This window comes from Glutamicibacter sp. B1 (genome assembly GCF_039602135.1).
Taxonomy (GTDB): Bacteria; Actinomycetota; Actinomycetes; order Actinomycetales; family Micrococcaceae; genus Glutamicibacter; species Glutamicibacter ectropisis.
In genome coordinates this window covers 3498890-3555742 of sequence record NZ_CP125942.1, presented here as the reverse complement: position 1 = coordinate 3555742, position 56853 = coordinate 3498890, and the positions used below count along the sequence as shown (strand labels likewise).

The 56853-nt window shown below is 57.7% G+C and carries 56 protein-coding genes, 1 pseudogene and 1 riboswitch (1 of these 58 running past the window's edge); of the genes and pseudogenes, 41 read left to right on the top strand and 16 right to left on the bottom strand.

Translation table 11 applies throughout. The features are described from left to right. The 11 genes from QMQ05_RS16725 to QMQ05_RS16675 all read left to right on the top strand — a co-directional run. Positions 1-1112: the 3' portion of an ABC transporter substrate-binding protein gene (locus QMQ05_RS16725; protein ID WP_345471900.1), read on the top strand. 532 nt of this gene lie to the left of the window's left edge; the window shows 1112 of its 1644 coding nt (coding positions 533-1644); its start codon lies off the left edge, out of view; it ends in the stop codon at positions 1110-1112. Then, positions 1109-2080 carry an ABC transporter permease gene (locus QMQ05_RS16720; protein WP_345471898.1) on the top strand — a complete coding sequence of 324 codons (972 nt, stop codon included), beginning with the start codon at positions 1109-1111 and terminating at the stop codon, positions 2078-2080. The genes QMQ05_RS16725 and QMQ05_RS16720 overlap by 4 nt, the downstream gene beginning before the upstream one ends. After that, positions 2077-2928 carry an ABC transporter permease gene (locus QMQ05_RS16715; protein WP_345471896.1) on the top strand — a complete coding sequence of 284 codons (852 nt, stop codon included), beginning with the start codon at positions 2077-2079 and terminating at the stop codon, positions 2926-2928. Before QMQ05_RS16720 ends, QMQ05_RS16715 begins: the two co-directional genes overlap by 4 nt. 4 nt (positions 2929-2932) lie before the next feature. Next, on the top strand, positions 2933-4615 hold the full coding sequence (locus QMQ05_RS16710; protein ID WP_345471894.1) for an ABC transporter ATP-binding protein: 1683 nt from the start codon (positions 2933-2935) through the stop codon (positions 4613-4615). Continuing rightward, positions 4612-5805: a PLP-dependent aminotransferase family protein gene (locus QMQ05_RS16705; RefSeq protein ID WP_345471892.1), complete on the top strand. Its 1194-nt coding sequence runs from the start codon at positions 4612-4614 to the stop codon at positions 5803-5805. The genes QMQ05_RS16710 and QMQ05_RS16705 overlap by 4 nt, the downstream gene beginning before the upstream one ends. Positions 5806-5991: 186 nt before the next feature. After that, a complete protein-coding gene (gene rpsF / locus QMQ05_RS16700) occupies positions 5992-6288 on the top strand; it encodes a 30S ribosomal protein S6 (protein ID WP_345471890.1) in 297 nt (98 codons plus the stop codon). Positions 6289-6343: 55 nt separating this feature from the next. Continuing rightward, a complete protein-coding gene (locus tag QMQ05_RS16695) occupies positions 6344-6916 on the top strand; it encodes a single-stranded DNA-binding protein (RefSeq protein ID WP_022874532.1) in 573 nt (190 codons plus the stop codon). Between the two features lie 62 nt (positions 6917-6978). Then, positions 6979-7218 carry a 30S ribosomal protein S18 gene (gene rpsR, locus QMQ05_RS16690; protein WP_013350683.1) on the top strand — a complete coding sequence of 80 codons (240 nt, stop codon included), beginning with the start codon at positions 6979-6981 and terminating at the stop codon, positions 7216-7218. Positions 7219-7236: 18 nt separating this feature from the next. Further along, entirely contained in the window at positions 7237-7695 is a 459-nt protein-coding gene (gene rplI / locus QMQ05_RS16685; RefSeq protein ID WP_058256553.1) for a 50S ribosomal protein L9, read from the top strand. Between the two features lie 230 nt (positions 7696-7925). Then, positions 7926-8231, top strand: a complete 306-nt coding sequence (locus QMQ05_RS16680) for a helix-turn-helix domain-containing protein (RefSeq protein WP_345471889.1) — start codon at positions 7926-7928, stop codon at positions 8229-8231. 184 nt (positions 8232-8415) lie between these two features. Next, complete coding sequence (locus QMQ05_RS16675; RefSeq protein WP_434063158.1) at positions 8416-9933, top strand: acetyl-CoA hydrolase/transferase family protein; 1518 nt, start codon at positions 8416-8418, stop codon at positions 9931-9933. A 65-nt stretch (positions 9934-9998) separates the two neighbouring features. Here the strand turns inward: QMQ05_RS16675 and QMQ05_RS16670 are convergent, their stop codons facing one another. The 4 genes from QMQ05_RS16670 to QMQ05_RS16655 form a co-directional block, all read right to left on the bottom strand. Next, on the bottom strand, positions 9999-10892 hold the full coding sequence (locus tag QMQ05_RS16670; protein WP_345471887.1) for a hypothetical protein: 894 nt from the start codon (positions 10890-10892) through the stop codon (positions 9999-10001). A gap of 117 nt (positions 10893-11009) precedes the next feature. Then, positions 11010-11594 carry a dihydrofolate reductase family protein gene (locus QMQ05_RS16665; protein WP_345471885.1) on the bottom strand — a complete coding sequence of 195 codons (585 nt, stop codon included), beginning with the start codon at positions 11592-11594 and terminating at the stop codon, positions 11010-11012. Positions 11595-11640: 46 nt separating this feature from the next. Continuing rightward, a complete protein-coding gene (locus QMQ05_RS16660) occupies positions 11641-12057 on the bottom strand; it encodes a PaaI family thioesterase (RefSeq protein WP_345471883.1) in 417 nt (138 codons plus the stop codon). A 16-nt stretch (positions 12058-12073) separates the two neighbouring features. Beyond that, positions 12074-13681, bottom strand: coding sequence for a long-chain-fatty-acid--CoA ligase (locus QMQ05_RS16655; protein WP_345471881.1), 1608 nt, complete (start codon positions 13679-13681; stop codon positions 12074-12076). Positions 13682-14056: 375 nt separating this feature from the next. Continuing rightward, a riboswitch (SAM riboswitch) is annotated at positions 14057-14174 on the top strand. Between the two features lie 96 nt (positions 14175-14270). Here QMQ05_RS16655 and QMQ05_RS16650 point away from each other — a divergent pair. The 5 genes and pseudogenes from QMQ05_RS16650 (at position 14271) to QMQ05_RS16630 (ending at position 18994) form a co-directional block, all read left to right on the top strand. Beyond that, a complete protein-coding gene (locus tag QMQ05_RS16650) occupies positions 14271-14771 on the top strand; it encodes a flavin reductase family protein (RefSeq protein WP_345471879.1) in 501 nt (166 codons plus the stop codon). A gap of 654 nt (positions 14772-15425) precedes the next feature. Then, positions 15426-16781, top strand: a complete 1356-nt coding sequence (gene dnaB, locus QMQ05_RS16645; protein WP_334121363.1) for a replicative DNA helicase — start codon at positions 15426-15428, stop codon at positions 16779-16781. Between the two features lie 60 nt (positions 16782-16841). Then, positions 16842-17585: a ZIP family metal transporter gene (locus QMQ05_RS16640; RefSeq protein ID WP_345474798.1), complete on the top strand. Its 744-nt coding sequence runs from the start codon at positions 16842-16844 to the stop codon at positions 17583-17585. A gap of 22 nt (positions 17586-17607) precedes the next feature. After that, positions 17608-18336 (top strand): annotated as a pseudogene (locus tag QMQ05_RS16635) (MFS transporter); the annotation flags it as partial. Positions 18337-18433: 97 nt separating this feature from the next. Then, entirely contained in the window at positions 18434-18994 is a 561-nt protein-coding gene (locus QMQ05_RS16630) for an MFS transporter (RefSeq protein ID WP_345471877.1), read from the top strand. On the opposite strand, the gene QMQ05_RS16625 is transcribed toward QMQ05_RS16630, so the two are convergent. Both QMQ05_RS16625 and QMQ05_RS16620 read right to left on the bottom strand, forming a co-directional pair. Next, on the bottom strand, positions 18991-19323 hold the full coding sequence (locus QMQ05_RS16625; protein ID WP_345471875.1) for a GNAT family N-acetyltransferase: 333 nt from the start codon (positions 19321-19323) through the stop codon (positions 18991-18993). The genes QMQ05_RS16630 and QMQ05_RS16625 overlap by 4 nt on opposite strands. 17 nt (positions 19324-19340) lie before the next feature. Beyond that, the gene (locus QMQ05_RS16620; protein ID WP_345471873.1) at positions 19341-20342 is read right to left on the bottom strand and encodes a pirin family protein; all 1002 of its coding nucleotides are present in this window, start codon (positions 20340-20342) and stop codon (positions 19341-19343) included. A gap of 114 nt (positions 20343-20456) precedes the next feature. Here QMQ05_RS16620 and QMQ05_RS16615 point away from each other — a divergent pair, with 114 nt between their 5' ends. The 3 genes from QMQ05_RS16615 (at position 20457) to QMQ05_RS16605 (ending at position 21780) form a co-directional block, all read left to right on the top strand. Then, the gene (locus QMQ05_RS16615) at positions 20457-20909 is read left to right on the top strand and encodes a MarR family winged helix-turn-helix transcriptional regulator (RefSeq protein WP_058256541.1); all 453 of its coding nucleotides are present in this window, start codon (positions 20457-20459) and stop codon (positions 20907-20909) included. An 86-nt stretch (positions 20910-20995) separates the two neighbouring features. Next, positions 20996-21253: a hypothetical protein gene (locus QMQ05_RS16610; protein WP_345471871.1), complete on the top strand. Its 258-nt coding sequence runs from the start codon at positions 20996-20998 to the stop codon at positions 21251-21253. Between the two features lie 86 nt (positions 21254-21339). Beyond that, positions 21340-21780 (top strand): SRPBCC family protein, encoded by a 441-nt coding sequence (locus QMQ05_RS16605; protein WP_345471869.1) that lies wholly within the window; start codon positions 21340-21342, stop codon positions 21778-21780. On the opposite strand, the gene QMQ05_RS16600 is transcribed toward QMQ05_RS16605, so the two are convergent. Both QMQ05_RS16600 and QMQ05_RS16595 read right to left on the bottom strand, forming a co-directional pair. After that, positions 21777-22142, bottom strand: coding sequence for a hypothetical protein (locus QMQ05_RS16600; RefSeq protein ID WP_345471867.1), 366 nt, complete (start codon positions 22140-22142; stop codon positions 21777-21779). The two genes, QMQ05_RS16605 and QMQ05_RS16600, sit on opposite strands and share 4 nt — an antisense overlap. Positions 22143-22150: 8 nt before the next feature. Continuing rightward, a complete protein-coding gene (locus QMQ05_RS16595; protein ID WP_345471865.1) occupies positions 22151-22915 on the bottom strand; it encodes an SDR family oxidoreductase in 765 nt (254 codons plus the stop codon). Between the two features lie 198 nt (positions 22916-23113). Here QMQ05_RS16595 and QMQ05_RS16590 point away from each other — a divergent pair, with 198 nt between their 5' ends. Beyond that, positions 23114-24127 (top strand): AEC family transporter, encoded by a 1014-nt coding sequence (locus QMQ05_RS16590; protein WP_345471863.1) that lies wholly within the window; start codon positions 23114-23116, stop codon positions 24125-24127. A gap of 54 nt (positions 24128-24181) precedes the next feature. Here QMQ05_RS16590 and QMQ05_RS16585 read toward each other — a convergent pair whose 3' ends face one another. Then, a complete protein-coding gene (locus tag QMQ05_RS16585; protein WP_345471861.1) occupies positions 24182-26443 on the bottom strand; it encodes an ABC transporter permease in 2262 nt (753 codons plus the stop codon). A gap of 170 nt (positions 26444-26613) precedes the next feature. Here QMQ05_RS16585 and QMQ05_RS16580 point away from each other — a divergent pair, with 170 nt between their 5' ends. Then, positions 26614-27267 (top strand): TetR/AcrR family transcriptional regulator, encoded by a 654-nt coding sequence (locus tag QMQ05_RS16580; protein WP_345471859.1) that lies wholly within the window; start codon positions 26614-26616, stop codon positions 27265-27267. A gap of 249 nt (positions 27268-27516) precedes the next feature. On the opposite strand, the gene QMQ05_RS16575 is transcribed toward QMQ05_RS16580, so the two are convergent. Then, positions 27517-27711, bottom strand: a complete 195-nt coding sequence (locus QMQ05_RS16575; RefSeq protein WP_345471857.1) for a hypothetical protein — start codon at positions 27709-27711, stop codon at positions 27517-27519. A 322-nt stretch (positions 27712-28033) separates the two neighbouring features. On the opposite strand from QMQ05_RS16575, the gene uraD reads away from it, so the two are divergent. From uraD to QMQ05_RS16540, 7 genes are all read left to right on the top strand, one after another. Continuing rightward, positions 28034-28528: a 2-oxo-4-hydroxy-4-carboxy-5-ureidoimidazoline decarboxylase gene (gene uraD / locus QMQ05_RS16570; RefSeq protein ID WP_058255968.1), complete on the top strand. Its 495-nt coding sequence runs from the start codon at positions 28034-28036 to the stop codon at positions 28526-28528. 26 nt (positions 28529-28554) lie between these two features. Beyond that, positions 28555-28911, top strand: coding sequence for a hydroxyisourate hydrolase (gene uraH / locus QMQ05_RS16565; protein ID WP_345471854.1), 357 nt, complete (start codon positions 28555-28557; stop codon positions 28909-28911). A 4-nt stretch (positions 28912-28915) separates the two neighbouring features. Continuing rightward, positions 28916-29839: a factor-independent urate hydroxylase gene (pucL, locus tag QMQ05_RS16560; protein WP_058255966.1), complete on the top strand. Its 924-nt coding sequence runs from the start codon at positions 28916-28918 to the stop codon at positions 29837-29839. Positions 29840-29914: 75 nt separating this feature from the next. Further along, positions 29915-31450, top strand: a complete 1536-nt coding sequence (locus QMQ05_RS16555) for a nucleobase:cation symporter-2 family protein (protein WP_345471852.1) — start codon at positions 29915-29917, stop codon at positions 31448-31450. Between the two features lie 61 nt (positions 31451-31511). Next, positions 31512-32474, top strand: a complete 963-nt coding sequence (locus QMQ05_RS16550; protein WP_345471850.1) for an ROK family protein — start codon at positions 31512-31514, stop codon at positions 32472-32474. A gap of 68 nt (positions 32475-32542) precedes the next feature. Next, positions 32543-33754, top strand: a complete 1212-nt coding sequence (locus QMQ05_RS16545; RefSeq protein WP_345471848.1) for an MFS transporter — start codon at positions 32543-32545, stop codon at positions 33752-33754. 185 nt (positions 33755-33939) lie between these two features. Beyond that, a complete protein-coding gene (locus QMQ05_RS16540; protein ID WP_345471846.1) occupies positions 33940-34545 on the top strand; it encodes a malonic semialdehyde reductase in 606 nt (201 codons plus the stop codon). Between the two features lie 92 nt (positions 34546-34637). On the opposite strand, the gene QMQ05_RS16535 is transcribed toward QMQ05_RS16540, so the two are convergent. The 3 genes from QMQ05_RS16535 to QMQ05_RS16525 form a co-directional block, all read right to left on the bottom strand. Then, positions 34638-35651 (bottom strand): sugar phosphate isomerase/epimerase family protein, encoded by a 1014-nt coding sequence (locus QMQ05_RS16535; RefSeq protein WP_345471844.1) that lies wholly within the window; start codon positions 35649-35651, stop codon positions 34638-34640. Next, positions 35648-36820: a Gfo/Idh/MocA family protein gene (locus QMQ05_RS16530; protein ID WP_345471842.1), complete on the bottom strand. Its 1173-nt coding sequence runs from the start codon at positions 36818-36820 to the stop codon at positions 35648-35650. The genes QMQ05_RS16535 and QMQ05_RS16530 overlap by 4 nt, the downstream gene beginning before the upstream one ends. A gap of 117 nt (positions 36821-36937) precedes the next feature. Beyond that, a complete protein-coding gene (locus QMQ05_RS16525) occupies positions 36938-37945 on the bottom strand; it encodes a LacI family DNA-binding transcriptional regulator (RefSeq protein WP_345471840.1) in 1008 nt (335 codons plus the stop codon). 337 nt (positions 37946-38282) lie between these two features. Between QMQ05_RS16525 and iolC the strand changes: the two genes are divergently transcribed. From iolC to QMQ05_RS16480, 9 genes are all read left to right on the top strand, one after another. Further along, entirely contained in the window at positions 38283-39275 is a 993-nt protein-coding gene (iolC, locus tag QMQ05_RS16520; protein WP_345471838.1) for a 5-dehydro-2-deoxygluconokinase, read from the top strand. Between the two features lie 2 nt (positions 39276-39277). Continuing rightward, positions 39278-40216: a Cgl0159 family (beta/alpha)8-fold protein gene (locus QMQ05_RS16515; protein ID WP_345471836.1), complete on the top strand. Its 939-nt coding sequence runs from the start codon at positions 39278-39280 to the stop codon at positions 40214-40216. A gap of 21 nt (positions 40217-40237) precedes the next feature. Next, positions 40238-42169, top strand: coding sequence for a 3D-(3,5/4)-trihydroxycyclohexane-1,2-dione acylhydrolase (decyclizing) (gene iolD / locus QMQ05_RS16510; protein ID WP_345474795.1), 1932 nt, complete (start codon positions 40238-40240; stop codon positions 42167-42169). Positions 42170-42212: 43 nt separating this feature from the next. Next, complete coding sequence (locus QMQ05_RS16505; RefSeq protein WP_345471834.1) at positions 42213-43727, top strand: CoA-acylating methylmalonate-semialdehyde dehydrogenase; 1515 nt, start codon at positions 42213-42215, stop codon at positions 43725-43727. 28 nt (positions 43728-43755) lie between these two features. Then, positions 43756-44676: a sugar phosphate isomerase/epimerase family protein gene (locus tag QMQ05_RS16500; protein WP_345471831.1), complete on the top strand. Its 921-nt coding sequence runs from the start codon at positions 43756-43758 to the stop codon at positions 44674-44676. A gap of 42 nt (positions 44677-44718) precedes the next feature. Then, on the top strand, positions 44719-45732 hold the full coding sequence (locus QMQ05_RS16495; protein WP_345471829.1) for a Gfo/Idh/MocA family protein: 1014 nt from the start codon (positions 44719-44721) through the stop codon (positions 45730-45732). Between the two features lie 7 nt (positions 45733-45739). Continuing rightward, entirely contained in the window at positions 45740-46624 is an 885-nt protein-coding gene (locus QMQ05_RS16490; protein ID WP_345471827.1) for a sugar phosphate isomerase/epimerase family protein, read from the top strand. Positions 46625-46688: 64 nt separating this feature from the next. Beyond that, entirely contained in the window at positions 46689-47654 is a 966-nt protein-coding gene (locus tag QMQ05_RS16485; protein WP_345471825.1) for a sugar phosphate isomerase/epimerase family protein, read from the top strand. Between the two features lie 288 nt (positions 47655-47942). Continuing rightward, positions 47943-49433 (top strand): sugar porter family MFS transporter, encoded by a 1491-nt coding sequence (locus QMQ05_RS16480; RefSeq protein ID WP_345471823.1) that lies wholly within the window; start codon positions 47943-47945, stop codon positions 49431-49433. A 59-nt stretch (positions 49434-49492) separates the two neighbouring features. Here the strand turns inward: QMQ05_RS16480 and QMQ05_RS16475 are convergent, their stop codons facing one another. Then, a complete protein-coding gene (locus tag QMQ05_RS16475) occupies positions 49493-50494 on the bottom strand; it encodes a LacI family DNA-binding transcriptional regulator (protein ID WP_345471821.1) in 1002 nt (333 codons plus the stop codon). 96 nt (positions 50495-50590) lie between these two features. Here QMQ05_RS16475 and QMQ05_RS16470 point away from each other — a divergent pair, with 96 nt between their 5' ends. Together QMQ05_RS16470 and QMQ05_RS16465 are read left to right on the top strand one after the other, a co-directional pair. After that, complete coding sequence (locus QMQ05_RS16470) at positions 50591-51682, top strand: Gfo/Idh/MocA family oxidoreductase (protein WP_345471819.1); 1092 nt, start codon at positions 50591-50593, stop codon at positions 51680-51682. Further along, positions 51679-52470 carry a TIM barrel protein gene (locus QMQ05_RS16465; protein ID WP_345471817.1) on the top strand — a complete coding sequence of 264 codons (792 nt, stop codon included), beginning with the start codon at positions 51679-51681 and terminating at the stop codon, positions 52468-52470. Before QMQ05_RS16470 ends, QMQ05_RS16465 begins: the two co-directional genes overlap by 4 nt. Positions 52471-52536: 66 nt before the next feature. On the opposite strand, the gene iolB is transcribed toward QMQ05_RS16465, so the two are convergent. Next, on the bottom strand, positions 52537-53439 hold the full coding sequence (iolB, locus tag QMQ05_RS16460) for a 5-deoxy-glucuronate isomerase (RefSeq protein WP_345471815.1): 903 nt from the start codon (positions 53437-53439) through the stop codon (positions 52537-52539). Between the two features lie 41 nt (positions 53440-53480). Further along, positions 53481-54221 (bottom strand): GntR family transcriptional regulator, encoded by a 741-nt coding sequence (locus QMQ05_RS16455; RefSeq protein ID WP_345471813.1) that lies wholly within the window; start codon positions 54219-54221, stop codon positions 53481-53483. A 359-nt stretch (positions 54222-54580) separates the two neighbouring features. On the opposite strand from QMQ05_RS16455, the gene QMQ05_RS16450 reads away from it, so the two are divergent. Further along, positions 54581-55774 carry a Gfo/Idh/MocA family protein gene (locus tag QMQ05_RS16450; protein ID WP_345471811.1) on the top strand — a complete coding sequence of 398 codons (1194 nt, stop codon included), beginning with the start codon at positions 54581-54583 and terminating at the stop codon, positions 55772-55774. A gap of 20 nt (positions 55775-55794) precedes the next feature. After that, on the top strand, positions 55795-56841 hold the full coding sequence (locus tag QMQ05_RS16445) for a LacI family DNA-binding transcriptional regulator (protein ID WP_345471809.1): 1047 nt from the start codon (positions 55795-55797) through the stop codon (positions 56839-56841). The last annotated feature ends 12 nt before the right edge of the window (positions 56842-56853 follow it).

The window sequence follows — 56853 nt, the reverse complement described above, 5'->3', positions numbered from 1 at the left end:
CTACCCTTGGCTACCATGGTTGCATCTTGCTAGCTCCCGCTACTCTCAAGAGCAACACCGATGAACAAGCTGACCTTGCAAAGACTATTGGTTCTGGCCCCTTCACGCTTAAGAGCTGGCAACAGGGAGAAAGCTATGTGCTTCAGCGACGTGAGGACTATAGCTGGGGTCCCAAGGCTCTTGGCTATTCGGGACCGGCTTATCTAGATACCCTTACCTACAAGGTAGTTAGGGACGCGTCGGTCCGCACATCCACTGTTCTATCAGGTCAAGCTGATGTTTCCTTCAACGTTGAACCTCAGGAAATTGATTCTCTCATTTCCCAGGGCTTCTCCGTTTCCACTCCTCGTTACCTTGGTTTCGTAGATGGTTTCCAAGTAAATACCCAAACCTTCCCGACCAACCAAGCCAGCGTACGTCAGGCACTCCAGCACGGTATCGATCGCCAAGAAATCCTTTCCACGATCTACACCCAAGACTGGCAAGCGGCAACCACGTTCATCCAAGGTACTGTCCCCGAAGCAGGCGACTTTGCTGACTACTTCGCCTTCGATCAACAGAAAGCTACGGATTCTCTAGAAAAAGATGGCTGGAAACTGGAGTCCGATGGCTACCGATATAAAGATGGCAAGCTCCTTGAAATCACCCTCGCGGCAAACCCTTATGTTCCTTCGGATAAGGCAGTGGATGAGCTAATCGCTCAGCAACTGCAACGCATAGGTATCAAACTCAACTTGAAAGTTGTCGACGTCGCCAATTACTCGGCGTGGCAGAACAGCGAACCACCCTTGCTCCACACCTCTCGCAGCTTTGTCGATGTTGGTACTGTCGCCGGTATCCTCACGAACCGCAATGGTGGCGAAGACTGGTTCAAACTCGGAGATAGTGACCAGAAACTGAACAAGCTTTCTGATCAGATTGCTCAGGCTAGAAATCGTGAGGAACGGGCGAAGGTGGCCGACGATCTGCAGAAGTATGTTCTGGATCAGGCATACTTTGTTCCTTTAGTTCAACTAGTTCAGCGTCTGTATCTGAGCAGTCCAAAGGTGCGGGGTATTCAGTACAACGGTCTGGCTTATGCGAACTTCTACACCGCATGGGTGACCCAGTGAGTGCGCGGTTATCGGGTTACCGGAATCTGGTGCTCAGCCGACTGGGACAGGGGATTGTTGTTATCTTCTTGGCGTATGTACTCAGCTTTATTGTCGTTTCAGTGCTTCCTGGAGACGCGATTACCAATTCATTGCGTGACCCACAGTCCGGTCTGAGCGAAGAAGACATCGCGCGCATCGTGGCGTTTTACGGGTTGGATAAGCCCGTACTGATCCAGTTACTGCTGGCCCTGGGGCGGTTCGTATCCGGAGATTTAGGTATTTCCTTGCAATCGGGGTTGCCGGTTGCAGATCTGGTCTTTGATGCCTTGCCATCTACGGCTTTTCTGGCTTTGACCGCGCTGATATTGGCTCTGGTGCTCGCAGTGGCGATTGTCGTTGGGGTTCACTTGCTGCCACCGGCAGCTGCGGGAGTCTTGCGTTCTGTTCCCTCGTTTTTCCTCTCGGTACCTAACTTCGTCATCGGGCTGATACTGATCAGTATTTTCGGGTTCACTTTGCATACTTTCACCATTACCGAACCAAATTCGCCGGTGGCTACCTTTTTCGCGGCGCTTACCTTGGCAATTCCTGTCAGTGCACCGTTGGCCGAAGTCTTGGTCTCAAGCCTTGATGTGGAAACACGTCAGGACTATGCGTTGGTTGCCCGTTCCCGAGGGTTAAGTCGAGTGAAAGTTTTTGCCCGACACCTGCTTAAACCTTCAGCATTGCCGTCCGTGACTATGGTGGCTTTGCTCATCGGAGAGTTGCTTGGCGGGGCAGTGATCACCGAAACGATCTTCGGTCGCAATGGTGTGGGCACTTTGGTTCAGCGCTCGGTGGGAGCCGGCGATCAACCAGTTTTGCTTGCCGTTGTAGTCCTTTCAGCCGTGATTTTTGTGCTGGTGAACTTGATTGCTGACTTAAGTGTTCCCTTCTTGGACCCCCGCACCTCAGTTACTAAAAAGAAGAAGGATCTGGTGTCATGACTGGGATTTTGCAAGTTCAAACAAATCAGGAAGTCAAGAGTGCACCAGGCAAAAGACCAAGTTCACTCCCAATCAGTGTCATCATCTCTTTCGGGGTCATTGCACTGGTCGTGCTCTTCTCGGCATTCCCATCGTTTTTCACATCTCATAGCCCTGAGGTGGGGGATACTTCGGCAAAGCTAGTGTCTCCGGGTCTGCAACATTGGTTCGGAACAGACTACCTGGGCCGCGATGTGTTCAGCAGAGTTGTTCATGGATCGCTCTCTTCAGTCAGTAGTGCATTAGTCGCAGTACTCATCGGATTAGTTGTTGGTAGCGGTATCGGGCTGCTCGCCGGTTTTCTCGGTGGATGGGTTGACGCAGCACTGGGACGAATTATCGACGTACTGCTGGCTATTCCCGGGTTTCTTCTGGCAGTGGTCATCGTAAGCTCGCTCGGATTCCAGACGATTAATGCAGCCATTGCTACCGGTGTTTCAGCAATCGCGGTGTTCGGCCGGCTAATGCGCGCCGAAGTGATTAAGGTTCGCGGTGCCACCTACGTGGAATCTTCATTTCTCTCAGGTGGAAACCGTCTGCAGGCACTGTTTTTTCATATTCTTCCAAACGCCGGGCGTTCTGTACTAGTCCTGGCAATCCTGCAATTTGGAACATCCATTATGGTGATCGCCTCCCTGGCTTTTCTTGGTTATGGCGATCCTCCACCGTCCTCTGATTGGGGGCTACTTGTAGCTTCAGGCAAGGAGTATCCCACCGCGCCATGGCTGATTTACGCTCCGGCGGCAGTCATTGTGGCCACGGTGCTATCAGTCAATCGAATTAGTCGTTGGCTCAAGAAAGTGAGATGAGGACATGACGAACCACAGTTCTACGCAGGTGGATGACTTCTTACTGCAGGTTGATGGTCTGAACGTTTGGTACGGGAAAAATCACGTCGTTCGCGATGTTCAATTCCAACTTCGACGCGGTCAGGCACTGGCATTGATTGGTGAGTCGGGCTCAGGAAAATCAACAATTACCAAGGCGCTTCTTGGCCTACTTCCCGAAGGCGTCGGTCGTGCTGATGGACGAGTCCTCTTCGAGGGACAGAACCTGCTGGCTCTGTCTCAGCGAGGTCTGCGTAAGTTTCGCGGGTCCGAATTAGGTTACGTTCCGCAGGATCCTGGTACGGCCCTCAATGCCGTACGAACCATCGGATCACAGGCCCATGAAGCGGCCGACCTCACCGGGGTAACGGGGATAGCCCAGCAGCGTGAGTTGATCCTTGAGACCTTTGAACAGGTCGGCTTGCCCGATCCACAGCGAGTATATGACTCATATCCTCATCAGCTTTCCGGCGGTATGCTGCAGCGCGTATTGATCGCGTTGACGGTTTTGCCTCGTCCAGCACTAATTGTTGCCGATGAACCGACTTCGGCCCTGGATGTAACAGTGCAGAAAACGATCTTGGATTTGCTTGATCAGCTGCGTACGTCGTTAAACATTGGTCTGTTGCTGATCACCCATGACTTGGCTCTTGCCGCTGAACGTACCGATCATTTGGTAGTCCTTCGACAGGGACAGGTTCAGGAGGAGGGTACTTCTGCGCAGATCTTTGCTAATCCTCAGACCGACTACGCGAAGCGATTATTGTCAGATGTTCCCTCGCTTAGTACTGAACGTTATCGGGATACTCGTGGACGCTTAGTTGAACCAATTACCAGTGGGAACGGTGTCATTCGCGTTGAACAGGTAGTTCGTCACTTTGGTGCGGGCAGTGAAGTGGTCAAAGCGGTCGACGGAGTGAGTTTTGAGGTAGCTCGCGGCAGTACCCATGCATTGGTAGGGGAATCTGGATCCGGAAAAACCACTACTGTAAGGATGCTCGTTGGCTTGGAAGCGCCAAGCGGCGGCCGGATCACGTTAGCTGGAAAGGATCTGAGCAATCGCAACGCCAAAGAGTGGCGTGAAGCCAGAGCTCAACTTCAGCTGGTGTATCAGAACCCGTTTGCGTCGTTGGATCCTTCATGGTCGGTGGCTCGAATAATCCAAGAACCACTAGCGCGGCTGAAATATGGAACGCGAGCAGAACAGAAAGAGCGAGTCCTCGAAGTACTCGCAGAAGTGGGACTCAACGAATCGTTCCTCACCCGGCGCCCTGCTCAACTTTCCGGAGGCCAACGTCAACGCGTGGCCATTGCGCGCGCACTCAGCCTGCGCCCTGAAATTCTCGTGCTCGATGAACCAACGTCTGCGTTAGATGTGAGCGTTCAGGCGGACATTGTTGACCTGCTGGCAGTGTTGCAACGCGAACATTCGCTGACCTACCTCTTTGTTTCTCATGATCTGGCTTTAGTTCGCCAGGTTGCTGACACGGTGTCGGTCATGAGAAAGGGAGTTGTTATTGAAAGCGGAACGAGTCAGAAGATCTTCGAAAATCCTGAACATGCCTATACCAAAGCATTGATTGCTTCGGTGCCAAGTTCACGAGGCGAGAGCACTTTAGGAGCCACACAACAAACCCCCAACCATACCTATGCAGGAGTCATCGCATGACCGTCGCTAGCGCACTACACACTTCAGAACTCGTAGGCCGATTCTCCAAACCACAAGGTTTTGGCGATGCCACCCTGCGCAGCCCGCGCACTGATTCTATTGAGCTCTTGGGTGGAATTCCCGACCCGGAAGTTCTTCCGGTTGCTGAACTCACCGCAGCAACCGAACGGGTGCTGTTGAGATCCGGAGTGCCAGCGTTGCAATACTCTCGAACCGAAGGGATCACCGAACTTCGCGAATGGATAGCTGCCCGCGAAGGCGTTTCAGCCGATCGCATCATCGTCACTAATGGTGGTTTTCACGGGTTATCACTAGCTATCCAAGCGCTGATCAACCCGGGTGACCTAGTGGCCGTCGACAACCCAATTTTTCCGTTGTTCCTTCGCGGATTGGAACTGGCCACCACCAATATTCTGCCGGTGCCGGTCGGGGCTGCGGGATTAGATGTGGATGCATTGGAAGGCCAATTGCGCGCGGGGGTACGCCCCAAAGCACTGTATACCGTGCCAGACTTCCACAATCCTACGCAAGGATCACTCTCGCGTCCCGATCGGCAACGGCTTGTCGAGCTTGCCGCCCAATACGGCTTCGTTCTCTTGGCTGATAACCCTTACCGGGAGCTTTACTTTGGCACAGAAAGCGCATCCTACAGGGAATTTAATGACTCTGAAAACGTCATCCACATCAATACGTTCACTAAAACCCTTGGTCCGGGACTGCGTCTAGGCTGGCTTGTTGTACCGAATTGGCTGAGGTCAGATATTTCCGCACTGCGAAGTCGGCAGGATTCACACTCGTCCACTTTGATTCAGAGCATCGTGGCAGAGGCATTGACCCACGAGGAAACCCTATTTGATGCAACGTTGGACAAGGCACGAGCTACCTACCGCAACCGAGCTCAAGTCCTCGCCACTGCCTTGGAAACCGAGACACAGGGTGCCCTGGACATAGAGCTTCCTAACGGTGGGCTATTCCTCTGGCCGAAAATTGTCAGCGATCGGATTGACCCGCAGAAACTCTCTGAATCGGCACGAAGCCATGGAGTGGACTATCAGCAAGGGGCCTTTTTCCCGAGCGGACCGGGCACAGAAGCTGCCCGTCATCTCAGACTGTCTTTTGGGCACGTTTCGGAAGAAAACCTCAAAGAAGGCGCTCGCCGGATTGGACTGGCTTTCAAAGATCAGGGCTAGATCAGCACCAGCATTTTCGATTCATGATGTGCAACACCATGACTACAGCTCAGAGCATCTCTGGGCTAGACTAGATAAGTCTGTGCTACTGCATGCCCGAAAGTTGGGCGTCTGGTACATGGATAACGCAAGAACCTCCTGTTGCGGAAATACCGCGACCGTTTAGCCCAAAGGAGGTGGGTTCACATGCGTGCTTATGAACTTATGGTCCTCATTGATCCAGAGGTCGATGACCGCACCGTAGAGCCAACCATCGAGAAGTACCTCGAGGTTGTTCGCTCCAACGGTGGCACCATCGAAAAGGTTGATGTCTGGGGTCGTCGCAAGATGGCTTACGAGATCAAGAAGAAGGCAGAAGCCACTTACGTAGTGGTGAACTACACCGCAGAACCAGCCGCTTCCGCTGAGCTTGAGCGCCAGCTGAAGATCAACGAGCAGATCCTGCGCCACAAGGTCACCCGTCCGGAAGAGGCTCGCGTTTAATTACGCAAATCCTTCCGTCGTAAGAAATAACGTTCAATCTTTCTAAGGAGAGTCAATGGCAGGCGAGACTGTTATTACCGTCATCGGAAACCTGACCGCCGATCCGGAGCTGCGTTTCACGCCTTCCGGCTCAGCCGTAGCGAACTTTACGATCGCTTCGACTCCTCGCACCTTTGACCGCCAGTCCAATGAATGGAAGGACGGGGAAGCCCTGTTCTTGCGTGCATCGGTATGGCGCGAGGCTGCAGAGAACGTTGCTGAAACGCTGACCAAGGGCATGCGCGTCATCGCCCAGGGTCGTTTGCGTTCACGTTCTTACGACACCAAGGAAGGCGAACGTCGCACCGTGATGGAGCTTGAGGTCGATGAAATCGGCCCATCGCTCCGTTTCGCTTCCGCCAAGGTCACCCGTACCCAGCGCTCCGGCGGTGGCAACGGTGGCTTCGGCAATGGTGGCGGTGGAGGATTCTCCAACGCACCACAGCAAGGTGCCCCAGCGCAGCAGCCGCGTCAGCAGCAGCCGCAACAGGGTGGCGGTTGGAATGCTCCAGCCGCTGATCCATGGAGCACCGGCGGAAACAATGGTGGCGGCTGGGGCAACCCAGGCGCTGACGAACCGCCTTTCTAAACATTATTTATTCACCATCCCGCAGATCATTCTGCGGGCTCCCAAGCTAAAGGAGCTCCACGATGGCTAAGGCTGAAATCCGTAAGCCCAAACCAAAGTCCAACCCCTTGAAGGCCGCTGACATCACTGTCATCGACTACAAGGACACCGCATTGCTGCGCAAGTTCATCTCTGACCGTGGAAAGATCCGCGCTCGTCGAGTAACCGGCGTTTCCGTTCAGGAACAGCGCAAGATCGCACAGGCAATCAAGAACGCACGTGAAGTAGCCCTGCTGCCTTACTCCGGCGCTGGCCGCGGCTAAGGAAGAAGGGATAGCAAAATGGCAAAGATCATTCTGACTCACGAAGTATCCGGTCTCGGTGCTGCTGGCGATATTGTCGAGGTAAAGAACGGCTACGCCCGTAACTACCTGCTGCCACGCGGTTTCGCAATCGTCTGGACCCAGGGCGGTGAGAAGCAGGTGGAGTCGATCAAGGCTGCACGTGCTGCTCGCGCTATTGCAAACCTTGAGGAAGCTCAGGAACTTGCAGCTAAGCTGAAGTCCCAGCCGGTGAAGATCACCATCAAGGCTGGTTCTAACGGTCGCCTGTTCGGCACCGTCAAGACCATCGATATCGCTAACGCCGTAGAGGCTGCCGGTCTGGGTAAGATCGACAAGCGCAACATCGAGGTCAGCGACCACATCAAGTCGACTGGCAACTACACCGCAACCGTTCGCGTACACGAGGACATCGTTGCAAACCTGCGCCTGCAGGTTGTAGCTGCTGCAAAGAAGTAAGTCTTTTTAGACGCACCTTCTTTTCAACGGGTGGCGTACATTCCGCAAGGAATGTACGCCACCCGTTGACGTTTAACTCCACGGAATAAAAGACACTGCGGGTTCTTACATAATTCATCACTTCTTCGCACAACCTTCCGAACATCATCGTTGGTCATGCGGCTTCCGACCCATAACCTCATAGGTGACAGTGTCCCAAGCCAGCACGACGACAGGAGATGGTGGACCACATGGGTTTTGCATATGCCGATCCAGATGTACTGACCGACGAGCAACGCGCCGCGCTCGCTGAGCACCAGCGGACCGTGCATCAGCAGCCACGCGAGCTGACTCTGAAGGCCCTGCGTGAAGAGGCCAAACTGAGCCACGCTGATCTGGCCACACAGCTGAAGTGGCCAGTAGAGCGGATCAAAAAGCTGGAATCCGGCGACCTAGACCGCGTGCAGCTGGCTACCTTGCGTCGATATATCGAGGCGCTGGAGGCTCGAATCGAGATCACAGCGATCCGCGGCGAAGCCTACGCCCGCTTGTGTTAACCCGCCTTTGAGACGCGTCATCGGCAACCGGCCACCGCAAATCGAGGCCAGCTCATCGAGAAAACTACCACCCATCGCGCAATAGCCCCACCCGCGGTCTATCTCTCCTTCGATAACGACTAAAGTGTTCCGATGAGATGCGGGTTATAGACCTACGTCACAAGGATGTTTCGAAGGGATTATTTTGCACGAGCGTATTCACCACCGGGCCTTTGCTGATCGACTGATGAGCGCCGAACAGGCAGCAAGCTTCATCAAACCAGGAATGACCGTCGCCATGAGTGGCTTTACCGGTGCGGGATATCCCAAAGCCGTGCCCGGCGCTCTAGCTTCCCAGATGGAACGCCAGCACGCAGCAGGTCAGGACTTTAAGATCAACGTGCTGACCGGCGCCTCCACTGCTCCCGAACTCGATGGGGTACTGGCCAAGGCCGAAGGCATGAATCTCCGCCTGCCCTATATGTCCGATCCAGAGCTACGCCGACGCATCAACGACGGCAACATGGAGTACATGGACATCCACCTGTCCCATGTCGCTCAGCACGCATGGTTTGGGTTCTACGGCAAGATTGACGTAGCCATCGTGGAAGTCGTGGGCGTCACCGCGGAAGGCGACCTGATTCCCTCCAGCTCCGTAGGAAATAACAAGACGTGGCTAGAGATGGCTGACAAAGTCATTATCGAGGTCAACTCACAACAGTCCGCAGCTATGGACGGCATGCACGATGTCTACTACGGCACCGCGCTTCCTCCGCACCGGAAGCCCATTGATTTGAGCACGGTGCGTGAGCGCATTGGCCAGAAGTACCTAGATGTTGACGTGAATAAGGTTGTCGCGGTGGTTCAGACCAACTCACCGGACCGCTTGAGCCCCTTCGCCCCGGTGGATGAGACCAGCGAGAAGATCGCTGATCACCTACTGAGCTTCCTAGATTCTGAAATCCGTGCGGGCCGACTGACCGAAAAGCTTCTGCCATTGCAGTCCGGAGTGGGTAACATCGCCAATGCCGTGCTCGCGGGGCTTGCCCGGGGTGGCTACAAGGGTTTGAGCGCCTACACCGAGGTCATCCAGGACGGAATGCTGGAACTGATCAAGGATGGCACCATTGAGTTTGCCTCGGCTACCAGCTTCTCCCTCTCAGCTGAGGGCGTTGAGGAGTTCAACAAGAACGTTGAACACTACCGGGAACGCATCTTGTTGCGCGCCCAAGAAATCTCCAACCACCCCGAGATCATCCGACGTCTGGGCTGCATTGCCCTCAATGGCATGATTGAGGCCGATATTTACGGCAACGTGAACTCTACTAACGTGCTCGGTTCGCACGTCATGAACGGTATTGGCGGCTCCGGAGATTTCGCCCGCAATGGCTACCTGTCGGTGTTCATGTCACCTTCCACCGCCAAAGGCGGAAAGATCTCAGGCATCGTCCCGTTCGCTTCCCACGTGGACCACACCGAGCACGACACCATGGTCCTGATCACCGAACAGGGCCTGGCCGACCTGCGTGGCCTCTCACCCAAGCAGCGTGCCCAACTGGTCATCGATCAGTGCGCACACCCCGAGTACCGCCCGTTACTTCAGGACTACTTCGACCGTGCTTGCAAGGATAGCTACGGCAAGCACACTCCACACCTGTTGGGTGAGGCGCTGAGCTGGCACCAACGCTTTGAGCAGACCGGAGATATGCGCCCAGCGAGCTAGAGTTACTTACTGTGTCGAACGTACACTTCTTGAGTTTGGCTGTTATATAGCCGGTACTGATCTAGCTAAGCTGTCGGGACCGAAGGATTTGCCGGGTCTTGGATTTTGACTCCGGGCTGATAAACCACGCCCAGGGGTGCATCAAAGTAGCTCAACTCGGTGAAATCGTTATTGGACGAGTAACTCAGGGTCCGTGGATCTTCACCCTTCTGAGTGAGTTGTGGGTAGCTGATTTCTAGGCAGTCCTTGTTGTCGATTTTTGACTCTTTTGTCAGCTGGCACCAGGTGCCATTGACGGTGGCGGTCTTGAGCGTGCCATTTTTTGGGTGAGCCAGATCTTGGATTTCCGTGGTGATCAGCTTCTTGCCGTCCCACTTCAGGCTCGCCTTGATCTTTCCTGAAGGGGCAGCCGCCGGCTCCATGGGCAAGAGCTGGCGGTCAACGACTTCCAGTTGTCCGTTGACGAATTTTAGCGAGCTCGGAATCCCGCGGGCGCCACCGGTAATGTCACCCATGAGAAAGGGTTTGCCTAAAGCGGCGATGCCTTTGGCGGTGTTCTGGAAGAGCTGGATGTGTGAAGGCCAAGAAACTCCACCTTTGTCGCAATAGAACACTGCCGCGAGGTCTTTCACACCGTCACCGGTGAGGTCCCCGGCCACAATCAGTTTTGAATCGGCAAGGCTTGGGACGCTGGCATTGGGGTACTCGGGGTGTTTTTTCTGCAGGACACCTTTAGATAGTTTGCCCGCGGGGAATCCGCACATGGACGGGATGCTTGCGGAGGCCACCATGTCGGCGCTAAGGTCGGTCAGTGCCGTTGAGCTTGGTGCTGTGCTCGCGGAGCTGGGGGCTGTGCTGGAAGATGGTGCTTCGAGGGATGGCGAATTGGTGGAACACCCAACGAGAGTCAGGGCAGCGAGAAGGCTGAAAACTATGGGAAATTTCTGACGGTTCTTCACTGCGCTCTCACCTCTGCAAGTACGTGTCTGATCAACTACGAACTTATAACTAACCGGTGCACGAATGGAGGCAATGAAGCAGTATTACAGGGAGTTTTTCAGATTTCAGGCTGCACCTCAGGAAGGGCGATGAATAGTCGGACGGTAGGTAAGTTCTTGGATGCTGCGATCCAGAAGGCGTGAATCCACCAGCTCAAGGTCATAGTCATCTACACCGCCGAAGACCGGCGAACTACCATTGCGTCCGGTGAGGACCGGGAAGATGGTGACCTGAATAAAATCCACCAGGCCAGCGGCGAGCAGGGAATGGTTCATCGCCAAACTACCGTGTGACCTGAGGGGGAGTGTCGAGCTACTTTTTAGCTTTTTCACCACGTCTAGCGCATCGTCCCGCTCTAGGGTGGCATCGGGCCAATTCAGGGGTTCCTGAAGTGTCGTGGAAATGACGGTGGCTGGTTGCTCATGTAAGGCCACACCCCACGGGTCTTCAACTTCCGGATTTTGCTCAATATCTTCCCAGAACCTTGAGAACAGGCGAAAGGTGTTGGCTCCGAACACCACATGACAGGGTGAACTATAAAATTCCATGCGCCTGTCCAGCAGCTCAGGTCCCTGTTTGCCCCAGTAGCCACCCCAATCGCCGCCGGCACTGCCGAAGCCATCAAGACTGCTGAACACGTCAAAGGTATAGGTGGCACTCATGATGAGCCTCCAGAAGCTGATTCGCTAAGTGCCACCTAGGATACGCTCAGGCCTTTGGCATATCTACGTTTTGGGTGCGTAATTGTCCGCGCGAGAGCTCTTTTCCGGTTCCCTGGTCCGTGATGATCACTTCCCATAACTGCTGGTTCCGTCCCTGGAAAAGCGCGGTAGCCACCACCTGTACTTGTGCCCCGGTAGAAGGTCGCAGGAAGTCGGTGGCATTGTGAACGCCGACGGCAAACTGGTTGCGATCTGCCACCGCGTAGCTGGCTCCAACACTGCCAGCACTTTCAACCATCGAGGTGTAGACCCCGCCATGAACTACACCCCACGGAGTGTGGTGGTTTTCGTTTAGGTCGGCGTGCCCACGTACGTAGGTGGCGGTGATTTCGTCAAAGACCAGTCCCAGACTTTGAGTAAATTGGCTGTCGTTGTCGGGAATTCGTTGTTCCGGGGAACTCATTGGTACTCCAAAAGTGTTAGGCGCCGTGCAGTTGTTCTAGCGCTTGGGCTCGTAATACATTCTTTTGCACCTTACCTGTTGAAGTCCTCGGCAAATCTTGCGGGAAGATGATGGTGCGTGGAACCTTGTAGCCGGCCAGTTTTTCTCGAGCAAAACTGATCAGCTCTTCGGCCTGGAGATTGGAACCTTTACTGCGGATGACATAGGCGACCGGTCGTTCGCCCCACTTTTCATCGGCCAGGCCAATGACTGCTAAATCGAGGACTTCTGGGTGGGAGGCTAAGGCTTGTTCTACTTCGATGGTTGAGATGTTCTCGCCACCAGAGATGATGATGTCCTTGGCCCGGTCGCGGACCTGGATATAACCATCGGGGTGCATCACTCCAAGATCCCCGGTGTGGAACCAGCCCCCGGCGAAGGCTTGCTGGGTGGCTATTTCGTCACGGTAATAACCAATCATGACGTTATTGCCACGCAAGACTATTTCACCCATACTCTGCCCGTCGGCTGGTACATCGTTCATGTTCTCATCCACGATGCGTGCAGATTCAGCGGTGATCATACCGACGCCTTGTCGAGAAAGCTTTGCCGCGCGTTCAGTCGGCTCTAGTTGCTCCCATTCCTCTTGGAATTCGCAGACCGTGTAAGGTCCGTACACTTCGGTCAAACCGTAAACGTGGACCACCTCAATGCCGAGTTTTTGCAGCTTTGAGATGATAGCCGGCGAAGGCGGTGCTCCGGCGGTAGTAATGCGTAGGGGAGCATCAAGCTGATGGGCCAGAGGGGAGTCGGCAATAATGGAGCAAACTGTTGGTGCTCCGCACAGATGCGTTGTTCCTAAGTTTTCGATAGCGTCCCAGACTGGTTCTTCACGAACCCCGCGCAGGCACAAGTGGGTTCCTCCGGCGGCGGTGACGGCCCACGGGGTACACCAACCGTTGCAGTGAAACATGGGCAGGGTCCACAGGTATCGAGTTGCTGAGGTGAAGCCTTGATGGTGTGCTTCGCCCAATGAGTTCAAGTAGCTGCCACGGTGTGAGTAGAGTACGCCCTTGGGTTTGCCCGTAGTGCCCGAGGTGTAGTTCAAAGTTATTGGTGCCCGCTCATCGGCGATTGCGTAAGGAAGTTGTTCATCGCTGGCCGTGGCTAGGAGTTCTTGGAGCGTGCCATCAACGTCTACGTGAGGGCGCGCGCCGGTGTACTGGTCATCGGTGATTTCAATGAGTGCCTGCAGGGTCGGATTTTCCCGCCGCAGGTTTTTAGTGTTTTCTAGTAGTTCCGTGTCCGCAAACAATAGCTTCGCTTCGGAATGATCCATGATGTACTGCAGTTCATGGGCGGATAACCGGGTGTTGAGTGCGATGAGCACTCCGCCAGCTAGCGGTACCGCATAGTGTGCCATCAGCATTTCCGGGGTGTTCGGTGCCAGCACCGCCACCCGGTCACCGGGGTTGATGCGTTCGGCCAGGACCTGAGCGAAACGATGGACCAAGCCTTCGAATTCTCGATAGTTATAACTACGCGTGCCATGCACAATGGCAGTCTTCTTTGGATAAACCTCGGCGGAGCGTTCAAGGAAGCGCAACGGAGTTAGTTCGGAATGGTTGGCATGAATATTGACCATGGAGGCATCCTTCATTCATCTTCTCTGGCAACGGTGGCAGACAGTATTGGTGTGACCCGGAACACTGTAATCCTTATCCTTACATGAACCTCAGCGTCAAAGTTAGAAACGTAGTTTCATATCGGCGAGTGGATGAGAAATAGCGGTGACGGTTCGCGGATTGGTGAGGTCGGTGGTCTGTCATAAGTTAATGCGTTACGACTTACATCACATGGTCGATGACTACGAAAAGCCTTAGATGCGGGTGATTTCGCGAATAAAAGACTGTGCGGGATAGTCAAAGGGGTATCGATGTCGAATATTTTGTTGAATATTGCGATTTGCGAAGTCATTTGTTTGACGGTGCTTCGTCATGAGCCATATCGTTTTAAACAGAATCAAGAGCATCAGCTAAGAGCCCTGGCTTGCTGATCGGCAACCCTCTCAACGGTAGTGGGGTGCTCCAGGTGAGGATTCGGTTCTGCACTAAATGGTGTCGGAACAAGTACCGCGCACGGCGTGAAACCTCAGTGGGAACTAGTTCGGTTCATCCCGAATCACAACGTCCACTGGGTCTGGCGCAGTGGGCAAGACCCGAAGGAATCGAGCCATGTCATTAAATCGTGAACTTGACCCGTTATCGTTGCGTAAGGTTTTCGCTCAGCACCCCTCAGGTGTTGCTGCTCTGTGTGCAAAGATTGACGGTGTTAAGACCGGAATCGTTGCATCGTCATTCACTGTCGGAGTTTCACTGGAACCTGCATTGGTAATGTTTGCAGTCCAGAAGTCGTCTAATACGTGGCCGAAACTGCGTGCCGCTAGCCATATTGGGGTTTCGGTGCTCAGTGATCAGAATGATGGCGTGTGCGCGCAGATTGCTTCGAAGAACGGTGACCGTTTCCGTGGTATCAATACCGTGACCTCTGAAGAGGGCGCACTATTTGTCGAAGAGTCCACCTTGTGGCTGGAGACCTCAATTTACAACGAAGTTGAAGCAGGAGATCACTGGGTTGTGCTTTTGGAGGTGCATGGGCATCACGTATCGCAGCACTCCCCACAGATCTTCCATGATTCTCGATTTCATTCCATCCCAGTTCCTGAGCTCGTCTAACCCCTCCGGTAAGTAGCTTGCGCGAGGCTCGGTGCGGATCACAACAGTGATCCCCACCGAGCCTTGTTGATTATTGAGCACGTTGAACCCGGCAAAGGGTTATCCACGGTGCGAACGAGGGAACCGACGCAAAAATGTGGACTACTGTTCATCTGGGGTTGATCCAGTTCAATTTAAAGCTGGTGACTAAGTCTTTTGTGATCATGGGTGTATCCACATGTTTATCCACACACTTGTGGGTAGATTGTGTGGAACCGTGTATAAAAGGCGAAAAACCCTGAATTTCGGGCATTTTTGCTTGTTGATAACTTCTGGGGACATAGCGTTATCTTCAATAAAATAACTTTCTGTCCACAACTGTGACAACGTATAATGCCTAGTCAGTAGCTAGTAATGATTAAAATATGGCGGTAATCCACAGAGTTCTCCCCAGATAGTAAACAGGCTAATCCACAAGTGAGAGTGCGTTATGCACAGAAGCTGTGGATAATGAGGTTTACGTGGCTAAATATCAGCCCTACTGTTGGCCTTGGGACAGAAATATCCACAGACGTTTTCCATCAAACTGTCGGTATCAACTGACAAGATGAAACGTGGCCGCCTGGCATGGAAGATCTTTCCCAGTGCGGTCAAGAGGGGATGGAAGTGTCTGCAATGAGTGCTGAGCCGGTTTACGAGGGACGAGAATCCGACGCAGGGCGCAAACCGCCGCAGGATGTCGAAGCTGAAATGTCTGTGCTCGGCGGCATGATGCTATCCAAGGACGCCATCGCCGACGTTGTGGAGGCGTTGCGAGGAACCGACTTCTACCGTCCGGCCCACGAATCCATTTACGAAGCCATCATCGACTTGTACGGTCGAGGCGAACCTGCCGATGCCGTGACCGTGGCTGACCTACTGACCAAGCGTGGCGAAATTTCCCGCGTAGGCGGTGCCGCGTACCTTCACAACCTTATTCAGCAGGTACCTACCGCAGCTAACGCTGGCTACTATGCAGAAATCGTGCGCGAACGCGCCGTGCTGCGTCGCCTCGTTGATGCCGGAACGCGCATTGTCCAAATGGGCTACTCACCCGACGGTGAAGTTGATGCCATCGTTAATGAAGCGCAGGCCGAGGTCTACAAAGTTGCAGAAAACCGCAGCAGCGAAGACTACGTACGCCTTTCGGACATTATCGAAGGCACTGTCGATGAAATCGAAAACGCCGCCAACGCAGGAGATGGCATCACCGGTGTCCCTACCGGATTCTACGAATTCGACGAACTGACCCAGGGCCTGAAGGGTGGGCAGATGATCATCATCGCTGCCCGTCCTGCAGTAGGTAAATCAACCTTCGCGTTGGACTTCGCCCGCTCTGCAGCCATTAAGAACAACATGGCTACCGTCTTCTTCTCCTTGGAAATGGGTCGCAATGAAATTGCGATGCGCCTGCTTTCCGCCGAAGCCTCGATCCAGCTCCAGGATCTGCGTAAAGGTTCGGTGGAAGATGCCCAGTGGACCAAGATTGCCACCACCATGGGGCGTTTGAACGAAGCGCCACTGTTCATCGATGATTCGCCGAACATGTCCATGATGGAAATTCGTGCCAAGTGCCGTCGCCTGAAACAGCGCAACGAGTTGCGCATGATCATCCTTGACTACCTGCAGCTGATGAGCTCAGGTAAGCGCGTGGAATCACGCCAGCAGGAAGTTTCCGAGTTTTCGCGTAACCTCAAGCTGTTGGCTAAAGAACTCGACGTTCCACTAATTGCCTTGTCCCAGCTGAACCGTGGTTCTGAACAGCGAACTGACAAGAGGCCAATGGTCTCGGACCTTCGTGAGTCCGGTTCCATTGAGCAGGACGCCGACATGGTGATCCTGTTGCACCGTGACGACGTCTACGACAAGGAAAACCGCCCGGGTGAAGCCGACGTGATCATCGCGAAGCACCGTGCCGGTCCCACGAAGACCATCACCGTGGCATTCCAAGGCCACTACTCACGCTTCAGCAATATGTCCTCTGACGGTTAAGCCCTGCTGAACTAACATGGCACCTACTAAGACGGTGACTTGCTGGCTATAGTGGGTGCCATGTTCGCTTCTTTGCAGGCTTTGCTTTGGGGCACAGTGGCAGGCTCGGCCCTGTTACTGGGTTCTGGCGCCGCGTGGTGGCTGAAAATCCCAAAAGTTTGGGTCTGCGCAATTATGGCCTTCGGTGCAGGAGTGCTGGTCAGTGCGCTGAGTTTTGAACTTGTACTTGAGGCCTTTGAAACTGGCGGACTTGTAGCCACGGTAGCCGGCGTACTGGTTGGTGCAGCGTTGTACTTCTCGGCAAACCGACTATTGGACTGGCGCACCAAAAAGCGACCGCAATCTACAGTCAACGCTGGGGACAGTGAGTCCTCCGGAACCGCATTAGCCGTCGGGGCCTTAATTGATGGCATCCCTGAATCGGTGGCCCTGGGGTTGAGCGTGGTGACCGGTGCCAGTATCAACCCCGCTATGCTCATTGCCATTTTTATTTCCAACGTTCCCGAGGGCCTTGCCAGCACCGCTGCGATGAAAAGTGCCGGACGCAAAGGGACATCGATTGTCCTGCTGTGGGGATCCATTACGCTTGCGAGTGGGCTGGCCGCCTTCTTTGGGGCGTTGGTCATGGCATCCATGCCTGAAGAAGTTCTGGCTTTCGCCACTGCAGTGGCAGCCGGCGGGATTCTAACGATGATTGCCGACACGATGATTCCCGAAGCTTACGCTGTGGAACATGACTTCACCGGATTGTTGGTTACCGGTGGCTTCCTTTCGGCCTTTGTCTTGCACGTGCTAGGCGGTTAGGAAAAGCTGGCATGATTAGTCCATGCCCCTAAACCGTAGTAGTCACACCCCTGCGCCCGCTACAGACACCATCTATGCACCACAATTCTTGGCCACCACCATGGGCATGTTTATTCTGGTGTTCCTCGTGGCCTTCGAATCCATGGCCGTCACCACCGTCATGCCGATGGTCAGCGAACTGCTTGATGGTCAACGCTATTTTGCGCTGGCCTTTGCTGCGCCGATTGCTAGCGGGATGCTGGGCATGGTGGCCGCCGGGGAAGTGACCGACCGCTGGGGGCCAAAATACCCCTTATTCATCAGCGTCGCGATCTTCTGTGCGGGCTTATTGATCTGTGGTTCGGCAGCAAATATGCAGACACTCATTGGTGGGCGGATTCTGCAGGGTGTCGGTGGTGGAGCCATTACGGTGGCCATCTACGTACTCATTGCTCGCGCTTACCCTGGGCACTTGCATTCAAAAATCTTTGCGCTCTTCGCTACTGCGTGGGTACTGCCAGCGATGGTTGGACCGTGGCTGGCCGGCCTCATGGCAGTGCACCTTGGGTGGCGTTGGGTCTTTTCGGGTGTCGCCGTTTTGGTGGTGGTGTCCTTCTGCGCCATGATTCCGGTACTCAAATCACTGGACTCTGTGCGCAATAAAGATCTCGGTCCGGTATCACTCAAGCGCCTGGCGCTCGCCGGGCTTACCGGTCTTGCCGTGATCTCGATGAACCTCATGGGCAACTCGAACAGCAGGTTCTCACTGATCGGTCTCGCATTGGCCCTGTTGGTGGCGTTGGTGGCCATTCGCCCACTGTTACCCCCGTGGAACATTCAAGGTCAGCCGTGGTTTGCCAGCAACCATCATGACCAGGATTTTCATTACCGGTGCTTTCTTTGGTGTGGAGGTTTACCTGCCGTACCTGTTGCGCGAGGAGTACTTCCTTGCCCCGGATCGGGCCGGTCTGATTTTGACCGCGTCGGCACTGTGCTGGTCGGTGGGTTCATGGCTGCAAGGAAAATTGGGGGAGCGGGTCTCTTCCTCGACGTGCATTACCTTGGGAGCCGTGGCCGGGAGCGTGGCCATAGCCACTGCATTGGCCACCGCGATCTTCCACCCGCCGGTGATCGTGCTGGTGTGTGGCTGGGCCGTGGGTGGATTTGGTATGGGAATGATCTTTCCCCGGCAAAACGTCAACATGCTCGCCCTATCAGCCAAGGAAGAACAGGGTTTTAACTCCTCAGCCATGTCCGTGGCAGACTCGTTGGGCAATGCCGGGGCCACGGCCATCGGCGGTGTCATCTTTGCGATGGCCGCTGCCGGTACCGGGTTCGTTTCCGTCTTCACCTTCAGCTTGGTGTTGATCCTGATCTTGATCGTCATTTCCCCACGGACCAAGGGAAGACCAGTTTCTTTAGCCGATTAGTCGCGCGGCAAGATGTCCAGGTGAGCCTTGGTTGGCTGAACGAGGTGCTGGTCGTATTCGCGGTGTTTGGCCACGTAGTTTTTGACGTACGGGCATACGGCCACAATTTTCGCTCCGCTGGCAATGGTGTTCTCTAATGCGAACTTCACCATCGTGCTAGCCAGCCCCTGCCCGCCATATTCCTCATCCACGGTGGTGTGGAAAAAGATCCGTTCGATACCGGTAGCACCTTCAAAGTCGCGGAAGTGCGCAGCTCCAATGATCATGCCATCGTCTTCGAGGGCGAAACGCCTGCGTTCTAGAAGCGATACTGGTTTGATTTCACTCATAATCGGTTTCCTTAGTTTCAGGACGGGTTGACGCGAGGGCGCAGGCGAACAGTGGGCAGGGTTGGGGCAGGTAAGGCCGCTGGAGTGTTGGGTGGAAACGGCCCAAAACGATCTTCACTGGCATCGCCCGGTTCGGCTCCGATTTCTGCTTGCCATTGTGCACGGAAGGCAAGGACCTCTTCATGGGTACGGCCCACAAAGTTCCACCACATCAAAATGTCCTCATTCAGCGGTTCGCCGCCGATAAGCAAAGCCAGCACCGGCTCATCGCCGGAGGCTAAACGCAGAGTTTTACATCCAGCCCGCACGAAGCCGAGTTCTCGTGGGGCCAACTGCTGCCCGTTAACATTGAGGGTGCCTGAATCTACTAGGACTCCATGCTCATGATGTTCCGGGACGAGTACCTGGATCTCGGTGTTCGGTGCCAAACGTAGTTCCGCGCCACCGAGTTCGGTGTGGGTGATGACCGGGGACGTGGATCGTTGTCCGGCGATTTCATAACTGCCCAGGAATACCGAGATTGACCAGTTGTCACCGTGAAGAGGCTCGGGCCGGTAGTTCTCAAAAGTATGTTCCATGTTTCGAGCGTGGTCTGGCAACGCAGTCCACAGCTGGGCACCATGCAAGATGGTGGTGTCATCTGTGAGAATTTCTGAATGGCTAATGCCATGTCCGGCGGTCATGAGGTTAACCTCGCCAGGACGCACGGTGGCTTTGAACCCTGCCGAATCCAAGTGGTTGATTCCTCCAGTGAACAACCATGAGACAGTTTGTAGGCCGGTATGTGGGTGGCGTGGAACGTTCATGCCACCGGTGGCTTTAACGTCGTCGGGACCATAGTGGTCCAGGAAGCACCATGCGCCAATGAGGCTGCGTTGCTTTTGCGGCAGGGTGCGGAAGACTGTCATGGCGCGTGGGCCGCCCAAGGGGACTTCACGGGGAGTGAGGATTTCAACCTCAGCGTGGGACGCGACTTTGCAACAGTCGATTTCAGCGGGGCTGTGCTCCAGATTGCTCATGTGCCAAGGTTATGCACTGCGCAAAATTTTGGCCACAAGAAACTGTTCAAGACAGGGGTACGATCGATACACCGGTAGTGTCCCATTTAAGGAGTTTGCAGCAACGTGGACGGTATGAGCCAACAGGCCGAGGATCTTCTCAAACTGGAAAGACAAGTGTGCTTTGGTCTAGCGGTCGCTTCGAGAACGGTGATTTCCGCCTACAAGCCTGTGCTGGACCCTTTGGGTCTGACACATCCGCAGTATTTGGTGATGCTGGCGTTGTGGGACTCAGGGCCGATGAGTGCTCGTGAACTCAGTGAGCAGTTGCATCTAGATCCTGGAACCCTGTCGCCTTTGGTGAAAAGGCTGGAAGCTGCCGGGCTGGTGGACAAAGCCAAAAACCCGCAAGATGAACGGGCGGTTATCCTGCAACCCACTGCCAAGGGTGCAGAACTTCGCAAGGACGCATTGAACGTGCCCGTGGAGATGATGGCGCGGCTGCAGCTATCCGAGAAGGAAGTTGTTGAGCTCAGAGGGATTTTAGATCACTTGATTGACGCCGGTGGAAACGCTCCGAAGGTGTGATTAAAAATTTAGTTGGTGCACCAACTAATAACGTATACTGGTAACAGGAACACGACCGAATACGCGTACTGCAAAGGATCACCCTCATGGATGAATCGCCGCTGCCAATCATCACCGATACCACTGGCCTGAGCACCGGATACCGCATTCTCTGGCGCCTGAAGTACTTGGGTTTGAGCATCTTCGGCCCAGCAGAACGTCGTGTGGTTTTGAGCCCACGTGAACGCGCCAAGTGGGACCGTGCAATGAAGGTCAAAGCAGCTCATGAAGCTGCAGGAACTCAGCCCGATGAGCAGACTTTGTACACGGTCAGCCGCATGGAACCACGCCGTCGCCCCCAGTAACAACGTCACTTCGTGCAGGCCGGAAGAACAAAGGTTGGCGTGTGGTGAGCTAAGTTTGTCGCGATACCATTGAACTCATGGAATCGATGACTGAACTGGTGATTGCACGACAGTTTTCCGCCCCAAAAACAGCTGTTTGGGCAGCTTTCGTGGAACCCGAAATCATTGTCCAATGGTGGGGGCCACAAGGGTGGAGCGTCAATGAAGAATCGGTTGTCTTCGAAGCCAAAGTTGGCGGTCGCCATGAACTAGAAATGGTTCAAATTGAGAACCCAGAGGCGATGGTTCCACTCAAGGCCGTCATTACCTCATTTGACGAATATGAGTGCTTGGTCAGTGCCGATGGCCCACATGAGATGACCTTGGACCTAGTCATTGAAACTCGTATCGAATTCAAGGAATTCGCCGGTCAGACCATGCTGACGCTGACTCAGGGACCGTTGCCTTATGAAGTAGTGGATTCCAGTACTAAAGCCTGGCATTCAGCCCTGGGTAAGCTCGAAGCACTACTCTCCGAGTACTTCTAAACAAAATAGCTTCGGATCTCCTTGATTTTTGCGGCTTTGCCCGCAGAAGCAAACTTCAGCACATGGCTAAAGTGAGTCACCGACTTTTGCTGATCGTAGCTTTGACCATCGGTGCTCCCTTCCTTGCCGTGGGTTAGAACGCTGAAAAATTGCAGGGAGTCAGTCGTCGGCGTTGCAAGTATCCATTCGCGCACTGAATCCACGCCCACCAAGGTTGTTCTTCCGATGATTTCCCACTGAATATCTTCGGAGAACCACTGCTCAAGTACCGATACGTCTTGGTCATGAACGGCGGTAATTACGTCGGTAATAATTTGATGGCGAGGAGCATTGCCGCAGGTTGCTGGTATCTCTACTTTCATGGGCCTTCCTAACCTCGTCCGATATACGGCATGCCACCGGCGGTGATGGTGAACTGATTGATAGAGGTTCCCAAAGGTAACCCAGCGATGTAGGCGATGGCTTCGGCAGCCTGCTCGAGGGGGAACGTTGGCTCAACAATTCGTTGGCCACTGGGCTGCAGGGCCCCATCGTTGGCACCAAAGTCATCGAGCAAGTCGCTGGCCGTATTGCCGATATCTAGCTGCGTCGCCCGGATCTGATAGGGGCGGCCATCAAGCTCCAACGCTTTAGTTAGTCCCGCGATCCCATGTTTGGTCACCGTATACGCCACCGAATTCACGCGGGGGACCTGGGCGGAGATCGACCCATTATTAATGATGCGGCCACCACCATGAGCCTTGAAGTGTGCAAAGGCGCTACGGGCTGCATTGATGGCACCAGTCAGATTAATCTGACACACCTGGTCCCACTGCTCGGGGCTCAACTGGTCGATGGAAACCGAAGGACCAAAAACTCCTGCGTTATTAAAGAGCACATCGACGGAGCCAAAACGCTGCTGGGCCGCAGAGAAGAGTTCATCAACGGCGCTGGCATCCGTGACATCTGTGGGGATGACCAGTGCCGAGGGATGAGACTGCGCAGTTTCCTCCAAGGTGGACTTGGTGCGTCCGGCGAGGACAACATTCCATCCCTGAGACAAGAGCAAACGGGCGGTGGCACGTCCAATGCCAGAACCGGCACCCGTGATCACGACGGTGCGAGTTGCCTCGTTTATCTGAGGGGACTGGGACATTATTTCTCCTTGCAAGGTTCCATCGGCATTGGTGCAACGTGCGTACTCTCATCCTAGGAATACCGGCTCAGAATGCACAGTCGAGATAGTAGATATTGCGTGTCATTCGGGGTGCACTAGGGCAGAAGCAATCCAAGCTACTAGGCTTAATTTGTTCGGCCCACAGGAAATTGGCCGATCAACCCTCAAAGGAGACTTGTGTTCCTCGACGTGCTTTACGGTGTTCTGCCACTGTTCTTCATCATGCTCATTGGCTTTGGCACGAGTTATGCACCTAAGTTTCCTGCTTCCGTGGAGCCGGCACTGAACGTCTTCGTGTTCTATGTGGCCTTACCTGCATTGCTCTATAAAGTAGTGGCCCGCGCCGATATTAGTGACGGAGTGCCGTTCTCATTTCTCGGGATTAGCATCGCGGCAACACTACTCTTCGCGGTGATGAGTTGGGCATTCTTCAGATATTTACTGCGTGTGGGTCCACAACGCGCGCTCGCCGGAATGCTCACCACGAGTTTTGGTAATGTCTCATACCTTGGAATTCCGGTGATCATCGGGGTGATGGGGCCGGAAGCAGGTTTTGCGGCTGGGATGGGTCAACTGGTGCACAACATCATCTTCATGGTGGGCTTCCCGATTCTTGCGCAGATCATGTTGCCAACCGGAGCCCATGCCGAGCAACATCCCGCCAGTGGGTCGCGGTTGCTTCGAACCATCCGAAGCGCACTGCTTTACAGCCCGGTGACCTGGGCGATGGTCATTGGTGGTGCCGTGGTGCTCACGGGAGTTCATGTGCCCGGACCTATTGATGACACGATTGACCTGCTCTCCGCAGCGGCGGCTCCTGGAGCACTTTTTGTTATCGGCATGTCACTGAAGCGAACCATTGAACGCTCCCGTGCAGCAAGGAACGCGGAAGCGGTGGAGGATCAAGCATCGACCGTCCGGGCCAAGTCGTCGATGCTGGTGATGATTATTGGCAAGCTCGTAGCGCTACCGCTTCTGACCGTAGTGATGCTCCAGCTTTTCGCGCCACAGCTGGATCGCATCTGGTTCAACGCGGCAGTGCTCATGGCCGCCATGCCAGTCAGTGCCACCGCCTACATCATGGCGCACAATGACACAGGCAATGGCGAACCTACCGCCGTGGCCATTGTGATCACCTGCCTTCTATCTGTCATTGCACTTCCGGTGCTCGCGCAACTGGTCTTGAAATAAGTAGTCGCGGGCCGATGGAACTCGGCCCGCGACTACATCCATGACTTGCTCTGATCAGTTGGTGATCGATTGCTTCTCATCGATGGACTGTGGAGTATCAGCATCGATCAGGTCTTGTGCTTCGGCAGCAATCTGGTTGGCACCTAGCGCGGCTTCATTGGCCTTGGCCTCGAGAGCCCGGCCCTGCAGGGCTGCTAGCTCTTCAGCGGAGATTGGATGGCTTTCTGTCATCACCGGCTTGAGCTGATCTATCACCATCGTGAGAGCCAAGCAGACAAGAGCCCAGATCGACAAAGTGATCAGGTGCGTACCAAGACCCGCGCCACCGAAGTAGAGCACCGAACGCACCGATTCGACGGCTGCCGGCATAGGCAAAATGTCGTGCAGAATCGTGAACATCCGAGGTTCCATGTAGATTGACAAGGCGCCGTTGGAGGCCGGAACGCCAAGGAACATCACCAGCAACATGGTTGGCAGTAGACACAGCATGCCAATGAGGCGGTTAAAGACCGTGGTCAACATCGAGACTGCGAAGATGGCCAGCATGCCCACCCCAAAAAGTTCCCAGAAGTGTCCGTCCACGGCGTGTGTAAGTGGTCCGGCGATCATATAGATCACCGCGGACATGAAGGCGGAATAGACCGCGAGCAGTGGGAGCAGTGTCTTTAGCGGACGCAGGTGTGGCGCTGCGGTGGAACCGACCATGATGGCCATGAATCCGGCCATGACCCAGCCCATGCCCACGTACATGCTTGCCGTACCCATATTGTCGTGATCCGGCAGGGCAGCCAATTCTTGGTACTCCACTGCCATATCTTGCGACTGTGCGATCTGGGTAAATACCTGTTTGACCACCTGTGAAGCGGCGTTCCCGGAAGCCTGAGCAGTGTAGATAGTTGCCTCGGGCTGCGTAGCTGACGGCAGTACAAATGCTCCGGTGAGTTCTTGGGATTCCACCAGTTGCTTGGCTTCATCGGCGTCCTGCAACGTCGTGAAATCAAAAAGTCCCGACATGGATTCTTCCAAGGATTGCGCCATCTGATCGGCTTGCTCGGTGGTGGAACCAACAATGGCGACCGGCATATGACGCGGTGTTGGGGTCTGCATGGCTCCGAGCATGGCAGTGAGCATGATGGCAATCAGCGTGAAGGGGACCGCGCCCAGGGTGATGTATCGCCAGGCTTTGCGCTGTGGGCGTGGGCCGCCGTGAAGCGAGGCAATGTTGATCTGGGTGGGGGTTGGGCTCTTGCCCTTCTTGGTGCGTATCTTGTCGATCAAGGTGGTTAGTAGCAGTGCGGCAACAGCTCCACCGACGAGGATCAGAATGTGTTTAGCTGCTCCGTCGCCGTTAAAGTACAGCACCGAACGCATGGCTTCACCCAGTGCCGGCAAGGGCAAGAATTGGTGCAAGAACGGGTAGATCTTCGGCAAGGCGTAGACGGACATGCCCATGTTGGATGCAGGCTGACCAAGCACCATGAACAAGAGCATTCCAGGGATGGCCGCCAACGGCCCGAAAATCCGGGTCAGCAGCACTTGCGAGGAACCCACGGCGAAAACACCGAGGGCCAGTGTGCCTATCACGGGAATGATGCTTGATGCTGGGATGACGCCCAGGATCGGTCCACCAATGAGTACCCCGAGACCGGCCAACAGGATGGACCATCCAGCCAGCAACGGAAGTGCTCGGCGGCGCTTGAGCAACTCAGGGGAGTTGGAGAAAGCCAAGGACCATGGCATATATCCTGCGGTGACCATGGCGGTGGCCAAAAGCATCGCGCCCATGCCCATGGGGTCGTTCTCTGGGAGGGGAGCAATGTCTTGCGCATCCACGGTGAATCCTGCCTCGGCGAGGGCAGGAGTTAGTATCGCCGAAATGGCGCCGGAGGAGGAAACACCAGCGCTGCTGGCGGTGTAGAGGGTCGCAGAATTCGCGTCGAGGACCACTGCTGCGGTGACTTCGCGGTCGTAAACCAGGTTGCGTGCTTCCAGAGATGAGTCGACGATTTCGGGATCGACCGCTTCGCCGTTCGTGGTGTCTAGGTCTTCTACAAAGTCCGAGGCTGCCGAAGCGCTACTGGAGTAGATGGCTACGGGCATGTTTTTGGCTTCTTGATGGTGCATCGCACCCAGATAACCCCAGATCATCATTCCCACGATCATCAGTGGCATGACGAAAACCGCGGCGGTCCGTCCGATTTTCTCGGCTTTAGCTCGTTTAGCGGCGAGTTCTTGCGGGGAAAGGTCTTGTTGTTTGTCCTTGGCTTTGTGCCGGGGTGGCGGAGGTGTTTGTGGCTCGGTGGGTGCAGTGCTCAAATTCCCATGCTCCTAGGAGTGTCGGTCCGTCGGGGCTGCTGCAGCAGGCCATCGGAAGTAGATGTTGTACGGCAACGACTTTACGCCACGTGGCGTAAAAATGACATAACGTGAGCTGTGGATCACCATGGAGATGGTGGTTGCCACGTATTTGATAGGAGAAATGTTCCTTGGGTCGACATAGCGACAAGGCGCGAGAAGTTTTGCTCAACGCTGCAGAAGAGCTGTTCGCGCGCCATGGAATTGATGCCGTGTCCAACCGCAAGATCACCGAACATGCCGGAACGGCTAATCACTCCGCCATCAAGTACCACTTTGGTGCTAAGGATGACTTGCTGCGTGCGATGGTTCAACGAGCGGTGGATGACGTGCGTGTCTGCCGTGAAAAACTCGTAGGGGATGACAGTGCCGATCCAACGAGCCTGCGCGAACTGGTAACCGTCCACACGCTGGCGTTGATCCACTCTTTCGATGCTTTGCCTCGACCTTCGTGGCGGGCGCAATTCTTGTTTCAGGTGCGTCTGCGCCCCGAATTTACCGAAATGCTGGCCGGCTTGATCAGCGAAGGGATACAGCGCCGGGCCGCCGCGAGTGACACCCTTGAGGAGCTCAAGGGCATACCGGAAGTTGTTGTTAGCTCAAGGGCGAGGATTCTCGGGCCCATGGTTCTTGGGCTCTGTGCCGAATATGAGGCGCTCGTGAACGAAGGCGAGCAGCGTGGTAGCTGGGAGTCCATGGGGTATTTCGTGGTGGACGCAGTCGTGGGAATGCTGGCTGCGCCGAGTACTGCGCCCGCAGATTTTATGGACTTTACCCAGAAGTAGTTAGTGGGCGCGACGCCAGCCTTTCCACGTGGGATGTAAAAGCTGTGACTGGAAAGTGTGCTCAGTGAGCGAGCTGTAGCTGTTTCTTGTTGCGCTCGCAGTACTGGGCGCTGTGGGCGCCCTGCGGCAGGTCCCCGTTTTTGATGTTGCTTCACTGAGCCAGCACTCAACCTTGCTGCTTTCGAGGCGCTAGGGCTGGCCATCAATGATTGCTCGCTCCGAATTCAGGGTGATGCGGAGCCTTTGAGCCTAGCGTCCTGAGGAAGTTCCAAAAATCTTGTTCCACAGTGACGGGCTAGTAGTGGAGATTTTTGGCTGACGAACAATATCCGGATCCAGGTTGTCGATGGGCTGGAACAATCCCGTGCGCAATGCCGCCGTTCCGCTTAAAGGACGATTCTCTGCGGTTGGATAATTAATTTTTGTCTGATTGATGGCGGTCATGACCCCTCCTCTGAATTGGAAAACTTTCGCATTGTGAAAGTTGCGTTTTGTCTAGTGAAACTAGTATGCGAGCTCTGTGGGGGTGTTGGCAAGGGGTTTGGGCAACTGATTTCGCGGGAGTGTGAAAAGGATTTAACAAATACACGTCGTGTAAATTTTTCGGTTTTTCTCTTGACGAGCGCTCTGTGAGATGGCTTACAGTTGTGCAATAAGGTTCCACGAAACCAGCATCGAGTCGAAGCCGAAGACAATAAATTTCGGTGGTAAGGGTGTTCAGCCAAGGTCCGTGGAATGTCGACCGAAGAAAAGAGCTGATCACCCAATGCATCTCGACGCATTCAACGAACTCTCCGCAGCGGAAGCCGAATCCGTGCTTCGACCCTGCGTTGATGTAGACCGTTGGGTCCACGACCTGATCTCAGCCCGCCCCTTTACTACCCGGGCAGAACTAACTTCCTATGCACTGAAGGGAATCACTCCTTTTGATTCCCTTGAACTAGACATGGCCCTAGCTCACCATCCACGGATCGGCGAGCAGGCTCAAGGGCAAAGCAAGGAAGCGGACCTCTCTCGTGGTGAGCAAGCCACGCTGAACCTGGATGACGATGCCTCCGCACGCCTGAAAGTTGCTAATCAGCGCTACGAACAACGCTTTGATCGCGTTTTCCTCATCCGTGCTGCCGGCCGTAGCACCGAAGAGATCTTGGCCGAATGTGAACGCCGGCTCGGCAACGATGACGCCACCGAAATTTCTGAAGTCGCGACCCAACTACGCGAAATCGCGGTCTTGCGGCTCAACGACCTCATTACCAATTGATTCGCTCCAACATTTAGGAGATGACCATGGCAGATGTCAGCGCTGAACGCAGCCACATCACCACCCACATTCTCGACACCGGGACCGGGAGGCCTTCCTCCGGTGTCAAGGCCACGCTGGAAGCCAAGACGGCATCCGGCTGGCAAGAAATCGGAACAGGTACAACCGATGCGGATGGACGCATCAAGAACCTAGGACCGATACAGGTTGAAGCAGGTCGCTACCGGATTTCTTTTGAAACCGGCGACTACTTCGGGAAGCAGGGAACGGAAAGCTTCTTCCCCGCGGTAACCATCGATTTCTCCGTGAATAACGTCGATGAGCATTACCACGTACCTCTTCTTATCAGCCCGTTTGCATATTCCACGTACCGAGGGAGTTAAAGAAATGACTACCGAAATCACCGCCCCAGCCCAGACCAAGATCGTGCTCGGATCCAACCAGTACGGCAAGGCAGAAGTCCGCCTGGTCAAGATCACCCGCGACACCGACCGTCACCAGATCCAGGACCTGAACGTCACCAGTCAGCTTCACGGCGACTTCAGCGCAGCCCATCAGGACGGAGACAACTCACGAGTTGTCGCCACCGACACCCAGAAGAACACGGTGTACGGTCTAGCCCGCAATGGCGTGGGCGCCATCGAAGAATTCTTGGTCAACCTTGGTGAGCACTTCACCGGTTCATTTGAATGGATCACCGGTGGCCGCTGGGCAGCACAGCAGTTCTTCTGGGACCGCATCAACGACCACGATCATGCCTTCTCGCAGAACAAGTCCGAGGTCCGCACCGCCGTGCTGGAAATTGACGCACAGGGCAAGAAGTCAATCGTTGCCGGTCTAGAAGACCTCACCGTTCTGAAGTCCACCGGCAGTGAATTCCATGGTTTCCCGCGGGACAAGTACACCACCTTGAAGGAAACCACCGACCGCATCTTGGCCACCGACGTGACTGCACGTTGGCGCTACACCGAAGAAGCCATTGCCGAAGGCATCGACTTCGATGGTGTGTATGCCTCGGTCCGTAACCTGCTGCTCACTCGTTTTGCACAGACTCACTCCTACGCGCTGCAGCAGACCATGTTCCAGATGGGCCAGGCAGTACTTGAGGAGCATCCAGAAATCGCCGAAATCAAGATGTCACTCCCGAACAAGCACCACTTCCTTGTGGACTTGGATGTCTTCGGGCAAGACAACCCGAATGAGGTCTTCTTCGCTGCTGATCGTCCTTATGGATTGATCGAAGCAACCATCACGCGTGAAGACACCGAGGCCAATCACCCAATCTGGGCCAATATTCCGGCATTTATCTAACAGAACAGCGTTGAGGGTGTGCCGGTGCGGACACACTGGCACACCCTTGGCAGCGACTGACGTAGGAGGTCAGCCTTGAGCGCTACACCTGATGAATCTACCAAATCCATCCGGCCTGAGGATGTAAAACTTTCTGTAGGCAAAAGTTTTGCTTACGGCCTGCAACACGTGTTGACCATGTACGGCGGCATCATCGCCCCACCACTGATCATCGGCAACGCCGCTGGGGTCTCTCCTGCAGATATTGGTCTGCTGGTGGCCTGCTGCCTCTTCGTCGGTGGCGTTGCTACCTTGTTGCAGACCCTCGGCGTCCCATTTTTTGGCGCACAACTTCCACTGGTTCAAGGCACCTCCTTCGCATCAGTGGCCACCATGGTGGCCATCGTCAACGGTGGTGGGGGACTTCCGGCAGTGTTCGGCGCGGTACTCGTCGCCGCACTGATCGGTTTGCTCATTGCCCCGTTCTTCGCTCGCATTATCCGATTCTTCCCGCCGGTAGTCACTGGCGTCGTCATTACGATGATTGGAATCTCGTTAACCCCAGTGGCCGCGAACTGGGCCATGGGTGGAGACGCTAAGGCCGATGACTATGGTTCCCTAGCTAATATCGGTTTGGCGGCCGGAACACTGTTGGTCGTCTTGCTCCTATCCAAGGTGGGTAACGCTGCGATTTCGCGGATGTCCATTCTCCTAGCAATCATTCTCGGCACAATTGTTGCCGCCATCTTGGGGATGGCCGACTTCTCCAAGGTTGGTGAGGGAGCAATCTTCGCCTTCCCGCAGCCATTGGCTTTTGGAATGCCAGTCTTTGAAATTGGTGGCATCATCTCGATGACCATTGTGGTGCTGGTGATCCTCACCGAAACAACCGCAGATATTCTTGCCGTCGGTGAGATCGCAGGAACCAAAATCGATTCACGACGCATCGCCAACGGTCTTCGCGCCGACATGGCCTCCTCGGCTATCGCCCCGATCTTCAACACCTTTACCCAGTCGGCCTTCGCGCAGAACGTTGGCCTGGTAGCCATCACCGGAATTACCAGCCGATTTGTGGTCGCCGCCGGTGGCGGAATCTTGATGGTTCTCGGTCTGCTGCCGATTCTTGGCAGAGTTGTTGCTGCCATTCCAACCCCAGTCTTGGGCGGCGCAGGCATTGTGCTCTTCGGTACCGTGGCCGCCTCGGGAATCCGAACGCTATCCAAGGTCAAATACGATGGAATGAACCTAGTCATCGTGGCTGCATCGATCGCTTTTGGTTGCATCCCGATCGTCAAGACCGACTTCTATGCCGGTTTCCCTACCTGGTTTGAAACCATCTTCCACTCCGGAATTTCTTCCGCGGCCATCATGGCAGTCCTGTTGAACCTGCTCTTCAACGAATTCAAGTTCGGCAATACCAAGAACGCTTCAGTATTTTCAGCAGCCCCACCGCGCATGGTGAAACAAGAAGAGATCTGTGGCTTGATCGAAGGTGACCACTTCGAAAATGGCAAGCTGATTGACAAGGAAGGCTACGAAATTCCTGTCGTCTCTCCGGACGAATTTGAGAAAATTCAAACCGGGCAAATCCAGATGCCCGTGCCGAAACTCACCCAATCTCCGGAGCACTAAAGAGGAATTATGGCCGGCTCCCTTGGGCAAGGGAGCCGGTATTCTTCTAAGATAGGGATTTGTGCATCCAACAAATCTTTCCATCGGCGTTGACATCGGTGGCACCAAAATCCTTGCAGCTCTCGTAGACGAAGACGGAAAAGTCTACGGACAGATCCACCGCGAAACACCCAATCATGACGTCGCCAGGACAGAACGCACCCTAGCGGAAATGATTCGCGAGCTCTCTGAAGACAATGATCAGATGCCGGTGGGCATCGGGGCCGCAGGGTGGATGGATCGTCAAGGAAAGAACGTTCTGTTCAGCCCACACCTTTCCTGGCGTAATGAGCCGGTGCGTGATCGCCTGATGAAGCTCGTGGGGCACGAAGTCACCCTCGTTAATGACGCTGACGCCGCCGGTTGGGCCGAACACCGTTTCGGTGCCGGCCGCGGCGAAAGCGACATGGTCTGCCTGACACTGGGTACCGGCATCGGTGGTGCAGTCATCCTCGGTGGCCAGATCCACCGTGGCAAGTCCGGGATTGCCGGAGAATTTGGGCATCAAGTTATTGTTCCCGGTGGGCATCGATGTGCCTGTGGCAATCGAGGCTGTTGGGAACAGTACGCTTCCGGCAATGCTTTGGGGCGTGAAGGTGCAGAACTTGTGCGGAGCAAGTCGCCGGTCGCCTTCCGCCTGCGTGAGGCCGTAGGGGATAACCCGGATGCGGTCACTGGTGCAGATGTGACACGACTAGCCGCCAACGGTGATCCGGCCTGTAAAGATTTGATTGAAGACATGGGCGGTTGGCTTGGTCTTGGAATCGCGAATCTCGCCTCGGTGCTGGACCCTGGGACCATCGTGATTGGTGGCGGGTTGGGCACTGCTTCAAAACAACTGGTAGAGACGGCTGAAGAAACCTACCGTCGTAGTCTCTCCGGCCGTGGTTACCGTCCCTTTGCGAAGATCTGCCAGGCAGAATTGGGGCCGGCAGCTGGCCTAATTGGGGCTGCGGACCTGGCAAGGTTCAATCAACAGCAATAAAAAGATTGACAGGACATTAAGACCTATTTAGGCTCGGATCATTGGTGATTTGAGAGCGAGGTCTTGGTGTGAACCTGTCGGCTAAGCCAGACCGGACTTTAGGTGCATCCTTAGGTATTGTTCTGGCGACTTATGCGGTAGCAATGTGTGGCACAACGATGCCTACGGCGCTGTATCCAACCCTGCAAGATGAATATGGGCTCAGTACCGCCGCATCGACTCAGCTTTTTGCTGTTTACGCGATCGTGGTACTCGTAGTCCTGTGCCTATTTGGGTCCCTGTCGGATGCTATTGGACGTAAACCGGTGATGATTATCGGTTTGCTTGCCTCAGCGACTAGCGGAATTCTTTATGCGCTCGCAACAGAAGCACCAACCCTGTTCATTGCACGAATCCTCTCCGGGGTGTGTGCTGGACTGGTCACGGGTACGGCAACTGCCTACCTCACGGATTTGGCCACCAGTTCAACACGTGGTGCCAGTATTTCAAGCGTGGCAAATATGGCGGGTCTAGGTAGCGGTCCCACTTTGGCGGCATTCTTGACATACTTTGTGCCATCCACGCCGATGATCGCGTTTAGCGTCCATGCCGCTGCCTCCGGGGTGTGCATGTTGCTGCTGGCGACGATCCCTGACACCGTGGTGCACCGCGGGCATAAGTTGAAATTTAGCCTTCCTTTGATTCCTCGTTTTGCCTTGCGTGACTTTTGTGTCGGCGGCTTGATGACTTTGGGCTTCGCGGTGATGGGTGGCTGCACTGCCATGACATCCATCTTGGTGGTCCGCGCCTTCGGCATTACGGATCTTCGACTTTTGGGGCTCATTGGATCACTGATTTTTGTCGCGACGACGGTGGGACAAAAAGCCGGTGGAAGGCTAGTGAGTGAAAAAGTATACCTAGGCTATGTTGGGTTGATGCTGGGTACCGCACTAATTGCCCTAGCCCCGCGACTGCACGGAGCCTTGGCGGTAATGGTGTATTTGGTCGGATTGCTTGTTGCGGGGTTGAGTCATGGGGCCTTGTTCCCTGTAGGGCTTGGCATTGTCTTGCGGAGGATTGAATTGCGTCATCGTGGAAGCGCCAGTTCAGCCTTCTGGGTACTGGGCTACGCGCTGACCGCGCTGGGAGCACTGGGACTAGGTTGGGTTGGCCAGTTCACCGGCGAATCAATGGCAGTGACTCTCTTTGGCGCGATCATCGCGCTTTGTTCGGTAGGGTGCTTGATGCTGCATCATCGGTGGACCAGCGCTACAGTGGAACGTCTTTCAAAGAAATTCTGATTTTTCGAACTCTTTTCTTCTACTGCGGTGACAACCGAAGCGGCACTCTCACCGCTATTAACGTGTCACAAGACACATCATTTCTTGGAATGCAGTATGCCCCTGGTTGGTTGCAAACGAGTAGAACAAATTCGTGTCCGACTATGGCCAGTACTGTGGCCTCGGGCTGATCCGAAAGGCATCCAATGACTGTTGCATCCCAGGAAAACCAGGTCGACACCGCAACGCTCAACGCCATTTTTGGCGAAGCACGCACCGCTAACGCGTTCACCGGAGAGGTCACCGAGGCGCAGGCCCAGGAGATCTACGAACTGGCCAAGTTCGGTCCGACCGCGTTCAACTCCCAGCCACTGCGCGTGACTTACGTACGCTCGGACGAAGCCCGCGCCACCTTGGTGGATGCCATGGCTCATGGCAACCAGGCCAAGACCGCCGCAGCACCATTGGTAGCAATCCTCAGCTACGACACCGCATGGCACGAACAGTGGGATAACTTCCTGCCGGGCTACAACGCACCAAAGGCCATGTACGATGCAGATGCTGACTTCACCGCCGCTACCGGTAACAACAATGCTCACCTGCAGGCAGGCTACTTCCTGCTTGCTGCACGCAGCCTCGGCTTCGCCGTTGGTCCAATGACCGGTGCTGACTTCTCCGCAATCGACGCATCCTTCTTCCCAGAAGGCGAGCAGAAGAGCTTCCTCGTAGTCAACATCGGTCAGCCAGCTCAGAGCGAGCTCGGTGCACCAAAGGCTCGTTTCGAGTATGAGAAGGCTGTTCGCACCGTCTAGTCACGAGTGACTGACTCCCGAAAACACAATCAAGCAAGCCCAGAACTGAGCATTGTCAGTTCTGGGCTTGCTTGATTCTTAAGGCTAGTGCGCTAGTTTCTGGCCAGCGAGGAAGTCAACGCGGCGTCGGCATCAAGCAACACTTTCGCGGCCACTTCTAAACCTTCAACTGCACCCAACTCGGTATCCTCGTGCTCGATGTTGACCAGCATGTCAGGATCCACTTCGTGCAGGGCTTTGAGGAACTCGGTCCAAAATGCAGTGTCATGTCCCTTGCCCAAGGCCACAAAATCCCATGCCGAGTTTTTGGGCCACTCATTGGCCCACTCATCTCCACCGAGGTTGGTTCGATGCTCATCGGCGCGTAACCTGCGGAAGCTGTTATCCAGCACGCCTTGAATGGCTGCGTGAGGGTTAATGCGAACGTCCTTAGCTGCCGCATGGAAGACCCAGGAACCCAAGTCCCTAACTACGGCTACCGGATCCATTTGCTGCCAGAACAGGTGCGAAGCATCCAGTTCAACTCCGATGTTGCTGGTTCCTGCACGCTCGATGAGTTCGCGGAAACTGGCCGGATTAAAAGCGACGTTTTGCGGGTGCAATTCCAGGGCAACCTTAACGTCGTTTTCTTGTGCAAGAACGTCAATTTCTTTCCAGAAGCTGGCTGCGATGTCGTACTGGTAATCCAATTGTTCTAAGGCTGCCGAGTTCCATGCATTGACTACCCAGTTCACACGCGTGGCGCCCGGTTCGCCGCCGGGCAGTCCCGACATGGTCACCACGCGGTGTTGGCCCAAGCGCTGTGCGAGCTTGATGCTACGGCGAATGTCCTCGGCGTGCTTTTCGCCGATGATCGGATTGGGGTGCAAGGGATTGCCGTTGCAGTTCAGCCCGGCAATCTGAACGCCGGTGTTCTCGAAAATTTCTAAGAAGTCATCCCGGGCGGCGTCGCTGTGCAGGATCTGATCGATATTTGGCACATGAGCCGGTGGGAGGAATCCGCCGGTATTCAGTTCAATGCCTGTCAGCCCAAGATCCGCGATGACCTTCAACGCCTCGGCTAAGGGGCGGTCGTGGAGGATTGCGTTGTAGACGCCGAGTTTCATAGTGAGACCTTCTTTCCGTCATTGGCTGCTGACTGGACTACTGCTTGCAGGATTTTCATATTGTGTACGCCGTCGTCGAAGGTGGCGTTGGTTGGCAAAGTGCTTTGAACACCGGTGACCTCGTCGAGGAAAGCTCGAGCCTGGTAGCCAAAAGCATCGTTCTGTCCGAAACCAACACCGGGTGCGTCCATTGGCAAGCCGCCACCGATGTAGGCATGTTCTGGGCCAAGATTCACCGTGCGATAGCCGTTAGTAATCTCAGGTCCCTCGGTGAGCATGATTTCGATTTCGGCTGGTCGCAGCTGATTGAAGCGGGCGGCACCGTTTTCGCAGAACACTTCAAAATTCAGCGTATTGGGGTGACCGGCAGCTACACGAGAGACTTCCAAACTGCCCGCCGCCGAAGGGAATTGCACGTTGAAGGCGGCGTAGTCATCATTTTCTACTGGCTCCGATTGGTCGCTCAGTTCCACGAGATTGTGACCGGTTACCGCACCTGCAGGCAGGTAGCGTTCGGTGATGCTGGTGCGCAGCTGTCCGCCGCTTACTGAACTGATCTCGCCGGCCAAGAACTCGGCGATGTAGGCTAGGTGGCTGCCAACGTCGGCCAAAGCCCCGGAGCCAGGTTCGCCCTTGAAGCGCCAACTCATTGGCGCTTCAGGGCTGTGTCCATAGTCTGCCCAGTAGCGACCGGAGAAGTGCAAGACCTTGCCTAGGGTTCCATCGGTGATGAGATCCCGGATGGCGGCGATGCCCGGAGTGCGCCTAAAGGTGAACCCGACGCGGGCGATGGACTGTGCATTGCGCGCGGCGTCAGCCATCGCTTCTGCTTCTTCTAAGGTGTCAGCTAACGGCTTTTCGCACAGCACGTGCTTGCCAGCGGCCAGCAGACCTTCCACTGCCTCGCGGTGGAAACGGTTGGCGATTACCACCGAAACCACGTCGATGTCGGGGTCGGCTGCGACTTCTTGCCATGAACCCAAAGCTTTTTCATACCCGTATCGTTGGGCCACTTTAGCGGCGAGTTCAGTGTTCACGTCTGCCACCGCGACGTACCGCAACTTAGGCAATGTTGGTTCGTAGAGGGTGGGTGCCGTGCGGTATCCGGCGATGTGAGACAGTCCGGCCATGCCGGCGCCAATGACAGCGATGCCGATGCTTTTTGCCACGGGAATTCTCCTGAGAAAGAGTGTTTTGGAATTTTTTGGAGCGCTCCAAAAGAGTGTAGAGCTGATTTTGGATCAGGGTCAAGGGGTTATGGGAAAGAAGGTTTTGGAACGGTGAAATCAGGCGTTGCGCGCAGCTGCGCAGGTGCCACGCTCGATCAGCAATGGCTCTAACTGCACCCGCTGGGCTTCACGCTCAGGATCGGCAAGCCGGGAGAGTACCTGTGTGGCCACATGTAACCCGAGTTCATGGTTGCGGCTATCTACAGTAGTCAAATGCAGTAAATGCGTGTCGGAGAGTGGGGAGTTGTCGTACCCAATGATGGAAAGATCTTCAGGTACCGACAGTCCCGCCTCTTGGGCTGCGGCCATCGCTCCCATGGCCATGGAATCATTGCCGGCCAGAATGGCGGTTATTTCCCCGGCGTCCTTCAGTAGGCGTCGGGTGCATTGGTATCCGGTATCTTCGGTGGTTAGTTCGCTGACTGAGACGATGTGTTCTTTGAGTCCGGCGGCCGTCAGTGCGTCCCTATATCCATTCAAGCGCAGTCGTGAGGCTCCGCCGCCACCGGCGATATGGCCGATGTGTTGGTGTCCCAGTGAGATCAAGTGCTCGATGGCCCGTCGGGCGCCGAGTCGGTCATCGCTGCAAGTGATATCTGCCCCGGGGATTTGGGTGGCGCGATTGCCGGCGATAATGACCGGGATCTGTGAAGGGAAGCGCATGGCTGGGGTGGGCTCGGTGGCCAAAACCAAAGCTTCGACTCGTGTGCTGAGGAAGCCGTCTAGCGGATCGGATTCGATATGGGCATTGAGTGAACGGTCGGAGACCGCGATGCGCAAACCTGCGCTGGCTAGACCTTCTTGAAGTCCGCGCAGCAGTTCCACAAACCAGGTGTTCGTGTAGTCGTCGATGACCACGCCGACGGTTTGGCTGGTCCCACCGGCCAGTGCTGTCGCGGCCTGGCTGGGGCGGTAGTTCAACTCCTTGATGGCCGCGAGGACTGCTTCGCGACGGGGGGCTGAGACGCTGGGGGAGTCGCGCAGCACCAGGGAAACCAGTGATTTGGAAACGCCGGCGGCCTGGGCAACGTCATAGATGGTTGCTCGACGGCGTTCAGCGGCCACGGTTCCTCCAAGGTGTTTGGGTGTCTTTTAAAGAGCCTAGCGTTTCACGCGTGCGTGCCGAGGTCTAGGGTGGTTTCCTTGTACAAATTTGCATTGACCAAGTCATAAAGTCAGGACATAGTCTTGAGACATTTTCTTAATTTTTAGCGTCAGGTATCGATGGAAAACCCTGATTTTTCGGGGATTTACATCCATTGTGTTACTCATGTTGTAAATATGTCAGTACAAACCTTTGACAGCGCATGTTTCATGGTGCAAAGTATTTCCTGTGGCACCGTTCACATTCTCGGCAGCCAGCCGATCCCTGAACTTCTGATTCGAAAGGACGTCGATCCGCGTGACATACGACGTACTCACCCTCGGACGCATCAGCGTTGATGTTTACCCGAACGACATCGGCGTATCCCTGGCCGACGTGAACACCTTCGGCAAGTACCTCGGCGGTTCCGCCACCAACGTCGCGGTAGCAGCAGCCCGTCACGGGCGCGCAACCGGAGTGATCACCAAGGTCGGTGACGATGATTTTGGCACTTTCCTGGAACGCGAACTAGACCGCTATAACGTGGATCGCTCGCAGGTCACCCGGGATGCCGATTTGCAGACTCCGGTCACCTTCTGCGCGATCCTGCCACCAGATGACTTCCCGCTCTACTTCTACGGTCGCTTCCCCATGGCACCGGACTGGAACATCAACACCAGCGACATTGACCTTGACGCAGTGAAGAATGCCAAGATCTTCTGGAGCACCGTGACCGGTCTGAGCCGTGAACCTTCACGCAGCGCACAACTGGCAGCCTATGGCGCTCGCCCAACCAGCTCACTGACCGAAGGCCAGTTCACGATCCTGGACCTGGATTACCGCCCGATGTTTTGGGATTCGGTAGAACAGGCCCGTGAACAGGTCACCGCGGCCCTAGCCTCAGCCACCGTCGCCATTGGCAACGACACCGAATGCACCGTCGCCGTGGGTGAAGGAACCCCCGACGAACAAGCAGACCGACTCTTGGACGCCGGAGTGCAGATCGCCGTCGTCAAACTAGGTCCCGAAGGAGTGATGGCCAAGACCCGTACCGAACGCGTGGTCTCCGCGCCGGTTCCGGTGCAGACCGCCAATGGTTTGGGCGCAGGGGACTCCTTCGGTGGAGCCTTCTGCCACGGGCTACTCTCCGGCTGGCCCCTGGAACAGGTATTGGATTACGCCAACGCTGCCGGTGCCATCGTTGCCTCCAAGGTCGCCTGCTCCGATGCGATGCCGACCCCCGAAGAAGTCAATGACCTGTTGGCACAGCGCGGCCGCACCGTCCCCACCTCCCAGAAAGACCTGGTCTAGTTATGCAACAGGTAACCGAGCTAAGCGTGGATCGCGAAGATCCACGCCGTTATGAATCCATTACCCGTCAACGCTTAGAAGACCCGGCATCGGTACAACGTGCCGCGGCCACCCGCCAAAAGCATGCCGGACCGGTATTAGGGCGCCAGAACTTCATTATTGCTGCCGATCACCCGGCCCGTGGAGCCCTGTCCGTCGGCAAGCAGACCACCGCCATGGCCGACCGCCGCCAACTATTGGACCGGCTGCAGATCGCCTTGGCCAACCCGGCCTGCGACGGTGTGCTCGCCTCGCCAGATATCCTCGATGACCTGCTCCTGCTCGGGGCATTGGAAGGCAAACTGGTTTTCGGATCGATGAACCGCGGTGGGCTGACCGGCCTGGTCAACGAGATCGATGACCGCTTCACCGGGCATACAGCCGCAGCACTATCGGCACTCGGCGCTGACGGCGGAAAGATGCTCACCCGAATCAGCTACGAGGACCAGGACACCGTCAAAACACTGCAGGCCACCGCCGACGCGGTCTCCGATCTAGCCCGGCACCAACTAGTAGCCATGGTTGAACCCTTCATCTCCAAGCGAGTCGATGGGAAGGTTGTCAACGACCTGCGCCCAGACGCCGTCATTAAGTCCATGGGCATCGCTGCCGGACTCGGCGAGTCCAGCGCCTACACCTGGCTGAAGATCCCGGTAGTGCAGGAAATGGAACGCGTCATGGCAGCCACTACCTTGCCCACGGTTCTGCTGGGTGGGGACCCGGCAGGTAGTCCGGACGAGGTCTTCGCTTCCTGGCAGGCAGCCCTCGCTTTGCCTGGGGTGCAGGGGCTGACCGTGGGTCGAACCCTGCTCTACCCCGAGGACGGGGACGTGGCCGCCGCCGTAGCCACCGCCGCCTCTTTGTTGAACACCACCGCACCTGTACGCAGCGCAGAAGGATAAAGCTCGATGACTACACGCACGATGACCGTGGCCCAAGCGGTTGTGGAATTTCTGGGCCGCCAGTACACGGTGGATTCCGTTGCTGGAACCCAGTACCGTGAACGGCTGATCCCCGGCATGTTCGGTATTTTCGGGCACGGCAATGTTGCCGGCGTGGGCCAGGCGCTAAAACAGTGGCAGGCCAAAGATCCCAGTCTCATGCCGTACTATCAGGGCCGTAACGAACAAGCCCAGTCGCATCAGGCCGTCGCCTACGCGCGTCACACTCGTCGCCGGGCAACCTATGCGGTGTCGACGTCTATCGGCCCAGGATCCTCCAACCTGCTCACCGGAGCCGCGCTGGCCACGGCCAACCGCCTTCCCGTCTTGCTGCTGCCCTCCGATACCTTCGCGACCCGCGCAGCAGACCCGGTACTGCAACAACTGGAAATGCCGCACGGTTACGACATCACCGTGAATGATGCCTTCCGCCCACTGTCCAAGTACTTTGACCGTGTCACCCGCCCTGAGCAGTTGGCTAGCGCCCTGCACCACGGCTTGCGTGTGCTCACCGACCCAGCAGAAACCGGTGCGGTGACCATTTCGCTACCCCAAGATGTGCAGGCCGAAGCCTTCGACTTCCCCGAAGAATTCTTCGCTGAACGTGAGTGGAAGATTCGCCGCCCTGAGCCCGAAGCCCAGGATATCGCTGAAGCTGCGAAGATGATCCGCGCGGCCAAACGACCGCTGATCGTCGCCGGTGGTGGCGTGCTCTATGCCTTCGCCACCGACGAGCTTGTAGCTTTCTGTGAAGCCACCGGCATCCCAGTGGGTAATACCCAGGCCGGCGTGGGTGTGCTTCCGTGGGACTCGAAGTACTCGCTGGGCGCAATTGGCTCCACCGGCACCACTGCTGCTAATGCCTTGGCCGAGCAGGCCGATCTCATCATCGGCATCGGAACCCGCTATGAAGACTTCACCACCGCCAGCCGTACCGCCTTCCAGAATCCCGACGTGAAGTTCGTGAACATCAACGTCGCTGCGCTGGACGCTTACAAGCACGGTACTGTGCTCCCGGTCGTGGCCGATGCCCGCAAGGCATTGATTGCCCTGCGTGAAGCCTTGAGCGGATACCGCGTTGAGGGAGCCCTGGAAGTGCAAACCGCCAGCGAAAAGCAGCGTTGGGATGCCACCGTGGATGAGGCCTTCGCCGAACGGCTTTCCCCGCTGGTGAGCCAAAACGCCATTATCGGTGCGGTGAATCAGGCGATGGATCCGCGCGACGTCGTGGTCTGCGCCGCCGGTTCGCTGCCCGGGGACCTGCATAAAATGTGGCGGGTTGCCGATCCATTCGGCTACCACGTGGAATACGGCTTCTCCTGCATGGGCTACGAGATCGCTGGTGGACTAGGCATCAAGCGTGCAGCCATCGATGAAGCTGCGCGCGGAGATCAAGAACACCGCGATGTGGTGGTCATGGTGGGTGACGGCTCCTACCTGATGATGCACACCGAACTTGTCACCGCAGTGGCCGAAGGCCTGAAGCTGATCACCGTGCTGATCCAGAACCATGGCTACGCCTCCATCGGTGCCCTGTCCGAATCCCTCGGATCCCAGCGTTTCGGTACCAAATATCGCACCTTGGATGCGCAAAACCACAGTTTTGATGAGGGCGAAACCCTACCGATCGATCTGGCCACCAACGCCGAATCCCTGGGCGTGACGGTCATCCGGATTACCCCGGGACCTGAGGCCATCAACGAGCTTTCAGCGGCGATCGCCACCGCCAAGGCCGCGCCGGAAGGAACTGGTCCGATCCTGATCCACATCGAATCGGATCTTTACGCCGATGCCCCCTCTAGTGAGTCGTGGTGGGATGTTCCGGTCAGTGAAGTCGCCGAGCTTGAAAGCACCCAAACGGCCTACCAGAACTACACCAAACACAAGGCACGTCAAAAGCCCCTACTGGGCTAAAACGCAAACCACAACACTTCAGCAGATCAAAGGAATAACAGCAATGACTACCACCGCCACCGACGTCGCAGAAATCTTGCACTACATCAACGGCACACCTTCGGCAGGTTCTGGCACCGAAACCCAGCCGGTCTACAACCCAGCCACCGGTGAAGTCACCGGTCAGCTACGCTTGGCCAACGACGAGGACCTGCAGCAGGCCGTCGCCGTAGCCAAAGCAGCCTCCGAAACTTGGGGCGAGGTCTCGATCGCTAAGCGCAGCAAGATCCTCTTCCGCTTCCAGCAGCTGCTGACCGAACACACCGATGAGCTGGCCCGCATCGTCACCAGCGAACACGGCAAGGTCCTCTCGGATGCCGCCGGCGAAATCAGCCGAGGCATCGAAGTGGTGGAATACGCTTGCGGTATTTCACAGTCGCTAAAGGGTGAATACTCCGACCAGGTTTCGACCGGAATCGACGTCTTCTCCTTCCGCCAGCCACTGGGTGTGGTCGCCGGTATCACCCCGTTCAACTTCCCGGTCATGGTGCCGCTGTGGATGGCCCCGGTAGCCATCGCCACCGGTAACGCCTTCATTCTCAAGCCATCCGAGCGCGATCCATCCGCCTCGCTGCTGATCGCACAGCTCTTCAAGGAAGCTGGCCTGCCAGACGGTGTCTTCCAGGTGCTGCACGGCGGTAAGGACACCGTTGACGGACTGCTCTCGCACCCGGATGTTGACGGCATCTCCTTTGTTGGCTCCACCCCGATCGCCAAGTACGTCCACGAAACCGCCACCAAGTACGGCAAGCGCGTGCAGGCACTGGGTGGGGCGAAGAACCACGCGGTCATCATGCCAGATGCCGATATGGACCTGGCCGCCGACCACATCAACGCCGCCGCTTTCGGCTCCGCCGGCCAGCGTTGCATGGCCATCTCCGTTGCTGTTGCCGTGGGCGATGCCGCTGATGCCCTCGTTGATAAGCTCGCAGAGCACGCCCGCAAGGTCAACGTCTCGCACGGATTTGATGAAGGGGCCGATATGGGTCCGGTCATCACCCCTGCCTCCAAGTCCCGCCTGCAGAAGATTGTCGGCGAAGCTGAGCAGGCTGGCGCCGCCTTGGTCATCGACGGTCGCGAGATCGTGGTCAAGGACCATGAGAATGGCTTCTTTGTTGGCCCAACCATCTTGGACAAGGTCAGCCGCGAAATGAGCGCCTACACCGAGGAGATCTTCGGCCCGGTCCTGGTGGTGCTGCGCGTGGATTCCCTGGACGAGGCCATCGACGTGGTCAACGCCAACCCCTACGGCAATGGCACCGCCATCTTCACCTCCTCCGGCGCCCACGCCCGCACCTACACCCGCCGCATCCAGGTGGGCATGGTCGGCGTGAACGTGCCGCTGCCGGTGCCGGTGGCGTGGCACTCCTTCGGCGGCTGGAAGGACTCGCTGTTCGGTGAGCACCACATCTATGGCCCGGACGGCGTGCGCTTCTATACCCGCGGCAAGGCCATCACCCAGCGCTGGCCAGAACCAGCCAAGGGCACTGCCGCCACCTTCAACTTCCCATCCAACTAATTTTTCAGCCACAGAAACGGTACCCAGCATGGCACAGAACATCACCATCGGAACTGCTCCGGACTCCTGGGGCGTCTGGTTTGCCGATGATCGCAAGCAAACACCGTGGCAGCGCTTCCTCGACGAGGTGGCCGAAGCCGGTTATAAAACCATCGAGCTGGGCCCTTACGGGTACCTGCCGACCGACCCTTCCCGGCTCGCTGATGAGCTGGCCGCCCGCGACCTGAACGTCTGCGCCGGCACCGTGTTCACCGCCTTCCACCGCGGGATCGACGGCAGCGCCAACGCCTGGGAAGAAGCCTGGGAGCCGGCCCGCAAGGTCGCCGAGCTGACCGCCGCCATGGGCGGCGAACACATCGTGGTCATCCCTGCGATGTGGCGCGATGACGTCACCGGGCAGGCACTGGAACCGGGCATCCTGGAAGCCGAGGGGTGGGACTCGCTGGCCAAGGGCCATGACCGCCTGGGCAGGATCCTGCAGGAGGAATTCGGCCTCAAGCAGCAATTCCACTCCCACGCGGACTCCCACGTCTGCGGCCAGGGTGATATCGAGAAGTTCCTCGAAGTCACCGACCCGCAGTTCACCACCCTGTGCCTGGACACCGGCCATGCCGAATACGGCGGAGCCTCCAGCGTGGATCTGATCCGCCGCTTCCCGGAACGCATCGGCTACCTGCACCTGAAGCAGATCAACCCGGACATCCTGGCCACCGTGCGCGAGCAGGGCATGACCTGGGCCGCGGCCAACCTCGCCGGGGTCATGTGCGAGCCGCCATCGGGCCTGCCCGACCTGAACGAGGTGCTGCAGGAAGTGGAGAAGCTGGGCCGCCCGATCTTCGGCATTGTGGAGCAGGACATGTACCCGGTCGCCGATTTCTCGGTGCCGCTGCCGATTGCCACGCGCACGCGGAACTATCTGCACAGCTGCATCTCCCGCACCCACGTTTAAGCAAGACTGAACCTAGCCAAAAATTTCTTGAAAGGACATATCGTGCCAGAGATCCTGCGCGTTGCCGTCGTTGGAGCCGGACGCATGGGCGCTGACCACATCCAGCGAATCCACCACCGTATTTCCGGCGCCGAGGTGGCTGCCGTGGTCGACATCGACCTGGACCGGGTCAACGCCGCCATTGACGGCATCCCCGGCGCCAAGGGCTACACCGACCTGGACGCCGCGCTCGCCGGCGGAGACGTGAACGCGGTCCTGCTCGCCACCCCGGGCTTCTTGCACCACGATGCACTGCTGAAGGTGCTGGAGGCGGATATCCCGGTATTGTGCGAAAAGCCGCTGACCCCGGATGCCGCATCCTCGTGGGAGATCGTCGAGGCCGAGGCGAAGCTGGGCCGCAAGCGCATCCAGGTGGGCTTCATGCGCCGCTTTGATGCCGAGTACCAGCAGCTGCGCCAGCTGATCGGGAACCAGGGCCTGGGTGAACTGCTGGTGCTGCACCACCAGCACCGCAACCCGAGCACCCCGGAAGGGTTCACCAACGAAATGCTGATCAATGACTCGGTGGTGCACGAGTTCGACGCGATCCGCTTCTTCACCGGCGAGGAAATCACCAGCGTGCAGGTGCGCCTGGGCAAGGCCACCCGCAATGCGCCCAATGGGCAGCATGATCCGCAGCATGTCTTGCTGGAAACCACCTCGGGCGTGCTCGCTGACGTGGAGATCTACGTCAATGCGAAGTTCGGCTACGAGGTGGCCACCCAGGCGTCCTTCGAAGACGGCATCGTGTCCATCGGCAACGATGCCGGCCCTTATGTGCGTACCGCAGGCCAGTGGGGCGGCAAGGTCACCCCGGGCTTCGAGGAGCGCTTCGGGGCGGCCTACGACACCGAAATCCAGTCCTGGGTTGACGCAGCATTGCAAGGCGAAATCGGCGGACCGAGCGCATGGGATGGCTACGCGACCGCAGCCTGCTGCGAAGCGGGCGTCGAGGCCCAGCGCACCGGTGCCAAAGTCGACGTAGTGCTGAACAGCAAGCCGGATCTCTACAACTAGGAACATCATGAAATTCGCATTGGATCCGACCCCGTTCCATTCCACGCACTCGGTACTGGAGTTTCCCAGGATCGCCGCGGAATTGGGCTATGACTACATCCAGCTGACCCCGCACCCGGACGTCATCCCGTTCTTCACCCACCCGAAGGCCGATGACGAGTTGGTGGCGAAGCTCGCCGCGCAGTGCAAGGCGACCGGCGTGGGCATCGCCTCGGTGCTCCCGGTGCTGCGCTGGTCCTCACCCGATGAGAATCTGCGCCAGGCCGCGGTGCGCTACTGGAAGCGCGCCATCCAGATCGCCGTGGATCTTGGCGTGACCCAGATGAATACGGAATTCTCGGGACGCCCTGAGCGCGCCGAGGAATCCGAGGCCGCGTTCTACCGCTCCATGGAGGAACTGGTGCCGATCATCGAGCGCGAAGGCATCAACGTGGCAATCGATCCGCACCCGGATGATTTCGTGGAGGAGGGCCTGGCCGCGTGGCGGGTGATCCGCGGGGTGAATTCACCGAACCTGTCCTTCGTCTACGTAGCCTCGCATTCCTTCCACATGAAGGACCAGCCACTGGAGATCATGGAGACCGTGGGGGAGCGGCTTCGCGTGGTCCATGTCGCCGACACGATGGACCACCATGCTTCGAACGGCTTGCGCTACATCACCAATCCGCCGGGCAACCCGGTGCGGGTGCACCAGCACCTGAAGGTGGGCGACGGCGACGTGAATTGGGATGAGTTCTTTTCCGGGCTGGTGGCCAATGGCTTCACGGATCGCGAGGAGAGTGTGATGGTCTCGAGCGTTTTCGCGGAGAATGAGAACGCCTTGGAGGTCTCGAAGTACCAACTGGAGCAGATGCGCAGCCGAGTAGCCGCCGCGCAGGGCGCACGAGTCTAGGCGCAAGCACAGATGCCCGGCCCGCACAGGGCCGGGCATCAAGTCCTTAAGGAAGGAATCAATCATGGAAATCGGCCTGATTACCGATTCGCTCTCATCGCGAAGCCTCGAGGAGGTCCTGGGCATTGCCGCGGACCTTGGCCTGAGCTCCCTCGAATTGCCTACCGGCAATTGGTCCGAGGCCCCGCACCTCAATCTCGATGCCCTGCTGGAAGACGATGCCGAGCGCCAGGCCTTCATGGCCAAGATTGCCGGTGCCGGACTGGGCATCAGCGCGCTGAATGCCAATGGAAACCAGTTGCATCCTGTATCGGGAGCGGAGCAGGGCGCCGTATTGCGCAAGACGATCCGCCTCGCGCAGCTCATGGAGGTCCCCACCGTCGTGTGCATGTCCGGATTGCCAGGCGCTGCGGGAGACAGCTCCCCGAACTGGGTGACCAGCTCGTGGCCACCAGAAAACCTGGCAATCCTGGAGTACCAATGGGAGCAGGTGGCCCTGCCCTATTGGCGGGACCTAGCTGCTTTCGCCGAAGAGCACAACGTGAAGCTGGCGATCGAACCCTGCTTCACGCAGCTGGTGTATAACGCCGCCACCGCCAAGCGCCTGATCGATTCGGTGGGCAGCACTTGGGTTGGCATCAACCTGGATCCTTCGCACCTGATGGCGATGGGAGCTGATATCCCTAGTGTGATCCGTGCCCTGGCCGGCACCATCATGCATGTTCATGCCAAGGACGTGCGCTTGAATGCCACAGTCGCCGCCGCCAACGGGTTGCCTGATGGCACCGCCATGACGCAGTGGCAGCAGCGGGCCTGGAACTATGTGACCCTGGGCCTGGGGCATCCGGGCGGCGAAGCCTTCTGGGCTGATTTCGTCTATGAGCTGCGCGCCGCAGGCTATGATGGCACGCTCAATATCGAGCATGAAGACGTGCTGGTCAACTCCGAGGAGGGCGTTCGCCGTGCCGCGGGGCTATTGCGCAAGGTGGCCCTGCAGGGTGCACCGGATTGGACGCCCGCCCAGGTATGAGACAGCTCAGGGAAGGATAGGCCGAAGCCGGAACCAGCCGATGGTTCTGGCCTCGGTTTTTTTCTTTTTGTCAGGACAAAATCCCGAAAAGGCTTGCCGGTGCAACCCTGATGACGTATTGTCCTTACATAAGGGCTGTGAAGCCCATCACTTTCAGTTTAAAGGCGGGGTAATGATGATGCGATGTAGCACCCCGTCACGCCGAATGGAAGACGCCGGGTCACAGCAGATCCGATGGATAGCCGTAGGCTAGCAAAGCTTCCACTCGGGAAAACCAAAGGAGTTTTCATGTCCACTGCGCAGAATCAATCTGCCAAATCGAGCCTCCCGCCCCTGACCGCGGGTCCGCACTCCAAGCGGCTTGGCCTGATCTCGATTGTCGCCTGCTTCGGCGGACTGCTCTTCGGCTACGACACAGGTGTGGCCAACGGTGCCGAAGGTCCCATGGCCGCGGAGCTCGGCCTGGATCTCCTGCAGGTCGGTGTCGTGATCAGCTCGCTGGTTTTCGCGGCAGCAGTCGGCGCGCTGCTCATGGGGCAGATCTCTGACGCATGGGGACGACGCAAGACCATCATTATGCTGGCTGTCATGTTCTTCCTCGGAACGCTGCTGGTGATCTTCTCGCCGGCAGGACCGGAGCCGGGAACCTTCTCTCCGGCAGGATTCAGCGTCCTGGTCGCCGGTCGCATCATGCTCGGCCTGGCAGTCGGCGGCGCCTCCACGGTGGTTCCTGTGTACCTTGCCGAATTGGCTCCTTACGAGATTCGCGGCTCCATCACCGGGCGCAATGAGCTGGCCATCGTCTCCGGCCAGCTGGCGGCCTTCGTCATGAACGCCATCATCGGCACCGCGCTCGGCGGGAGCGTTGATGGTGTCTGGCGCATCATGTTCGCCATCTGCGCCCTGCCGGCAGTAGCCCTCTTCTTCGGAATGCTCCGCATGCCGGAATCGCCTCGCTGGCTGGTCGAAAAGCGCCGCTACGCCGATGCGCTGCGCGTCTTGAAGACCGTGCGCTCGCCTGAACGCGCCTTGGCCGAGGTCCATGAAATTGAAATCGTGGCCGCTGAAGAAAAACGCAACAACAAGCCGGTAGGCCTCAAGGCGATCCTGGCCAACAAGTGGCTGTTGCGCATTATCGTCATCGGCATCGGTGTCTCCATGACCCAGCAGCTGACCGGCATCAATTCGATCATGTACTACGGAACGCGCGTGCTGGAAGAATCCGGGATGTCAGAGCAGCAGGCGGTCCTGGCCAACATCGCCTTCGGCGTGGTGGCGGTAATTGGCGGCGTGATCGCATTGCGCAACATGGACCGCATGGACCGCCGCAAGACCTTCTTGATCGGCTTGTCATTGACCACCACGTGCCACCTGCTGGTAGCGTTCGCCGGCATGCTCCTGCCGGTCGGCAACCCGATCCGGCCGATCGTCATCCTGATTCTGGTGGTCGCCTTCGTGATGTCCATGCAGACCTTCTTGAACGTGGCCGTATGGGTCTGGCTGGCGGAGATCTTCCCGCTGCACATGCGCGGCTTGGGCATTGGCATCTCGGTGTTCTTCGGCTGGGGAACCAATGGAGTGCTCGCGCTCTTCTTCCCATCCCTGGTTTCGGGCGTCGGCATCACCGGATGCTTCTTCATCTTCGCTGGCGTCGGTGCCCTGGCTCTGCTCTTCGTTGCCACCCAGGTGCCTGAAACCCGCGGTCGTTCGCTGGAAGCGCTCGAAGAGGACGTTTCCACCGGTGCGATCTACCAGGTCAAGGCCCCGGTGGGCGCGTAGCGGCAGCGCGCAGCCCTGCTGATCGGTTCAGCCCCGCCCTGAGACGGGGCTGAACCCCGTTAAGCGGCGTGGCCGCCGGTGCTGCCTCGCACCACCAGGTGCGGTGCGTGGATGCTTGAGGCGCCGGGAGCCTGCAGCGCTGCCTGCATGGCGGCCTCGGCCAGGGCGTTCACGTCCTGGCGGACGCTGGTCAGATCCGCCTGTGCCAGCCGGGCAAACTCGCTGTCGTCATAGCCGGTGAGGCTCATCTGCCCCGGCACCCCCAGGTTGCAAAGGTCAAGGGCCCGTCGGGCTCCCAGGGCTGCCCGGTCGCTAAAGGCCAGCACGGCCGTGGCGCGTTGCGCCGGGGAGGTGGTCTCCAGGTAGCGGCGCAGGACCTCGAAGGCTGTGGCATCATCCGCGCCGGCGGCCAGGATCTCTGCCTCGGCCTGGGCGCGTTCGGCAGCGTGCCGGAAGGCTTCCCGGCGTTGTTGCGCCGCAACGGCGGATCCGCCATCCAGGTGCAGAAGCCGGGTGTGGCCCAGTTGCACCAGGTGGTTGACGAGTTGCTCGATGCCGGCAGCTTCATCGGTGATGATCGAGGGCAATCCTTCGACCTCGCGCAGCAGGCTGATGACGGGAAGCTGCTTGGCCACCCCGGCGAGCTGGGTGGCGGGAAGTTCCGGGAAGATGCCGATCACCGCCTCGACTCCCGCGTCGATGAGGGTGTTGAGCACCCGGTGCTCATCGCGGTGCCTGCCGGTGGCCCCCAGGATGATCTCGAAGCCCTTCGCGTCGGCTTGGGCGAACAGGGCATCGGCCAACTCCGCGTGCAGCGGCTCACCGAGCGCGAGGGCCAGGCCCAAGGTCCGGCTGCGGCTGCTGCGCAGGGAGCGGGCCCGTGAATCAGGGCGGTAGCCCAGATCCGCGGCGGCCTGCTTGACCCGTGCCCGCGACTCCTCGCTGGCCCCCTCGGCCCCGCGCAGCACGATGGAGGCCAGGGCGACAGAGACTCCAGAAGCGCGAGCGACATCGGCGAGGGTGGGGCGCTTGGCAGGGCGTGAGGCCGAAGTTCCGGGCATGGGCCAAACTTTCTTCTAGAACGTTATAGACAGGTGTTCTCCAGTGTGCCATGATTTTCCTGAACACCAAATATAGAACGTTCTAGGAGAACTCCCATGGCTTATCAATCATTGCCGGAATCCAGCGTCCAGCCACTGCGCATTGCCGTCATCGGCACCGGGTGGATCGGTGCGTTCCACGCCCATACCGTGGCCCAGTACCTGCCCGACGCACAGCTTCATGTTGTCGCTGACCCGGCACCGGGGCGTGCCGCGGCACTGGCCGCCGAACTCGGATGCACCAGCTACACCGAAGACATTGCCGACGTCTTCGCCGACGAAACCGTGGACGCCGTGGTCATCGGGGCCCCTTCGAGTTTCCACGCCGGCCTGATTGCCCAGGCCGCCGCGGCCGGCAAGCACATCTTCTGCGAAAAGCCCGCGGCCCACGCGCTGGGCGATCTTGACAACGCATTGCAGGCGGTCGAGGACGCAGGCGTACTCTTGCAGATCGGCTTCAACCGGCGTTTCTCCCAGGACTTCGCCGCCGTGGCCGAGCAGGTGAATTCCGGAGCTATCGGCACCCCGCAGCTGCTGCGTTCGCTGACCCGCGACCCGGAAGTTGCCGGCGGCATGCCCAATGCTGCGAAGATCCGCTCCCACGTGATCTTCACCGAAACCCTGATCCACGATTTCGACACCCTGAACTGGCTGAACCCGGGAGCCGAGGTGCAAGAGGTCCATGTCATGGCAGACGCCCTGGTGGCTCCAGAGCATCGTGAGAACGGGCTGCTGGATACCGCGGTGGTCACCATGCGCTACTCCAATGGGGCCATCGCCGTGGCGGAGGCCAACTTCTCTGCCAGCTACGGCTACGACGTGCGCGGAGAAGTCTTCGGCTCCAAGGGCATGGTCCAGGCGGGCAACCCGGTCCAGGTGGCGGCCGCCAGCTATGACGCGCAAGGGGCCCACGCTCCCACCGAGCGGTTGAACATCGAGCTGTTCGCCCAGGCCTACCGCGATCAGCTCGCGGTCTTCACCCGCAAGATCCGCGGCGTGCGCGAAGGCACCGCCGATGCGGCCCTCACCGTGCCCACCGGCAAGGACGCGCGCGCCGCCTTGCGCGTGGCACTGGCCGCACTGGAGTCCTCCGAAACCGGCCTCCCGGTCAAGCTGGAATCGGCCACCCGGCTCGCGGTGAGCGCATGAGCACGCAGCTGGCGGTCTGCGCGGAAATGGTCTTCCTGGACCTTCCGCTCATCGACCGGGTCAGGAAACTCGACGAAGCGGGCTTCGAAATCGAACTCTGGGACATCCGGGACAAGGACCTGGCGGCCCTCGCGGCCACCGGCGCCCGCTTCGGCTCCATGACAGGCTACAGCCACGGCAGCCTCTGCGACGCGGACAGTGCGCACGAGGTCGTACGCACCGCACGGGAATTGATCCCGGCCGCCAAGGAACTGGGCATCACTCGCTTGGTGGTGCACCCGGCGCAGCTCATCGATGGCCAGGCCGCCACCCCGCGCTTCCGCGCCACCGGAGACATGTGGCTGACCGCGGCCAAGACCCTCGAAGAACTGGGGCGCCTGGGCGAAGAGCATGGCGTGACCTTCATGCTGGAGAACCTGAATACGATACTTGATCACCCGGGCATTCCGCTGGGGCGTGCCAAGGATACGTTGTCGCTGGTCAAGGGCGTGGAGCACCCGAACGTCAAGATGATGCTCGATCTCTACCACGCGCAGATTGGCGAAGGGAACCTCATCGAACTGGTCCGTGCGGCCGGCCCGTACATCGGCGAGATCCAGGTCGCGGATGTGCCGGGGCGCTGCGAGCCGGGTACCGGGGAAATCAACTATCGTGCGGTCGCCGCAGCCCTGGCCCAGCTGGGATACTCGGGTCCCGTGGGCATGGAAGCCTATGCCAGCGCGGATTCGCATGCGGCTATCGCGGCCTTCGCGCAGGCCTTCGAGCCGCTGCTGCAACCGGCGGGCTAGGAGAAACAACGAAGCGGTGGCCACAGGAGATCCTGTGGCCACCGCTTCGTTGTGGGCCTTGGAGGGCTAAGCGCCGGGGCCGAAAGGCAGGCGCGGATCCATGTCCTGGGCATCCCAGGTCTGGCGAATCCAGCCGTGGTGCGGGTCATCGCTGATCAGCCAGTCGCGCACCCGACCCGGCCCGGCCATCACATTCAGGTAGTAGAGGTCGTAGCCCGGGGCTGCCATGGCCGGCCCGTGCCAGCCGTAGGGGACCAGGACCACGTCGCCGGTGCGGACCTCGGCATTGACGTCGATGGGGCGCTCGTCCGAGGCATAAACCCGGGCATAGCCGATCGGATCGGTGTCCTGCGGGGCTGGCATATCGCGGGCCAGCTGGGTCTCGAAGTAGTAGATCTCCTCGAGGCTGGTCTCGCCCTCCTTCTCCTCGTCATGCTTGTGCGGCGGATAGGAGGACCAGTTGCCGGCCGGGGTGATGACTTCGCAGACGATGAAGCGGTCGGCTTCCAGCGCGGCCGGGGTGCCGAAGTTGTGGACTTGGCGGGAGCAGTTGCCCGCTCCGCGCAGCTCTACCGGCGTTTCTTCGGCCTTGATCAGGCGCGTCGGGTAATCCTGCTTGGCTGGAGCCAGGGTGATGGCGACACGGCCACCGTGCTCGGTGCTGACGGAGATGGCCTTGTTGATGCCGGTGTACAGGACATCTGCCGGGCCGTTGAATACCGATGCGCGACCGGCGAGCAGGTGCTCCTCGCCGTCCACGCTGACCGAGAAGGAGGAACCGGAGAGCGGAACCACGATTCGTTCTTCGGCTGCGGCATCCAGCTGGATCGATTGCCCGGGAGCCAATTCGGCCACCTTGAGCCCGGTATGGGCCCAGCCGTCCACCGCGAGGGCGGAGTCATGGGCACCGAGCGAGATGCTCCAATCTCCGTCGGTGGCGGAACCTGCAGGGTAGATCCAGTCGGTCATGTGTCATTCCTTTCGACGGCGGTGTCCGGTGCTTCGCGAGGCTAGCGCTGCACCAAGGTCATTTCAAAGCTGTACGCGTCAGCGCGGTAGACGTGAGACCCAGTCTCAACGTTGCGACCGGTGTCATCGACAGCGGTGCGCTGCATGGTGACTAGGGCGGATCCAGCCTCGGTATCGAGCACGTCAGCCTGGGCGCCATCGGCAACGGTGGCGCCGATGCGTTGCTGGGCGAGGCGGAAATTCACGCCTGCCTCGCGGAGCAATTCATACAGGCCGTGGGCCCGCAAGGACTTTTCATCCAGCTCGACGATGTCGTCGCGAACCCAATTCTCCATCAAGGCCAGCGGGTTGCCGCCGGCTGAACGCAGACGGGTGAAGTGGTAGACGGAGACGTCCTTGGGCAGCGACAGCAAATCCTGGACGTGTTCCGGGGCGGGAATATGCTCAAAACTCAGCAGTGTGGTGGTTGGCTTTTTTCCTGCGCGCTCGAGGTCATCGTTCAAGCTCGAGAGCTCCAGATGACGGCGGATCTGGCTGGAGACCACCTGGGTGCCCACGCCGCGCTTGCGCACCAGCAGGCCGGACTGGACCAGGTCGTCCATGGCCTTGCGGATGGTCGGCCGGGAGAGGCGCAAGCGCTGGGCCAGCTCGATTTCGTTTTCCAGCCGGGTGCCGGACGCCAGCGATCCGTCTCGGATGGCGCCTTCGATGCCCTGCACTACCTGGTGGTAGAGGGGGATCGGCGAAGAACGGTCGATCTTGATGCTCAGTGGTGTGCTCACGGTTGCTCCTTGCCAGCGACCTTCAGGTTATATGTCGCTTTGACAGGACAAACTATATCGGAAAATCGGCACTTTGGGCATCCCCCTGTGGAAACCCGTGCGATCCATGGCCTTTCCGCTGACTGCTCGCGCAGATCGCCTCCCGAATCATTCGCTGGCCTTTGGTCCAGAATCAGCCTTCGACTAGGAAATTTGGACAAGATCCGTCATTTGTCCAATTGTCCTGACAAGAAACCCTCCCAAATCCGTTGCCGATTGATCATGGTGAAACATAGGGTTTTTTGGAACGGTCCAAGAAAAGGAGCCCATCGAGGCTGCTGGAGATGACGGCGTGCGGCGCCGCAGATGAGGAGAAGGTCATGAATGAACAGCGCACCATCGGTGTTGGGTTGATTTCGGTTGGTTGGATGGGCAAGCTGCATGCTCGGGCCTACAGTTCCGTGCCCTACGTCTACCCGGAACTGGGCCTCAAGCCGCGATTGGTTGTGGCTGCGGACACCGAGCAGTCGCGGGTGGACTATGCCGTGGAGACGCTGGGCTTCGAGCGTGGAACTCTGGATTACCACGAGGTGCTGGCGGACCCGGAGGTGGACGTGGTCTCGATCTGCGCGCCGAACTTCCTGCACGCCGAGATGGCGATCGCTGCGGCGGACGCTGGAAAGCACTTCTGGATCGAAAAGCCAGCTGGACGCAGCTTGGCCGAGACGCAGTCCATTGAACAAGCCGTGGCGCGCAACGGGGTGGAGACTTCCGTGGGCTTCAATTACCGCCATGCCCCAGCCATCGAGCGAGCGCGCCAGCTGGTGCGCGAGGGCCGGTTAGGGGACATCACCAACGTCCGCGCCAGCTTCCTTGCCGGGTATGCCGCCGATCCGCGGGCCGCCCTATCGTGGCGCTTCAATCGGGAGCTGGCGGGCAGCGGCGTGCTTGCGGACCTCTTCAGCCACGCTGCGGATCTGTGCCGCCATGTAGTTGGATCCATCCGGGGAATTTCCGCGTCTACGAATGTCATGATTCCCTCTCGTCCTATATTGTCGATGGGCCAGGGAACGCACTTCGACTTGATCGAAGGCGGCGAAATGGGGGAGGTTGAAAATGAGGACTATGCTGCGGCGCTGGTGCGTTTCAGCCCCGAGGGCCCGGCCCACCGGGCGATTGGGACGATTGAGGCCTCCCGTGTTGCCGTGGGGCCGCAGTGTGGCTACCGGTTGGAGATCTTCGGGACCGAAGGATCGGTCAAGTGGGATTTCGAGCGCATGAATGAGCTGGAGGTGGTTCTGGGCCGCAACAATGAGGAGCAGGGCTTCACTACCGTCATCGGCTCGCCAAGGCATGGCGAATATTCCCGCTTCCAGCCCGGACCTGGCAACGCCATGGGCTTTGACGACTTGAAAACCATTGAAGCGAAGAAGTTCCTGGTGGCCGTGTGCGGCGGGGAGAAGTCCAACTCCACCATTGCCGACGCCGTGGCTGCCGCCGCCCTGGTTGAGGCGGCGGAGATATCGGCGGCCACCGGCGGCTGGCAGTCTGTGGGCCAGCCCGTCCAGAGCTGAAAAGTGCGATACTGGCAGCCATGTCGCAGATGCCAAGCCGCCGCCCTACGATCCGTGATGTCGCCAAGCATGCGGGGGTCTCCAAGTCCCTGGTCCTCTCGGACCCGAGCAAGGTCAGCTCACTGAGGCGTTCACGGGTTGAGGACTCGATCCGTGAACTCGGCTACCAGCCCAATTTGGCGGCACGATCCCTGGTCGCCGAGAATCGCCACGCCATTGGCGTGGTCTTGGGGGAACTGCACAATCCCTGGGTGCTCGAGGTTGCCGAGGTGGCGCGCGAGGCGCTGCAGGCGGCCGGTTTTGATGTGCTGTTCAGCGCCGCCGCCATTCACGACGGCCGGGGCATCGGACCGGCCGAGCCGCAGGCGCTGCGGGACCTGCGGGTGAGCGGGTTGCTGGTGCTGGGCTCGGCTGACGATACCGCCAGCTTCGAAACCGCATTCGGCGAGACCCCGGCCGTGTTCGTGGGCAGCGGGCGCGAGCTCCAAGCGAACACGGCTGTGGTATCCGTAGACGATGAGCAGGGTTTTGGCTTGGTCATGGACCATCTGGTTGCTGGCGGGCACCAGCGGATAGCCCACGTTTCAGGGGGACCGGGGCCGGTATCCGCCCAGCGTGAAGCTGCCTATCACCGGGCCATGCAGCGGCACGGGCTGCGCCAGCACGTGCGGGTCGTAGAGGCCGGTCCAAGCCTTCACGCTGGCTACGACGCGGTGGCGCAACTGCTGGCATCCGGTGCGCGCCCCGACGCGCTGGCCTGTTTCAACGACTTGTGCGCCTTTGGCGCAATCCAGGCCCTGGATGAGGCTGGGGCGAGCGCCGCGGTGACAGGCTACGACAATATTTCCTTGTCATCTTTGAAACGAATTTCCTTGACCAGCGTTGATTCCGATTTCCAGGATCTTGGCCGCAGCAGCGCGCGCCTGCTGCTTCAGCTGGTGCGCAGCCCGGAGGGTAAATTCACACGTCAACTGACGATTTCGCCGCGCCTGGTAGTGCGTTCATCATCCACGGGGAATACGCAACTTCCAGGCGAGTCAGCCGTTGGCGCCACTCTGGTGGAATGACATTCTTTTAGT

What these genes read in the sequence shown, in the direction of transcription:
- QMQ05_RS16600 (WP_345471867.1), bottom strand. Translation starts at nt 22,142, where the DNA reads ATGAAAGTAGAGATACCAGCAACCTGCGGCAATGCTCCTCGCCATCAA.
- QMQ05_RS16535 (WP_345471844.1), bottom strand. Translation starts at nt 35,651, where the DNA reads ATGAAACTCGGCGTCTACAACGCAATCCTCCACGACCGCCCCTTAGCC.
- QMQ05_RS16475 (WP_345471821.1), bottom strand. Translation starts at nt 50,494, where the DNA reads ATGCCCGGAACTTCGGCCTCACGCCCTGCCAAGCGCCCCACCCTCGCC.
- QMQ05_RS16665 (WP_345471885.1), bottom strand. Translation starts at nt 11,594, where the DNA reads ATGAGTGCCACCTATACCTTTGACGTGTTCAGCAGTCTTGATGGCTTC.
- QMQ05_RS16650 (WP_345471879.1), top strand. Translation starts at nt 14,271, where the DNA reads ATGTCATTAAATCGTGAACTTGACCCGTTATCGTTGCGTAAGGTTTTC.
- QMQ05_RS16620 (WP_345471873.1), bottom strand. Translation starts at nt 20,342, where the DNA reads ATGAGCAATCTGGAGCACAGCCCCGCTGAAATCGACTGTTGCAAAGTC.
- QMQ05_RS16445 (WP_345471809.1), top strand. Translation starts at nt 55,795, where the DNA reads ATGTCGCAGATGCCAAGCCGCCGCCCTACGATCCGTGATGTCGCCAAG.
- QMQ05_RS16615 (WP_058256541.1), top strand. Translation starts at nt 20,457, where the DNA reads ATGAGCCAACAGGCCGAGGATCTTCTCAAACTGGAAAGACAAGTGTGC.
- QMQ05_RS16500 (WP_345471831.1), top strand. Translation starts at nt 43,756, where the DNA reads ATGGCACAGAACATCACCATCGGAACTGCTCCGGACTCCTGGGGCGTC.
- QMQ05_RS16625 (WP_345471875.1), bottom strand. Translation starts at nt 19,323, where the DNA reads ATGAGTGAAATCAAACCAGTATCGCTTCTAGAACGCAGGCGTTTCGCC.
- QMQ05_RS16630 (WP_345471877.1), top strand. Translation starts at nt 18,434, where the DNA reads ATGACCAGGATTTTCATTACCGGTGCTTTCTTTGGTGTGGAGGTTTAC.
- QMQ05_RS16470 (WP_345471819.1), top strand. Translation starts at nt 50,591, where the DNA reads ATGGCTTATCAATCATTGCCGGAATCCAGCGTCCAGCCACTGCGCATT.
- QMQ05_RS16575 (WP_345471857.1), bottom strand. Translation starts at nt 27,711, where the DNA reads ATGACCGCCATCAATCAGACAAAAATTAATTATCCAACCGCAGAGAAT.
- rpsF (WP_345471890.1), top strand. Translation starts at nt 5,992, where the DNA reads ATGCGTGCTTATGAACTTATGGTCCTCATTGATCCAGAGGTCGATGAC.
- QMQ05_RS16705 (WP_345471892.1), top strand. Translation starts at nt 4,612, where the DNA reads ATGACCGTCGCTAGCGCACTACACACTTCAGAACTCGTAGGCCGATTC.
- uraH (WP_345471854.1), top strand. Translation starts at nt 28,555, where the DNA reads ATGGCAGATGTCAGCGCTGAACGCAGCCACATCACCACCCACATTCTC.
- QMQ05_RS16480 (WP_345471823.1), top strand. Translation starts at nt 47,943, where the DNA reads ATGTCCACTGCGCAGAATCAATCTGCCAAATCGAGCCTCCCGCCCCTG.
- QMQ05_RS16540 (WP_345471846.1), top strand. Translation starts at nt 33,940, where the DNA reads ATGACTGTTGCATCCCAGGAAAACCAGGTCGACACCGCAACGCTCAAC.
- QMQ05_RS16660 (WP_345471883.1), bottom strand. Translation starts at nt 12,057, where the DNA reads ATGAGTTCCCCGGAACAACGAATTCCCGACAACGACAGCCAATTTACT.
- QMQ05_RS16610 (WP_345471871.1), top strand. Translation starts at nt 20,996, where the DNA reads ATGGATGAATCGCCGCTGCCAATCATCACCGATACCACTGGCCTGAGC.
- QMQ05_RS16715 (WP_345471896.1), top strand. Translation starts at nt 2,077, where the DNA reads ATGACTGGGATTTTGCAAGTTCAAACAAATCAGGAAGTCAAGAGTGCA.
- QMQ05_RS16695 (WP_022874532.1), top strand. Translation starts at nt 6,344, where the DNA reads ATGGCAGGCGAGACTGTTATTACCGTCATCGGAAACCTGACCGCCGAT.
- rplI (WP_058256553.1), top strand. Translation starts at nt 7,237, where the DNA reads ATGGCAAAGATCATTCTGACTCACGAAGTATCCGGTCTCGGTGCTGCT.
- QMQ05_RS16490 (WP_345471827.1), top strand. Translation starts at nt 45,740, where the DNA reads ATGAAATTCGCATTGGATCCGACCCCGTTCCATTCCACGCACTCGGTA.
- QMQ05_RS16595 (WP_345471865.1), bottom strand. Translation starts at nt 22,915, where the DNA reads ATGTCCCAGTCCCCTCAGATAAACGAGGCAACTCGCACCGTCGTGATC.
- QMQ05_RS16710 (WP_345471894.1), top strand. Translation starts at nt 2,933, where the DNA reads ATGACGAACCACAGTTCTACGCAGGTGGATGACTTCTTACTGCAGGTT.
- dnaB (WP_334121363.1), top strand. Translation starts at nt 15,426, where the DNA reads ATGAGTGCTGAGCCGGTTTACGAGGGACGAGAATCCGACGCAGGGCGC.
- uraD (WP_058255968.1), top strand. Translation starts at nt 28,034, where the DNA reads ATGCATCTCGACGCATTCAACGAACTCTCCGCAGCGGAAGCCGAATCC.
- QMQ05_RS16505 (WP_345471834.1), top strand. Translation starts at nt 42,213, where the DNA reads ATGACTACCACCGCCACCGACGTCGCAGAAATCTTGCACTACATCAAC.
- iolB (WP_345471815.1), bottom strand. Translation starts at nt 53,439, where the DNA reads ATGACCGACTGGATCTACCCTGCAGGTTCCGCCACCGACGGAGATTGG.
- QMQ05_RS16515 (WP_345471836.1), top strand. Translation starts at nt 39,278, where the DNA reads ATGCAACAGGTAACCGAGCTAAGCGTGGATCGCGAAGATCCACGCCGT.
- pucL (WP_058255966.1), top strand. Translation starts at nt 28,916, where the DNA reads ATGACTACCGAAATCACCGCCCCAGCCCAGACCAAGATCGTGCTCGGA.
- QMQ05_RS16450 (WP_345471811.1), top strand. Translation starts at nt 54,581, where the DNA reads ATGAATGAACAGCGCACCATCGGTGTTGGGTTGATTTCGGTTGGTTGG.
- QMQ05_RS16640 (WP_345474798.1), top strand. Translation starts at nt 16,842, where the DNA reads ATGTTCGCTTCTTTGCAGGCTTTGCTTTGGGGCACAGTGGCAGGCTCG.
- iolD (WP_345474795.1), top strand. Translation starts at nt 40,238, where the DNA reads ATGACCGTGGCCCAAGCGGTTGTGGAATTTCTGGGCCGCCAGTACACG.
- QMQ05_RS16485 (WP_345471825.1), top strand. Translation starts at nt 46,689, where the DNA reads ATGGAAATCGGCCTGATTACCGATTCGCTCTCATCGCGAAGCCTCGAG.
- QMQ05_RS16655 (WP_345471881.1), bottom strand. Translation starts at nt 13,681, where the DNA reads ATGGTCAATATTCATGCCAACCATTCCGAACTAACTCCGTTGCGCTTC.
- QMQ05_RS16605 (WP_345471869.1), top strand. Translation starts at nt 21,340, where the DNA reads ATGACTGAACTGGTGATTGCACGACAGTTTTCCGCCCCAAAAACAGCT.
- QMQ05_RS16680 (WP_345471889.1), top strand. Translation starts at nt 7,926, where the DNA reads ATGGGTTTTGCATATGCCGATCCAGATGTACTGACCGACGAGCAACGC.
- rpsR (WP_013350683.1), top strand. Translation starts at nt 6,979, where the DNA reads ATGGCTAAGGCTGAAATCCGTAAGCCCAAACCAAAGTCCAACCCCTTG.
- QMQ05_RS16465 (WP_345471817.1), top strand. Translation starts at nt 51,679, where the DNA reads ATGAGCACGCAGCTGGCGGTCTGCGCGGAAATGGTCTTCCTGGACCTT.